The 57,671-nt window shown below is 34.2% G+C and carries 38 protein-coding genes, 1 tRNA gene and 1 other RNA gene (1 of these 40 running past the window's edge); 16 read left to right on the forward strand and 24 right to left on the reverse strand.

Annotation, left to right across the window (positions count from 1 at the left end):
• Both pyrR and J0M08_06450 read right to left on the reverse strand, forming a co-directional pair.
• Positions 1–392 (reverse strand): bifunctional pyr operon transcriptional regulator/uracil phosphoribosyltransferase PyrR (pyrR, locus tag J0M08_06445; protein MBN8702685.1); only part of this gene is annotated, 392 nt, incomplete at its 3' end.
• Between the two features lie 40 nt (positions 393–432).
• The gene (locus tag J0M08_06450; GenBank protein ID MBN8702686.1) at positions 433–2,934 is read right to left on the reverse strand and encodes a gliding motility-associated C-terminal domain-containing protein; all 2,502 of its coding nucleotides are present in this window, start codon (positions 2,932–2,934) and stop codon (positions 433–435) included.
• A gap of 308 nt (positions 2,935–3,242) precedes the next feature.
• On the opposite strand from J0M08_06450, the gene J0M08_06455 reads away from it, so the two are divergent.
• On the forward strand, positions 3,243–4,379 hold the full coding sequence (locus tag J0M08_06455; protein ID MBN8702687.1) for a glycosyltransferase family 4 protein: 1,137 nt from the start codon (positions 3,243–3,245) through the stop codon (positions 4,377–4,379).
• A gap of 35 nt (positions 4,380–4,414) precedes the next feature.
• Here the strand turns inward: J0M08_06455 and J0M08_06460 are convergent, their stop codons facing one another.
• Positions 4,415–4,804, reverse strand: coding sequence for a DUF1801 domain-containing protein (locus J0M08_06460; protein ID MBN8702688.1), 390 nt, complete (start codon positions 4,802–4,804; stop codon positions 4,415–4,417).
• Between the two features lie 31 nt (positions 4,805–4,835).
• Positions 4,836–5,183 (reverse strand): alkylphosphonate utilization protein, encoded by a 348-nt coding sequence (locus J0M08_06465; protein MBN8702689.1) that lies wholly within the window; start codon positions 5,181–5,183, stop codon positions 4,836–4,838.
• A 179-nt stretch (positions 5,184–5,362) separates the two neighbouring features.
• On the opposite strand from J0M08_06465, the gene J0M08_06470 reads away from it, so the two are divergent.
• From J0M08_06470 to J0M08_06490, 5 genes are all read left to right on the forward strand, one after another.
• Positions 5,363–6,619, forward strand: coding sequence for a sugar MFS transporter (locus J0M08_06470; GenBank protein MBN8702690.1), 1,257 nt, complete (start codon positions 5,363–5,365; stop codon positions 6,617–6,619).
• A gap of 80 nt (positions 6,620–6,699) precedes the next feature.
• On the forward strand, positions 6,700–7,623 hold the full coding sequence (locus J0M08_06475) for a hypothetical protein (GenBank protein MBN8702691.1): 924 nt from the start codon (positions 6,700–6,702) through the stop codon (positions 7,621–7,623).
• Positions 7,624–7,626: 3 nt separating this feature from the next.
• Positions 7,627–8,052 carry a hypothetical protein gene (locus J0M08_06480; protein ID MBN8702692.1) on the forward strand — a complete coding sequence of 142 codons (426 nt, stop codon included), beginning with the start codon at positions 7,627–7,629 and terminating at the stop codon, positions 8,050–8,052.
• Between the two features lie 46 nt (positions 8,053–8,098).
• Positions 8,099–11,194 (forward strand): ATP-binding cassette domain-containing protein, encoded by a 3,096-nt coding sequence (locus J0M08_06485; protein ID MBN8702693.1) that lies wholly within the window; start codon positions 8,099–8,101, stop codon positions 11,192–11,194.
• A gap of 4 nt (positions 11,195–11,198) precedes the next feature.
• Positions 11,199–11,705: a DUF1905 domain-containing protein gene (locus tag J0M08_06490; GenBank protein MBN8702694.1), complete on the forward strand. Its 507-nt coding sequence runs from the start codon at positions 11,199–11,201 to the stop codon at positions 11,703–11,705.
• A 2-nt stretch (positions 11,706–11,707) separates the two neighbouring features.
• On the opposite strand, the gene J0M08_06495 is transcribed toward J0M08_06490, so the two are convergent.
• The 5 genes from J0M08_06495 to J0M08_06515 all read right to left on the reverse strand — a co-directional run bounded on the left by J0M08_06495 (position 11,708) and on the right by J0M08_06515 (position 17,995).
• Positions 11,708–13,186 carry a DUF2779 domain-containing protein gene (locus J0M08_06495; GenBank protein ID MBN8702695.1) on the reverse strand — a complete coding sequence of 493 codons (1,479 nt, stop codon included), beginning with the start codon at positions 13,184–13,186 and terminating at the stop codon, positions 11,708–11,710.
• A 7-nt stretch (positions 13,187–13,193) separates the two neighbouring features.
• Positions 13,194–14,552 (reverse strand): peptidoglycan synthetase, encoded by a 1,359-nt coding sequence (locus J0M08_06500; GenBank protein MBN8702696.1) that lies wholly within the window; start codon positions 14,550–14,552, stop codon positions 13,194–13,196.
• A 163-nt stretch (positions 14,553–14,715) separates the two neighbouring features.
• Positions 14,716–14,789, reverse strand: a tRNA-Arg gene (locus J0M08_06505).
• Between the two features lie 76 nt (positions 14,790–14,865).
• Entirely contained in the window at positions 14,866–16,905 is a 2,040-nt protein-coding gene (locus J0M08_06510; GenBank protein ID MBN8702697.1) for an OmpA family protein, read from the reverse strand.
• A 70-nt stretch (positions 16,906–16,975) separates the two neighbouring features.
• Complete coding sequence (locus J0M08_06515; protein ID MBN8702698.1) at positions 16,976–17,995, reverse strand: T9SS type A sorting domain-containing protein; 1,020 nt, start codon at positions 17,993–17,995, stop codon at positions 16,976–16,978.
• An 86-nt stretch (positions 17,996–18,081) separates the two neighbouring features.
• Here J0M08_06515 and J0M08_06520 point away from each other — a divergent pair, with 86 nt between their 5' ends.
• Positions 18,082–18,621 (forward strand): DUF2179 domain-containing protein, encoded by a 540-nt coding sequence (locus J0M08_06520; GenBank protein MBN8702699.1) that lies wholly within the window; start codon positions 18,082–18,084, stop codon positions 18,619–18,621.
• 5 nt (positions 18,622–18,626) lie between these two features.
• On the opposite strand, the gene J0M08_06525 is transcribed toward J0M08_06520, so the two are convergent.
• Positions 18,627–22,001: a S8 family serine peptidase gene (locus J0M08_06525; GenBank protein ID MBN8702700.1), complete on the reverse strand. Its 3,375-nt coding sequence runs from the start codon at positions 21,999–22,001 to the stop codon at positions 18,627–18,629.
• Between the two features lie 177 nt (positions 22,002–22,178).
• On the opposite strand from J0M08_06525, the gene J0M08_06530 reads away from it, so the two are divergent.
• The 5 genes from J0M08_06530 to J0M08_06550 all read left to right on the forward strand — a co-directional run bounded on the left by J0M08_06530 (position 22,179) and on the right by J0M08_06550 (position 31,972).
• Positions 22,179–24,158, forward strand: coding sequence for a T9SS type A sorting domain-containing protein (locus tag J0M08_06530; protein ID MBN8702701.1), 1,980 nt, complete (start codon positions 22,179–22,181; stop codon positions 24,156–24,158).
• A 31-nt stretch (positions 24,159–24,189) separates the two neighbouring features.
• Positions 24,190–24,687 carry a hypothetical protein gene (locus tag J0M08_06535; protein ID MBN8702702.1) on the forward strand — a complete coding sequence of 166 codons (498 nt, stop codon included), beginning with the start codon at positions 24,190–24,192 and terminating at the stop codon, positions 24,685–24,687.
• A 385-nt stretch (positions 24,688–25,072) separates the two neighbouring features.
• Entirely contained in the window at positions 25,073–27,304 is a 2,232-nt protein-coding gene (locus J0M08_06540) for a thiol protease/hemagglutinin PrtT (protein ID MBN8702703.1), read from the forward strand.
• Positions 27,305–27,588: 284 nt separating this feature from the next.
• The gene (locus J0M08_06545) at positions 27,589–29,823 is read left to right on the forward strand and encodes a bifunctional (p)ppGpp synthetase/guanosine-3',5'-bis(diphosphate) 3'-pyrophosphohydrolase (GenBank protein MBN8702704.1); all 2,235 of its coding nucleotides are present in this window, start codon (positions 27,589–27,591) and stop codon (positions 29,821–29,823) included.
• A 94-nt stretch (positions 29,824–29,917) separates the two neighbouring features.
• A complete protein-coding gene (locus J0M08_06550; GenBank protein MBN8702705.1) occupies positions 29,918–31,972 on the forward strand; it encodes a tetratricopeptide repeat protein in 2,055 nt (684 codons plus the stop codon).
• Here J0M08_06550 and J0M08_06555 read toward each other — a convergent pair.
• The 5 genes from J0M08_06555 to J0M08_06575 form a co-directional block, all read right to left on the reverse strand.
• The gene (locus J0M08_06555; protein ID MBN8702706.1) at positions 31,964–33,646 is read right to left on the reverse strand and encodes a gliding motility-associated C-terminal domain-containing protein; all 1,683 of its coding nucleotides are present in this window, start codon (positions 33,644–33,646) and stop codon (positions 31,964–31,966) included. The two genes, J0M08_06550 and J0M08_06555, sit on opposite strands and share 9 nt — an antisense overlap.
• A gap of 2 nt (positions 33,647–33,648) precedes the next feature.
• Positions 33,649–35,115, reverse strand: a complete 1,467-nt coding sequence (locus tag J0M08_06560) for a gliding motility-associated C-terminal domain-containing protein (protein MBN8702707.1) — start codon at positions 35,113–35,115, stop codon at positions 33,649–33,651.
• 35 nt (positions 35,116–35,150) lie between these two features.
• Positions 35,151–36,404 carry an aspartate kinase gene (locus J0M08_06565; protein MBN8702708.1) on the reverse strand — a complete coding sequence of 418 codons (1,254 nt, stop codon included), beginning with the start codon at positions 36,402–36,404 and terminating at the stop codon, positions 35,151–35,153.
• Positions 36,405–36,430: 26 nt separating this feature from the next.
• Positions 36,431–36,895, reverse strand: coding sequence for a GNAT family N-acetyltransferase (locus tag J0M08_06570; GenBank protein MBN8702709.1), 465 nt, complete (start codon positions 36,893–36,895; stop codon positions 36,431–36,433).
• Between the two features lie 225 nt (positions 36,896–37,120).
• Positions 37,121–38,632: a hypothetical protein gene (locus J0M08_06575; GenBank protein ID MBN8702710.1), complete on the reverse strand. Its 1,512-nt coding sequence runs from the start codon at positions 38,630–38,632 to the stop codon at positions 37,121–37,123.
• Positions 38,633–38,779: 147 nt separating this feature from the next.
• Between J0M08_06575 and J0M08_06580 the strand changes: the two genes are divergently transcribed.
• Together J0M08_06580 and J0M08_06585 are read left to right on the forward strand one after the other, a co-directional pair.
• Complete coding sequence (locus tag J0M08_06580; GenBank protein ID MBN8702711.1) at positions 38,780–42,730, forward strand: gliding motility-associated C-terminal domain-containing protein; 3,951 nt, start codon at positions 38,780–38,782, stop codon at positions 42,728–42,730.
• 465 nt (positions 42,731–43,195) lie between these two features.
• Positions 43,196–43,567, forward strand: coding sequence for a pinensin family lanthipeptide (locus tag J0M08_06585; GenBank protein ID MBN8702712.1), 372 nt, complete (start codon positions 43,196–43,198; stop codon positions 43,565–43,567).
• Between the two features lie 70 nt (positions 43,568–43,637).
• On the opposite strand, the gene J0M08_06590 is transcribed toward J0M08_06585, so the two are convergent.
• From J0M08_06590 to J0M08_06615, 6 genes are all read right to left on the reverse strand, one after another.
• Complete coding sequence (locus J0M08_06590; protein MBN8702713.1) at positions 43,638–44,300, reverse strand: outer membrane lipoprotein carrier protein LolA; 663 nt, start codon at positions 44,298–44,300, stop codon at positions 43,638–43,640.
• A complete protein-coding gene (locus J0M08_06595; GenBank protein ID MBN8702714.1) occupies positions 44,297–46,861 on the reverse strand; it encodes a DNA translocase FtsK 4TM domain-containing protein in 2,565 nt (854 codons plus the stop codon). The genes J0M08_06590 and J0M08_06595 overlap by 4 nt, the downstream gene beginning before the upstream one ends.
• A gap of 158 nt (positions 46,862–47,019) precedes the next feature.
• The gene (locus tag J0M08_06600; protein MBN8702715.1) at positions 47,020–47,829 is read right to left on the reverse strand and encodes a hypothetical protein; all 810 of its coding nucleotides are present in this window, start codon (positions 47,827–47,829) and stop codon (positions 47,020–47,022) included.
• A gap of 257 nt (positions 47,830–48,086) precedes the next feature.
• Complete coding sequence (locus J0M08_06605) at positions 48,087–51,245, reverse strand: SpoIIE family protein phosphatase (protein MBN8702716.1); 3,159 nt, start codon at positions 51,243–51,245, stop codon at positions 48,087–48,089.
• A gap of 17 nt (positions 51,246–51,262) precedes the next feature.
• Positions 51,263–51,637, reverse strand: an RNA gene (gene rnpB / locus J0M08_06610) — RNase P RNA component class A.
• Positions 51,638–51,668: 31 nt separating this feature from the next.
• The gene (locus J0M08_06615) at positions 51,669–52,349 is read right to left on the reverse strand and encodes an SDR family oxidoreductase (GenBank protein ID MBN8702717.1); all 681 of its coding nucleotides are present in this window, start codon (positions 52,347–52,349) and stop codon (positions 51,669–51,671) included.
• 41 nt (positions 52,350–52,390) lie between these two features.
• On the opposite strand from J0M08_06615, the gene J0M08_06620 reads away from it, so the two are divergent.
• Positions 52,391–52,942: a hypothetical protein gene (locus tag J0M08_06620; GenBank protein ID MBN8702718.1), complete on the forward strand. Its 552-nt coding sequence runs from the start codon at positions 52,391–52,393 to the stop codon at positions 52,940–52,942.
• Here J0M08_06620 and J0M08_06625 read toward each other — a convergent pair.
• The gene (locus J0M08_06625) at positions 52,939–53,997 is read right to left on the reverse strand and encodes a PA0069 family radical SAM protein (protein ID MBN8702719.1); all 1,059 of its coding nucleotides are present in this window, start codon (positions 53,995–53,997) and stop codon (positions 52,939–52,941) included. The genes J0M08_06620 and J0M08_06625 overlap by 4 nt on opposite strands.
• Positions 53,998–54,078: 81 nt before the next feature.
• Here J0M08_06625 and J0M08_06630 point away from each other — a divergent pair, with 81 nt between their 5' ends.
• Positions 54,079–54,867 carry a TIGR00266 family protein gene (locus tag J0M08_06630; GenBank protein MBN8702720.1) on the forward strand — a complete coding sequence of 263 codons (789 nt, stop codon included), beginning with the start codon at positions 54,079–54,081 and terminating at the stop codon, positions 54,865–54,867.
• A gap of 83 nt (positions 54,868–54,950) precedes the next feature.
• Here J0M08_06630 and J0M08_06635 read toward each other — a convergent pair whose 3' ends face one another.
• Together J0M08_06635 and secDF are read right to left on the reverse strand one after the other, a co-directional pair.
• The gene (locus tag J0M08_06635) at positions 54,951–55,187 is read right to left on the reverse strand and encodes a twin-arginine translocase TatA/TatE family subunit (protein ID MBN8702721.1); all 237 of its coding nucleotides are present in this window, start codon (positions 55,185–55,187) and stop codon (positions 54,951–54,953) included.
• A 72-nt stretch (positions 55,188–55,259) separates the two neighbouring features.
• A protein-coding gene (gene secDF, locus J0M08_06640) for a protein translocase subunit SecDF (GenBank protein MBN8702722.1) crosses the window boundary here: on the reverse strand, positions 55,260–57,671 show its 3' portion. Its footprint extends 693 nt past the window's final position; the window shows 2,412 of its 3,105 coding nt (coding positions 694–3,105); its start codon lies beyond the right edge, outside the window; it ends in the stop codon at positions 55,260–55,262.

Here is a 57,671-nt window from a genome sequence, read left to right on the forward strand (position 1 = left end):
AACACCAATAGTTCTACATTTTTTGGCCTACCAAAAGCAAGCATCGCATCTAGCCCTGCTCTAATTGTTCTTCCTGTGTATAACACATCATCAATTAAGACCACATTTTTGTCTTCTATAATAAATTCTATATTGGTTTTATTGGGAGTTAATTCTTTTTTTCGAAAATCATCACGATAAAAAGTAACATCTAAGTCGCCAACATTTATTTTTTTATTTTTTAAAATAGATTCGAGCTTAGCTTGAATTCTTTTTGCCAAATACACTCCACGTGGCTGAAGTCCTATAATTACAGAATTATCAAAGCTGCCGTGATTTTCAATTAATTGATGCGAAAGCCGAGTGAGGATTATCTCAAATTGTTTGGTATTTAAAATAAGTTTGGGCTCCATTGGAAACCAAATATACTAAATTATTAAGAAATGAGATTGTTTATCTTATAAGAGTAATATGTGTAGTATAGTTATGGCTTACTTGGTAGATATCCTTTACCAGCATTCGACATATATACACATCAATTTCTGCTTTTTTATTGCCCCCTCCTTTTACATCTCCGTCCCATCCCTTAGTTATATCTGTAGTATTATAAATAAGATTTCCCCAACGGTCGTATATCCACATATTAAACTCTGTAACACCTAATCCTCTAAAATTAAACACATCATTCAAACCATCGCCATTAGGAGAAAACGTATTCGGAAAATAAAAAGTATACCCAAGCGCAACAGTTACTTTTTTTATAATTGAATCCATGCACCCAAACTGGTTTATTACTACTTGCTTTACATCATAGGTTGCAGTATCATCAGCAGGAAAAGTATATGTAGTATTTGCATCCGTAGAAAAATTTCCGGTTCCATCTCCAAAAGTGTAAAGCCAACCTACAGCTCCGCTAGACATATCTACCAATTGAATAGTTGGATCTATAATATCTATTGAGGATGGTGTTGTAGCAAATTGTGCAACAGGATCGGGATGAACTGTTATGTAATCTGCTTTACTGGCAGTATTAGTGCACCCTTTAGCATCTGTTACAATTAAATTAACGGTAAAAGTACCTGAGCTTGCAAAGCAATAATTTGGCGCAGTAGCTGATGATGAACCTCCATCTCCAAAATTCCACGCATAACTTATCACGTTGGATGTGGTAGGCGTAAAGTTAGCGCACACAGGCCCACAACCAATTAGATTATCTGCCGAAAAATCAACGGTTGGAAGAGGGTTGACAGTAATGGAATGACTCAATTCTGCTGTACATCCATTTTGGTCGGTGACTAATAAGTCATACACTTGAGATGTGGTGGGAGTTTCAATTATGGTTTGACCTGTAAGGGAGTGAGAAAGCCAATCGAACGTATAAACTGGCGTTCCTCCAACCGGATTTGCAACAATAGTAGCCGATTGACCATCGCAAATTTCGAGAGGCGCATTAATTGCTACTGTCAAAAGAGGTGGTTCTGTAATTGTAATTTGCTGAGTTGCTGTACACCCATTACCATCTGTTACTATTGATTGGTAGGTGCCTGCGGGTAACTGGTCGACATAAGAAGTTGTGTAACCACCAGGATTTAGCAAATAATCGTAATCATTATTGCTATTTTTCACTCCACCTAAAGCTCCTGCAATAATAAAACCGTTAGTACCTTGAAAACAATCTAAATTGCTATAAGCAAACGTTGGCACTAGCTGAGCCGGCTCACTAACTGTTGCAGGAATTTGAGCTGAACAGCCATTTGCATCGGTAACGGTGCACGTAAAGGTTTGTGCTGTTAAATTATTAGCATTGGCAGCATTTATATTTCCAGGCATCCATTTATAGGTATAATTCCCTCCTCCACCTGAGCCAGAAGCACTTAGTGTACCATTATTTCCACCAAAGCAAGTTATACTTGTACTAGTTATTGTTGCAGTAGGATTATCGTTTACAACCAGGGTACTAGTTTTAACAGAAGTACATCCTAAAACGGAAGTTACAGACAAGGATATAATTGCATTTCCTATTGTATTGAAGGTATAACCTGCACTTGTAGTACTGTTATCAGAAATTCCATCATTATTAAAATCCCAGTCATAGCTAGCAATTACAGTACTGTTTGGGTTCGAATTGTCGGTAAAACTTTTTGTTACTCCAACACACAACGATCCTGAATAGTTAAAATCTGCAATTGGAGTATGATGAACAGTAACAGTTGTAGTTATAGTTTGAGAAATGATTGGTCTAAAAAAAATATCATCTAATCCAAAATCATTGCCGGCACCAGCAGTATTCATATTGACAATACAAATATTTGCAGTTGTATTAACACCGGAGTTCCACGTCTCAAAAAAATTAATCCATCCGTTTGATTCAGCAGTTGCTGAAAAAATATTTCCGAGCGTAACACCGTTTATGGAAAACTGAAGTTGAGCATAAGGGGTACCGGAAAGCGATTTCACCCAAGTAGAAAACTCATAAGTAGTATTAGGCAATACATTTATTGTTTGGCACCAGACATCAGTATTGGGAGTTCCAGAACCATTTACTGCCATAAATAGACTGCCGGTATGCGGTAATCCTATCCAATCGCCTTTCTGAATAGAGCAATCCGAGGTAATTGCATAACGTCCTGAGTTTTGAAGTGAGCCTTGATTATTGGTGTATGCCGAACTAAAGCCTGTATTTCCAGATTCAAAACCTCCATTGGTAACAACATCCGGACCATAACAAGTTACAGTGCAAGAATAAGACGTTGTATTTGTTGGAGTAACTTTAATTACTTGTGTTGTTTGTCCTTCTGACCAAGAATAGGATCTAAAATTTACACCGGCATCAATTGTGGCTGTATCTAGACTACAAATAGTTTGTGGAGCAGGATTTACTGCATTACATTGCGCATCCAATTCAAAAACAGAAAACATCAACGCACTAAGCGTGATGTAGTTTATTACTTTCATTTGGTTAATAGAGGTTTACCGGAGTCAAATATACCCCAAGTATGTTAAAAAATTGTTAACTAATTTGCTTTTTTTGCTGTTAGTCATAACATAAGAGTAGTTCTCGAAGAATTTGAGGAAATTAACGAGATTTTTGATACAAAAACTAAAAATTTAGTATTAAAGAAGTTTAATTAGTAAAAACTTGTTAGTGTATTTACCCAACCACTTATTCTATTTTCTACTTTAGATTCCCAAAGAAGTATTTAATTATCTTTATCGGAAAATCAATAGCTTACCTTTTAGCACAATTCGCCAAAGAAAAATAGATGAAAATTGCCGTAAATACAAGATTACTAATTGATAATAAACTAGACGGCATTGGTTGGTTTACCTATGAAACGATAAAACTAATTACACAAAACCATCCAGAACATGAGTTTATTTTTCTATTCGATAGAAAATATTCCGATGAGTTTATTTTTGGCAAAAACGTAACACCTGTTATTGTCTCGCCCAAAGCAAGACATCCAATTTTATACTATTATTGGTTTGAGCACGCAGTATCTAATGTATTAAACAAAATAAAACCTGATTTATTTTTATCTCCCGATGGTTTTTTGTCGCTAAATACTGCTATTCCGCAACTAGCTGTAATTCACGATCTAAATTTTGAACATTACCCAGATGATTTACCTTTTTTGTATCAAAAATACTATAGATACTATTTTCCAAAATTCGCAAAAAAGGCCGCTAGAATAGCAACCGTTTCTGAGTATTCAAAAAAAGATATTATTGATACATATGGAATTTCAGCTACTAAAATTGATGTGGTGTACAACGGAGCTAACACTTTCTACAAACCAATTAACAACGAAATAAAAGCACAAACAAAACAACAATACACCTCAAACAACAACTACTTTATTTTTGTTGGGAACTTACATCCAAGAAAAAATATTTCTAGATTACTCGCAGCTTTCGAAATGTTTAAACAACAACAATCCGACTCCACCAAATTGGTATTAGTAGGTAATAAAATGTGGTGGACTTCTGACATGGAAAAAACATTAAAACAAATGTTGTACAAAAATGATGTCATTTTCACAGGACGAGTTGATGTAGAACAACTTAGAAATCTTTATGCTTCTTCGTTGGCACTTGTATATACAACGACATTTGAAGGCTTTGGCATTCCTATTATTGAAGCTATGAATTGCGAAACTGCAGTTATTACATCCAACACAACCTCAATGCCAGAAGTTGCAGGAAATGGAGCACTTTTGGCCGATCCTTTTTCCACACAATCTATTGCGAATGCAATGCAAAAAATTTACACTGAACCAGAATTGAGAAAATCTCTGATAGAAAAATCAAAAGATCAAATACATAAATTTACTTGGGAAAACTCAGCTCAAAAACTTTGGAAATGCATAGAAACTCTTTACATATCCACCAAAAAATAATTTAAATTCTTCAGCCTTTCATTTCTTAAGAACTCTTATTTTAATCTTTCCAAAACTCCTTTTCTTTTGATTAAGTTTTTGTAGTCCCACTGAATATCGGATGCTTTTTTAAGCCATTTTTTCAACTCTTTTATTTTTATTTGATTGGCAGAGGTATAACGAATTTCCGCAGCTTTAAAACTACCTTCCTTTTGTAAGGCATCTTCTTCGAAAGATTGACCACTCCAAAACAAGAGCCGAATACAGTTTTTTAATTTACTATATCCAACAATTGGATTCCCTTCTAAAAACCAAACCGGATGTGCATGCCAAATTTTACTTTCCGCTTTAGGTAAGTTTTTATCTATCTCTTTAAAAAGCAAATTGCATATTTCGCTATCCTCAACTGATTGAGAATCATTGTATGCTTGAATATCCTTATTCATTATCTAAATGGTAATCGTACATCTATATAAATTAGGCTTTCCTAACAAACTCTGATTTTAAGCCCATGGAGCCAAAACCGTCAATTTTACAACTAATGTTATGGTCGCCATCTGTAAGACGAATATTTTTAACTTTAGTTCCTGCTTTTACTGGTCTTAATGCACCCTTTACAGGTAAATCTTTAACCGTAATTACTGTATCTCCGTCCTTTAATTCATTACCATTTGCATCCATTACTTTTGTAGCAGTATCTTCCGCCTTTTCTTCCTTAAGGTCCTCTGGATTCCATTCATGAAAACATTCAGGACAAATCATTACACCATCGCTAGGATACGTAAATTCAGATTTGCATTTTGGGCATGGAGGTAGTTGAGACATATAGTAAAGTTAGTTTGTAAGAAAGGTAAAGGTAGTACTATTTTTAAGACTACCATTTACCCATAAACTATGCATAAAAACTCACTGTCTTTCTTAACCAACAACCGCATTGTTAATTAATAGTTTCCATAACCATTATTTGCACTTTTTATATTTATAGATTTATAAAAAATTACTGCATGTCACAAAAATCAAATTTACTACCAACAATTATATTAGGAGTTCTATTCTTTGTTTTCGGTTTTATAACCTGGATAAACGGTACACTCATACCCTACTTAAAAATTGCTTGCGAGTTAAATAATTTTCAATCGCTATTGGTGGCATTCGCATTTTACATATCCTACTTTGTTACAGCCCTACCCTCCTCATGGATACTACAAAAAACAGGTTTCAAGAATGGGATGGTACTTGGATTGCTAACCATGGTAGTTGGGGCATTACTCTTTATTCCTGCGGCATACACCAGAACTTATATGTTATTTCTAACCGGATTATTTATAATTGGGACTGGGCTATCAATCCTTCAAACTGCCGTAAATCCTTACGTAACCATAGTTGGCCCTATAGAAAGTGCAGCCAAACGTATTAGCATTATGGGCATTTGCAACAAACTAGCAGGAGTAATAGCTCCAATAATACTAGGAGCTATTATTCTTTCTGATGCTGATAATCTAACAACGGAATTAGCTCAATTAGATGTAACAGCCAAGGCGGTTAAATTAGACCAACTAGCCGAGCGTGTTATTTTACCATATATTTCAATGGCGATATTGCTTATTGGGTTGGCGATAATGGTTTATTTTTCTCCACTACCTGAAGTTTCAGAATCGGAAAGCGAACAAACAGGCGCAATTAATTCAAACACCAAATCTTCAATTATTCACTTTCCCAATCTTGTATTGGGTGTAATTGCACTTTTTCTTTATGTAGGTGCAGAAGTTATTGCAGCCGATACCATTGGCAGCTATGGACAATCGCAAAACATTCCCCTTTCTGAATCTAAAAATTTTCCTTCATTTACTTTGGCAGCAATGGTTATAGGTTATATTATTGGAATATTTACTATTCCTAAATACATAAGCCAAGAAAAGGCACTTGCCATATCTGCATCCATTGGTATATTATTCGGCACACTTGCAATTTTAACAAACGGATATGTTTCAGTTTTATTTATAGCCCTATTAGGACTAGCCAACGCACTTATGTGGCCTGCCATTTGGCCATTAGCAATAAAAGGACTTGGAAGGTTTACGCAGCTAGGTTCTGCACTATTAATAATGGCAATAGCCGGAGGTGCTTTACTACCATTACTGTATGGCTATCTTGCCGATTTATCTTTTATTGGCTACAAAAAGGCCTACTTAGTATTAATTCCGTGCTATGCTTTTATAATTTATTACAGCGTAAGTGGGTTCAAAAAAACAAAATGGTAGGTTATTTCTAATAATTTTTCAATTTTTACCTTTCGTATCAAAAAAATGCTATTTTTACAGGAATCAAAAAATGTTAAATAATGATAAAACAAACTAGATTATTTAATTATATATCAATAGTTTCTGTTTCAACTATTCTATCTGTAGGATTGTTGGGTTGTGGGGGTAATGTTCAAGAAGATACCAGCAACTTGGACTCTACAACAACAAAGGTTGATAGTAATGCATCTGGCATTATTAAGGTTAATGGTCAAATATTTAGTATTCCATCTCCTATACAAACTGCTCTTTTAATTAAAAAAGTAGGTTCTAATTACGATAAATCTATTCTTAATCAAACAAGTAAATCTACTTCTTACTCAACTAATTTCTCTAAGGCTTTAAACTTAGGAGTTTACGGAGCAGATTTAGGCTATATCTCAATTTACGAGCAATCGCAGGATGCAATTGGCTATCTAAATACAGTTAGAAAACTAGCTACAGATTTAGGTGTTATGGGCGCTTTTGACAATTCTGTAGTAGAAAGATTTAGCAAAAACATTGGCAACAAAGATTCGTTACTTACACTGGTTTCTGTGGCATATAGAGCAACGGATGCATATCTTAAGGAAAATCAGCGTAACGATGTAAGCAGCTTGGTACTTGCCGGTGGTTGGATTGAAAGCTTGCATTTTGCAGTAAGTTCTGCCAAAGGAAAAAACAATGCTGAGTTAAACAGAAGAATTGGCGAACAAAAAAGTTCTATTCTAAGCTTAATAAAAATGTTGAATGCGAATGCAGGTGAAACGCCTACAGCAGAATACACTGACCTAATTACAAAGCTAACTGATTTAGAAGCTGCTTTTGCTGGAGTAGAAATAAAATATTCTTTTGATAAACCTACAGTGGATGTAAATAATAAAACAACTACTGTAACCAGCAAATCGGAGGTAAATATTACTCCTGAACAACTTGATATTATTTCACAAAAAATTCAATCAATCAGAAATTTAATTGTAGGATAAACTATGAGAATAGCTAAATTATTATTTGCCTCTGCATTTTTATTTGCGTTTGTATTAAAATCAAATGCTCAATGCGATACTGTTGCTACACTTTGTGGAAAACACATTGGAAATAAATTTATTTCTGATGGTCAACAATACCGCTCGTTGTTATTAAACTCTGAAGAAACAGCTGAGTTTCACACAACATTTTACGGAGGTACGACATACCGAATTGCAGGTTGCAGCGGTTTGACAGATGGCAACTTAGTGTTTTCTGTTTTTGATGGAGAAAGAAATATGCTATTTACAAACATTGACTATAGAAATGCTCCATATTGGGATTTCAAAATAACAAACACCTTAGATTGTATTATTGAAGCTAAATTAGACGCTAACAGTAAAAGTTCAGGCTGCGCTGTAGTGCTTATCGGATTTAAACAACAATAGTTTTTTTAATTTACTCCCCTATTCTAATTTTTAATCTTACAACACTATGAGTGAACGAATACTCAAGGCATTGATGCAGCTTTTTGCCATCATTGCTCGTGTTGATGGAATTACTACTGATGGCAGAGCCATTGTACAATCATTTCTAAAACAACAACTTAATTTAGAACAGGTTGAGCTATATCTTAAATCGTTCGATGAATTTTTAGAAGCGCATCATCAAGTTTCCAAAAGAAAAGATGGCTCACAAAAACGCACATCAGTTAACTCTGTTAAGGTTCTAAAAATCTGTACTCAAATCAATGCAGAACTTACTCAGAAACAAAAAGTAGTTGTATTAATTCGTTTGTTAGAGTTTATTCATTCTAGCTACGAAATTTCTTCGCAAGAGCTTGAGTTTGTTACCACTGTAGCAGATACATTTAATATTGACGAGCAAGAATTTTTACGCTGCTTAAATTTTATTAAAAGCAACATCAACGATATTCCTGACTCTTCTAAGCTTTTAGTAATTGATAATAAAAAAGAAAACACACATGGTGTTAATACCAAACATATTTACTCAGAAGGTATTGGAAATGGACAAATAAGAGTATTGTGCATTCCAAGTGTAAATATGTATTCGCTGTACTATTTTGGCGATTCAGATTTATTATTAAATGGGCAGATAATTGGCAAAGAAAAAATCTATATTCTTACAGAAGGCTCGTCTATACGAAGCTCTAAAGTAAGCCCAATTTATTATAGCGATATAATTAGTGCCTTCTTAAGCGACACCTCAAAAGCTAAAGTATCTTTCGTAGCACATGATTTAGAATATAAATTTAAAGGCGGCAAAATTGGTTTACGAGATATTAATATAACAGAAGATTCCGGAAAGTTAATTGGCATAATGGGTGGTAGTGGTGCAGGAAAATCAACATTGCTTAATGTATTAAACAGTAATGAAGTTCCAAGTGGTGGCGCAGTACTTATAAATGGAATAAATATACACACCCAAAAAGATAAGATTGAAGGAGTAATCGGACATGTATCTCAAGATGATTTATTGATTGAAGAATTAACCGTTTACCAAAATTTATTTTACAACGCTAAACTTTGTTTTGGAAATTTGCAGGATGAGCAAATATCTCAAATGGTATTGGATTTACTTACCAGTCTTGGCTTATACGAAACAAAAGATTTAAAAGTTGGTTCCCCGTTAGAAAAAACTATTAGCGGTGGCCAACGTAAACGATTGAATATTGCACTCGAACTCATACGCGAACCTTCAGTTCTATTTGTAGATGAGCCAACCTCTGGGCTTTCATCTAGAGATTCGGAAAACATTATGGACCTTTTAAAGGAATTGGCTTTAAAAGGAAAATTAGTTTTTGTGGTTATACATCAACCATCGTCAGACATTTTTAAAATGTTTGACAAGCTAATGATTTTAGATGTTGGCGGATACCCTATTTATTATGGTAATCCGGTAGATGCGGTAATTTATTTTAAAACAATTATAAACCACGTAAACAGCAATGAAAGTGAGTGTCCGGAATGTGGTAACGTAAATCCGGAACAAATTTTTAATATAATTGAATCGAAGGTGTTGGATGAATATGGAAATCTTACTCACAACAGAAAGGTTTCCCCACTAGAATGGAATAAGTTTTATAAAGAAAATATCGAAAAAAAATCAGCACCTGTTTTATCAAATGGTGCTATTCCAGAAAGCACCTTCAAAATACCAACAAAACTAAAACAATTTAACGTATTTATTACACGCGATGTAAAATCAAAATTAACTAACAGTCAATACTTGGCTATTAATTTAATTGAATCGCCCCTACTTGCTTTTATTTTAGCTTATTTGGTTAAGTTTTACAATACAGACATCTCCAATAAAATAGGTTATATATTCCGTGAAAACGAAAACATAACAGCCTATTTATTTATGTGTGTTGTAGTTGCATTGTTTATTGGACTAACGGTAAGTGCCGAAGAAATTATTAGGGATAGAAAAATATTGAAAAGAGAATCGTTTTTAAATTTGAGTAGAAGCAGTTATCTCATTTCAAAAATATTTGTCATGTTTGTTCTATCTGCCATTCAAACAGTTATGTTTGTAGCAATGGGCAATTGGATATTAGATATAAATGGGATGTCTTTTGATTATTGGTTTGTATTATTTACTACATCTTGCTTTGCAAACATGTTAGGTTTAAATATTTCAGCAAGTTTTAATTCTGCCGTAACCATCTACATTTTAATTCCATTTTTAATTATACCTCAACTATTATTAAGCGGTGTAATTGTAAAATTCGACAAACTAAATCCATCCATTACATCTCAAAAACATGTTCCATTTACAGGAGAAATAATGACCTCTCGTTGGGCGTTTGAAGCTTTGGCCGTAAATCAATTCAAAAAAAATGGATATGAATCTGCTTTCTATATATATGATAAAGCAATGAGTATTGCTGATTTTAAGAAAAATTATTGGATACCAAAACTAAAAGCAAAAATTGATAAGTGCGAGAATATTTATAAAAATGCAGATGCAAAACAGGAAGTTACAGACGATATTAATTTATTGCGCAATGAACTTATAAAGGAAAACAAAGCTCAAAAACAATTGAAATTTGCGAATGCAGAACAACTAACTATTGAAACTTTTAGTAGCGAAAAAGCAGCAGAGTTGAGAGATTATCTTGCAAAACTAAACTCTTCGTATATCAAAAAATATAACAACGCAAGTAACGAAAAAGATAAGCTAATTTCTAAGCGTAATGCCACACCAGAAGCTAAAGAAGCATTTATGGTGCTTAAAAACAACCAAGAGAATGAAAGCCTAAACGATTTAGTAAGAAATAGTAATGAGCTAGATAAAATATTAGAAAAAGATGGAGAGCTTATTCAACGAGCAGATCCAATTTTCTTAGACCCTCAGCAATCTAATTTTGGGCGTGCACACTTTTTTGCACCTCGCAAAAAGTTTTTAGGAAAGTATTATGACACGTATTGGTTTAATATTTCTATTATTTGGTTAATGTCTTTTGTACTTTCAATTACACTGTACTTCGATTTACTTCGAAAACTGATAAATGGGTTGGAAGAGATAGTTTCTAGAATTACAAAAAAAGCTCCTGCTCAGGCATAAACTCATGTACGAGTTTAAAACTACACTACTAAAATTTGGAAAGAAAGGCGAAAAAACTGGTTGGACATACGTTTCAATTCCGTTAGATGTAGCTAATATAATTAATCCTTCTATTCGTAAATCATATCGAGTAAAGGGATTTATAGACTCACTTAAAATTAAATTGGTTGCAATTTTACCCGATGGAGATGGCTCTTTTATCATGCCTATTAATGCCGAAATGAGAAAGAGAATAAGGAAACAACAAGGAGCGGTTGTTACACTAAAATTGTCACTAGATACAGACCCACTGCCGCAATCAACCGATTTATTGGATTGTTTATTAGAAGCACCTGTTGCATTAAATAATTTTAAAAAGCTAACATTAGGTCATCAAAATTATTTTTCGAAATGGATAGAAAGCGCCAAAACTTCACATACAAAAGCCGACAGAATTACAAAAACAATAAAAGGACTTGAACTAGGTTTTAATTATGGTGAAATGATAAGGCATTTTAAAAAAAATTCTTAATTCTACGCTACTACATTTCTTAAGTAATCAAATATTTTAACCATACCCAACGTATCAAGCTTACAATATTCCTTTAGTGCGTCTTTTGTTTCACATATTTTAATAATGTCATTTTCGTGATACAATTTTTCGAATGCCATCATTGCTACAGCACCACTTTTAATTACTAGTTTATCGTAAGACAACTCAGGAAATAAAGCAGGAAGTACGTATTTCATAGAATGTGAACCTTTCATTGCCGGATGATAATAGTATTTATTTTCGAATGGAATTATTAAATCAACCATCCTATTTGTTATTTCTTTTAATTTATCAGCATAGACAGGATATTTTTTTATTAAGTCCTTTAAAATTTGTCGCTCAAAAGAAATATTGTAAACTAAAATAGTACCATCTACGCCCAAATCGTTTATCAAGCTCTGCATAAAAGGAATACGGGGATCTCCAAAAGGTTCTGCTAAAAATTCTTTATGCTCTAATGTTGATTTTTCGTCTTTATAAATATGTAACGAATACTGAAACGGGGTGTGTTGATATGGTTTATTCCCTTCAAAATAGGGAACTGCAGGCATAAAGGTTTCAAAGTCCAAAAAGTAAATAGGGTATTTTACCTGCCCAATAAATTGATTTAATCCGTCTTTATCTACAGTTGGATTATTGCTAATTGCGCTATCTATCTGCGTTTGCGTTGACTTTTTAAAAACAGATGAATCTTTTATATCGGTAATTTTTACAATTCCTTGATTGTATAAATCCAACTGGTCTTTTTTTGAAACACCAGATAGTTCAAACACACTCTCTTTGGGTAAATTGCTCCAACAATGGCCTTTAAAATCGCAATCGTAAGGAGAGAAGCAATGTTCTCCCACTCCAATTTCCGGAGCTTGAGATTCTGCAAGAGCGTTTTTAGCAATGTTTACTTGTGTTACAATTCTATCTTGCAACTCAATTAGCCTATCGGTAACGCATGTTACAGAGAAAAGCTTGGCTAAATCAAGCTCTTTTCCTCTGATATAATCCGGATCAATCAATATCAAATAAAAATTTTCAATGGCAATACCGGCATTCTTAATAACATAATATTGCAAGGCCGCATCATTAATATATGTATTGGTAAGCCTTACAGAACTTTTTACTTCATATACATTCCAATTTCCGGAGGGTGCTTTTTGCACAATATCAGCTGCAACATACACATTATTGTAAATAAATGACGCTTCGTAAATAGTTGTGTTTTCAATTAATGCTAATTGAGTTTCTTCAAACCCTTTATTATAGTCTCGATAAGACGGCTTCAACTCTACTCCGCCAGGAAAAAGCTTTTGGGCTAATTGTCCTACATTTATTCCTCTCTGAAATATGGCTTGTTTATCTTCGCTAATGGCATCTTTTAGATTGTAATTGTTTTTATACAGGTATAACGACTTCAAACATTGCAAAGACCTTATATAAGTTGATTTACTAAGAATAACTTTTTCCATTTAATTCTTAGTTTATTAATTCATCTGCAAATTTAGCGAAATCAATTCCATCAAAATTTCCCGAGCTCATTAATAACAAATTGGTATTATCAAATTTATTCTTCTTAATAAACTCTCTCACATCATTCGATGAAGTAAAAACCTTGATTGCATTATTCATGAACGATTGTTGTACTTGCTCTATAGTTATTGGTTTTAGTTTTTTATGTGCGATTGTATGCGGATTAAAATATACAACTGCTACATCACAATCGTCCATGGCGCCACTATATTCTTTCAAAAAATTTTCATTCAAACTACTAAATGTATGTAGCTCCATACAAGCAATTAATTTTCTATTAGGATACTGTTGCTTTGTAGCCATTATAGTCGCTTTCAGTTTAGATGGGGAGTGTGCGAAATCTTTATAAATAGCAGTTTGATCATTTTTCTTTACTAACTCTAATCTTTTAGCAGCTCCTTTAAAAGTGCTAATTGCATTATAAAAGTCGGCATCAGAAATACCAATTTTATTGCACACGATACGAGCACCGTTTAAGTTCATTAAATTATGATTGCCGAATACCTTTAGCGGAATATTTCCAAAAGATGTCTTAAGAAACGATACTCCATTTTCAATAAAATTTTCGGGAACAGCATACGGTAATTTTTCCAATCCAGATTTATTTTCGGTTACAACTTTTTGCACCCACTCATCTTCCTTACAATAAACAATTGTTCCATTAGGTTCAAACATATTTAAAAACTGCCTAAACTGATCTACATAGTTTTCAAAAGTCGGAAACACATTGATATGATCCCAAGCAATACCACTTAAAATTGCAATATGTGGTTTGTAAATATGAAATTTAGGTCGCCTATCAATTGGAGAGGCTAAATATTCATCGCCCTCAATTATTGCCACTTTAGATTCATGCTCCAAATTAACCATGGTTTCAAACCCTTCAAGCTGAGCTCCAACCAAGTAATCGCATTTTACATTATTGTGTTTTAGCACATGTAAAATAATTGATGTAATGGTTGTTTTACCGTGACTCCCGGCAACTACAACGCGAGTTTTATCTTTTGTTTGTTCGTATATATAATCCGGATACGAATATATTTTAAGCCCTAACTCTTGCGCTTTTAAAAGCTCAGGATTATCAATTCTGGCGTGCATGCCCAAAATAATTGCATCGATAGAACTATCAATACAAGAAGGATTCCACCCAATTTGAGAAGGTAATAAACCATACTTTAATAGTCGGCCTTTAGAAGGTTCTACTATTTCATCATCACTTCCCGTAACTTTATACCCTTTTTTATGAAGTGCAATGGCTAGATTGTGCATGGCACTACCTCCAACTGCAATAAAATGAACACGCATATTGTATATATTAATGCTACTAACATACAATTTATGTGTGTAATATTTCCTTAAAAACAGCAGTAAATATGAACAGATTGCTGTTACTAGATTTCCCCTAAAAGCAAAACCCTCAGCCCGATTACATAGTAAACTGTGAGGGTTTTATTGGTTTTGGCACCAGTGATCCCGTTTGGATTCGAACCAAAGACCTACTGCTTAGAAGGCAGTTGCTCTATCCAACTGAGCTACGGGACCTATTTTGTTTTTTTGAGTGTGCAAATATAGTTTCTTAATTCGAATATGTAAAATTATTTGATAAATAAGCTATTTATCATTTTTCTAGTACCACAAATTCGGTTCTTCTGTTCTTTGCCCTACCTACTTCCGTATCGTTGGTTGTAACTGGTTTTGCTTTTCCAAACCCCTTAAAAGCGACTAGTCTACCTTTGGGAATCCCTTTTTCTTGCAACAACTCAAATACCGAAAATGCTCTATCGGTAGATAAGCTTATATTACTTGCTTCGTCTCCAACATTATCGGTATGGCCGTGCACCTCAATCTTTATTGTTGGATTGTCTTTTAAATACGCCACAAATTCCTCTATTACAGCAATAGACTCTTCTTTTAATTTGGATGAATTAGAATTGAAATAAATATTGTTTAGCGTGTACGCTTTCCCTACCTCAACAGGTTTACTTTCAAAATTAATCTTTGTAGGTTCTTTCACTGCATTTTCTTCTTTAATGGAAACCAATGATGAATTAAAAGCATAACCTTCTTTCTTAACCGTTACCACAAAATCTTCTTTCTTTTTCATGTTCACAATTGCAATAAACTCACCGGTAGTTGTATCTACAATAGCTTCTGTTTTTTCTTTGCTTTTTGCAGATTTTATTTCGACTGTTGCGTTTTTAAGAGCGGCACCTTTCTCGTCCTTCATTTCGCCTTTTATAAATGCCACAGCTGATGGACGAGCTTCCTTATAGAGTTCGAACGAATAAATATCCCATCCTCCAACTACTTTTCCTTTTACTTTGGCAGATTGATTGGAGGCAAAATAACCATAATGCCCATCGGTACTAACAAAAAAGCCTAAATCATCTGCTTCGGAATTTATTGGATAACCAATGTTTTTAGGAGTAAGCCACTCGCCTTTCTCATCTTTTCTAACATAAAAAATATCAAATCCTCCAAACCCAGGCTGTCCATCGGACGAAAAATAAAGTGTTTCGCTATCGGAATGCATAAAAGGAGATTTGTCGTGCCCCTCTGTATTAATTTTTGGTCCTAAATTTACAGGTGGTGCCCAATTTCCGGTAACATCTCTAGTTGTTTTATAAATATCAATACCTCCCAAACCTCCTTTTCTATCACTTGCAAAATATAGCGATTTGCCATCTGCAGAAAGAGTTGGTTGCGAATCGAAATAAACAGGATCGTTAATTCCATCCACCTTTTTAATCTCAGTCCATGTGCCACCAACTAATTCAGAATAATAAATATCACAGTTTAGCTGCTCTCCTCCTTCATCTTTACAAATAGTATAAAATAATTTTTTATTATCGATGGAAACAGTTGCGCCTCCTTCGTTTGAATTTTTATTGTATGGATCGGGCATTGCAGATCCTTTGTCAAACTTCCCGTTAGTTCCACGTTTGCTAAAAGAAAAAATCTCTACTTCTTTGTCGCTCTGATAAACAGTATTCTTTGAGTTTTGCGGAACCCTTCTAGTAAATAAAATCATTTCATCATCGGGAGAAATTATAGGCAAATACTCACTGTTTTGAGTACAAACACCCTCTACTAATTGAGGATCGAATGGAACGGGATTCTTTTTTAGTTCATCTAAATCTCGATAAATTTTAGCGTACTTAATTATTTCTTTTGATTGCTCTTCTAACGCAGGATAATCTTTTCCATACTTTTTTTCATCATCTGCTTTAAATTTTATAAATTTTTCTAAATAGGTAATGCACTCAGAATATTTTTCTTGCTCATAATAACTAAAACCTAGGTAGTAATAAGGCTCGGCATGAAAATCAGGACATTTTTCTATTACCTTGAGCAGGTATTCGTCTATTACTTTATACTTTGTTTTTTCGTATTTTATTGTAAGAATACGTTCTTGAATATAAGCAAATACAGCTTCAATGTAATCAGGATCTAGCTCCATTGCTTTCTCCAGAAACTTATAACGCTCCTCCTTTTTATATTTCTTTTTATCGGTTCCCTTTTCCAAATTTTTAATCGCTTCTTTATTTTCAGACGAACCACATTTCACAGCTTCATCTTGAGAAAAAGCAGATGTATAAAAACAGAGTACAACTAATATAACGTAAAGTGAATATTTCTTTTGATAAAATAATTGCATAAAAAAGGTAATGGTAGTGTTTAGCACACAAAAATAATACCATTACCTAAATTACAATTTATTTGAGCAATTAATTTACAACAAACTTACTGTACACAGATCCATTCACTGATTTCAGGCCATAATAGTAGGTTCCTGGGATATACTCAGATACATTTATATCAAAAAACGAATTGATTGAAGAATTATTATTTGACTCAAAAATTGTTTTTCCTGAAATATCAAACACCCTTAAATTAACCCAATCATTCGTGTTGCGAGTTGAGTAATTAATTCTCACGCTTGAGCTAGCCGGATTGGGATAATGCCCATAGAATATAAGATTACCCGACTCCGACTTAATCTCTTTCTCAACCGATAATGGAGAAGACTCGCCTACAACCAGCGGAATTATTAACGGATCGCAGTCCAACGGCATAGGAGTATTAATTTGATTTACTTTCTGATAAAATTTTTCGACTTTATACCATTGTTGAGACAAGATAGAATTTCCGGCATCCTTAGCATTGGTTACGGGAAAAATACAGGCTCGAGCCTCACCTTTTCCATCATTGTTGGCACACGAATTAGATGCCAAATACAACTGCTGATTGGAGCTTGCATTAGATGTTTTATCTACGGTAAGAGATGCCACAAAGCTGCTTGTAAGCGTAATTGGAGAGGCAAACGGAATTGAGGTGTATGTTCCAAAATTTAACGCACTGGAGGCGGTGTTTATAGTAGCTGCAGGTGCATATGCATTTGCAAAACTTAACGTTGTAGTTCCTAAAGCCGAGCCATTGGGAAGTGAGTCTGTTCCTGCATTATACAATTTCGCCAAAAAAGTAGTAGCATTTGTACCTTTTTTACCACCTATTAAAACCAGAAATTCATCAATTTGGATTGTTGTAGTATTATCAAAGTGCACCCCCACTTCGTACACCCAACCTCCGGCTCCAAAAGCATAAATAGGTATAGGAATACTTGTACCAAACTGCGTTTTGGTGCATTCTTTAGCAGTTGCACGGGTTAAATAATCATCAAACGTAAGTGTTTGGGCACTTGCATTAATTGCAAAAACCCAAAATAAAATAAAGTAGTTTATTTTCATATTGATAGTTGTTTTTACTTAAATCTACTTTAGTATTTATACTTTTACGAACAAATAAATACGTATTATTATATTTCGAACAAACTATGGACGCATCATTTGATTATTACAATTGGATTTTACTGCCTTTACTCATATTTATTTCTAGGCTATTTGATGTAACATTAAATACCCTTAGGCACATTTTCACATCGAAAGGATACACAAAAATAGTTCCGATACTAGGCTTTTTTGAAGTATTATTATGGCTTATTATTGTAGCGCAGGTAATGAAAAACCTAAATAATGTTGCTTGTTATTTAGCTTGGGCATGTGGGTTTGCTACCGGCACCTATATTGGTTTAAAAATAGAAGAAAAACTAGCATTAGGAAATCAAATTATCCGCCTTATCACAAATCAAAGTACTAGCGGCTTAATTGATTTGTTGCGAGAAAAAAATCATGGAGTAACAATTTTAAGTGGCGAAGGTGCTAAGGGACCCGTAAAAATATTATACATTATTGCTGAAAGAAAAAATGTAAAAGACGTCATTCATATTATTGATAAAAACATTGAAGACGCCTTTTACACTATTGAAGATATTCGCAACTCACATCATGGAATTTTTGCTTCCAAGCGTGCTTAAGCAAGCTAGTAAATAATCAATTTATTTACATACTTAGTTTTTGAATCGGAAGTATGTATTGATAAATAGTAAATTCCTAACGGCAATTTAGATACATCTACACTGGTTATATTATTTACTTTACTAGGTATAACTGTGTTTTCAGAAACAACTTTACCAAGATTATCTACTAATCGCAGAATATGATTCTCTGCAGTATTTAGCCCATTAACAAAGCTTATCTGCACCAATTTAGTTTCAGAATTATAATAACTATTTATTGAATTCAATTCCAACTCATTTACATCACTTATACAAGCAACGGAAAATGTTTTGGCAGTGGTAACACTACCACAATTATTTGTTGCGGTAAGAGATACAGTATACAATCCGGGTGTGTTATACACCACGTTTTGTGTTGCATAAGTAGATGTTGCGGGCGATGCTCCGGAAGCACTCCAACTAAAACTATTGGAAGCTTTGCTTAAAGAACCGTCAAGCAGCATAGTTTGCATAGCACATTTGGTTGTATCTAAATTTATAACCGGAATTGGCAATGAATCTACTCGTATAAAAATAGAAGATGTAGAAGAACAACCACCGGAAACACTTGCCCCTGTTACTTCATAAGTTGTGCTTACAGTAGGTGTAGCAATTACTACTGCCCCAACAGTACTAGTTAGTCCGGCAGCAGGCGACCAATTATACCCAGAGATAGATAACGATGCTCCGGCTGAAAAAGTAACACTAGTGCCTTGACAAATAGAATTGGTATTCTTAGGTGTAGTAGTAATTATAATTTTAGGACTAGGTAAAATCGTTATTGGAATTGACATAGAATCTGTGGTCATACAAGCACCACCGGTAACTTTTAGCTTAACTACAGATGCTATTTGAGATGCTCCAGTATTTATAAATATAATTGTATCAACAATTTTAGTTGATTTACTAGGAAATCCATAAGGGAACTCCCACTCTACACCGCCTTGATAGGTTGATGCAGAGGCATCAAAAATAACAGTATCTCCGCTACATATAGGAGAATTTGGGATTTTTGTATTATCCACATTTACTTTTAATGGACTATTTGTTACATTAGGAAATATAAATAGTGCTGTAGGGGTTGGTGAAAATGCATATTGACCAGAACCGTTAGGATATTCGCCCCAATCACCTAAGTGAACTAGTTTATCTTGATAAAAAATACGAGTCCACACTTGATTCGTTCCTCCAAAAGGAACCGGATTTAGTGTGCCACTGGCAACAATAGCCAATCTATCTCCTGCAGCAAAATCAAGATTGCCTTCCAATGAATGAGAATGGGAAATCCCAACAAAGAAAGAACCTGGTGCCAATCCGGTTGTAGGTAGTTCTATCGGCTGTCCAAAGGTTACTCTTGTAAGTTTATTATTCTGCACATCATCAATAACAGTTTGAAATGGAATTTGAGAAGATTGACCAAGAAAAGTTCCGGGTTTTCCGGTACCATCATCTTCGTATACATTTACTGTAATATACTTACTTGCTGCATTAGAACTCGTTGCATAGCCAAAATTGATTGAAACACTAACGAGTGAGTCATTATTAAAACTAGGCAAATCAAATCGTTGTAAATGTTCCTTTTCTTTTAAGTCATTTACGCCAAATATATGTCCATGATTACCTGCAGAATCTATATAATTATAGTAGTACCCTATTGTAGTTTTGCTCCAAGCCCAATTAACAGTATCACACCCCCCGCCCGGATTTACCATAATTGTTTTATATGCTGTATCAGACTTGCTACCCTTTTTTGCAATCAATCTAATAATTTTAGAACCGAAAGAAACTGAGGATGGATAAAAACCAGTTACTTGCTGTGATAATGATGTTGTAGTTTGATTAGGTATTGTAGCATCTTGCAACTGCCAATCAAATGAAGAAGGTGCGTGTTTCGATTTATTTGTAATCCAAATATAGCCACCAGCCATTATCGTAGAAGGATGTACATCAAAATCAGCAAATGGGTCTGAATATTGAGTAGCACTTAAACAAGCAATTGCTTTTTGTGCATTTATTCTACCTGTTCCAATATTGGTAGGTACAATCGCATCTGTATTGTTTTGTAGGCAATTAATTACATCACTACTAGATAAATCAACTTTATAACTCATCATTAAACCACACAAACTAGCAACTAATGCGGCAGAAGCTGATGTTCCCGATACCGTTGTGAATGCAGTATTAGAAGAGCTTAAATCTGTTGTATATATATTTTGTCCGGGAGCAGAAACATCTATCCATGTTCCATAATTAGAAAACGATGCTTTGGTATCGTTGCTTTCAGTAGCAGCTACCGCAACTATATTGTTGAAAGAAGAATTGTAAGCAGCCGGATAAAATGCATTAGAAGAGTTGTTATTTCCAGCAGCTGCAATAATAATACACTCTTGTTTTTGAGCATATTTTAAAATATTGTACGCTGTTTGAGATGCAACAGAACTGCCCCACGGAATGCATATAATATTCGCTTTATTTAAAGCTGCATAAATAATTCCTTCATAGCCATGTGTAATTACATTAGCTGTGTTAGTTGCCTTTACAGGCATTAACTGTGGCCCATAAGTAGATCCATTTGTCTTAACTAAAGAATATCCTAATGATGCCATGTGTGACACAGCAGTTATAGTGTTGCTTGTTTTTGCGGCAATAATACCTGCCATTCTTGTACCATGCTTCAAAGCAGAATCGGTAGGCCAAACAGGACTGGTGTTGTTATCACTACTAGCAACATCATACCCTCTATAGTCATCGATATAACCATTTCCATCACTATCTAAACCATCTGTTGAAGAAGAACCTCCCTCTCCGGAATTTTTCCAAATATTTAAATCTTGGTGATTAATATTTATAGCATCATCTACCAATGCAACCACAACTTGGCCGTTAGAAACTGTTCCAGAAAAAAGAGCCCAGGCACCAGCAGCATTTACTTTATTTAATTCCCACTGTGAAGTATAACCCGGATCTGTTGGAGTTGGCAACGCGCATGGTTTATCTAAAGGAACCTGTTCTGCATAGTCAACCAACGAGTGTCTATTTAGAATATTTACAACCTCACTCACTTTTTGGGCATTTGCCAATTCTATTTGATATACGTTCATCAAATTAGCATCGTTGGTTCTTACAAACGGTTGACGAACTAATTTAACAGAACTTATTTTTTCTATATCTGCAATAAAAGGCAGCGTCTTCTTATCTATCGTTCTCGAAGCGTTAGGCAAAGGCATAGGTAAAGAAGTACTACTCTTCATCTTTACCCAAATATTGCCATCCAAAAATTTATCATTTATTTTTTGGGCATTAACAACTAGTGTAGCTATCAAAAAACTTAGTAGCAGATAGTGGATTTTGTTTTTCATAGTAATTTGTTGGTTAGATACTTAAATATATTGTTTATTCTCAACAAAATCAACTATATATATAAATTGATTTTTATTTTATCTATCAGAGCCGCAGAATGAAAATGAGTAAAAATTTGATTCAATTCTTTTTTTTAGTTAATTAGCATATCCCCAGAACTAACTAATTTTTAAAGAATGAAAAAACTACTACTTTGTTTATTTGCAATTGTTTGTATAAAACTAGTTGGACAGCCAAAGGATGCTACAGTGCAACTAACAACTACTGTGCAAAAAAACCCTAAAAAAGTTTCGTTTGCATGGGCTACCATTTCTGGGGCTACCGCTATTAAAGTATATAGAAAAACAAAAGTTGGAACAACTTGGACACAAATAGGTAATCTTAGCGGAACTGCAACATCATTCGCAGATACATCCATATCGATTGGTATTGACTACGAATACAGAATATCTAAAACAGGTGGCAAAACTGCAGAAACGTACGTTTACGCTGGCATAGAGGTGCCTGCCATTGAGTATAGAGGAAAAATGTTATTGTTAGTAGATAGTACTTTTAAAAATTCGCTCAATCCCGAAATCAAGTTAGTACAACAAGATTTAATTGGTGATGGTTGGCAAGTAGCAACCTACTACGTTTCAAGGACAACTCCTGTTACAAAAGTTCGAAGAATTATTACTACAGAATATACATTAGACCCAGTTAATGTAAAAGGAATTTATATTTTAGGGCATGTACCTGTTCCTTATTCAGGAAATTTTGCTCCTGATGGGCACCCTGATCATGTTGGTGCTTGGCCTGCAGATGTGTATTATGCCGACATGGATTCTTCCGGATGGAAAGATACTTTTGTAAATAATCCAACAGCAACTAGAACAGAAAATAGGAATATTCCGGGAGATGGTAAATTTGACACAGGATTCCTACCTACTCCTAATAACAATGTAGAACTTGAGATTGGAAGGGTTGACTTATACAACATGCCACAATTTGCGCTAAATGAGCAACAATTGCTAAAGCAATACATTATCAAGAACAATAAATTTAAACACAAACAAACAGTAGCAGCTAGAAGAGGATTAATTGATGACAATTTTGGTTCTGCCTACAACGAAGAATTTGCAAGCAATGGATGGAGAAACTTTTCCTCGTTATTTGGAGCTTCAAACACATTAGCAAATGATTACTTCACAACGATGTCATCTCAAAGCTATTTATTTTCATATGGTTGCGGAGCCGGAAGCTATAAAACGTGCGCTGGCGTAGGTACAACAGGTACATTCGATAGTACTTCTGTTCAAACAGTATTTACCATGCTTTTTGGCAGCTATTTTGGCGACTGGGATTCTCAAAATAATTTCTTACGAGCTCCACTTGCTTCCACCGGATTAACACTTACAAGCTGTTGGGCTGCTCGCCCCTATTGGTATTTTCACCACATGGGCTTAGGCGAACATATTGGTTTTAGCACTAAAGTTTCTCAAAATAACTACAACCTATATATAAACAACACCGGTAGCGCAGGTAATAGAAGAGGTACTCACATGGCTTTAATGGGTGATCCTTCTTTGCGATTACATCCTGTTGCTCCTGCCAGTCAATTAAAAACATCTATAAATGGCACAACAGTGGATTTGCAATGGACTGCAACAACTGATACTGTGCTTGGATACTATGTGTATAGATTAGATACCATAACTAATCTATACAACCGTATTTCAGGAACTACCTATTTAACCGGAACTACTTTTACCGATAATAATCCTACATACAACAACTATTATATGGTTCGAGCAATTAAGTTGGAAACAGGCAGTGGCAGCTACTTTAATCTAAGTCAGGGCATTTTTGACACCATAAAAGTTATAGCGCTTGGTGTTGAAAATATACATACTGCTAACTTTTCCGCTATTGTATTTCCGCAACCCGCAAACACCACTACAGAACTCTCTCTCTTAATTGAATCGGACAAAGACGAGCTATTTGAAATTACTATTTTTGATTTATTAGGGAAGAACGTTTTTTACAAAAAACTGCCTGTTGGTTTTGGCAAAAACAATATTCCGTTACAGGTTAATTTACTAACCGGTACATATATCTGTAAAATAACTAATACATTGGGAGCTGCAATTTCTAAAAAAATAATTATTATAGATTAATGGAGTATAATTTATTTTTGCGGAATAAAACATGTTAAACATTCCAGAAATTAAAAATAAAGCCATTTGGAATTTTGTTTTAACCATCTCTTTTTTAGCCGGATTTTTGTATTTAATTTTTTATGGGCATTCCTATGAAAAAATGCCACAAAAGATACTTGCCATCATAGCAAGTATGTCGCCTGTGTTACTTTTTTTAATTAATGTAAAAACAAGCGCAGGAAAAAACATCTTTTTCCTAGTCGTGTTTCTCGTGTTTTTTGCGATTACGCTTTCCTTAGCATCAGAATACTACAAAGATTACCAACTTAGTAAATATGCTATACATACAAAGGGATTGGTTGTTGAACTAAAAGGTGAACAAGCAAGGGGACGGATAGAATACAGCGCAATTGTGGAATACAAAATTGGGAATCTTGTTTATAAACAATCTATTAGCAATAACGATTACAAGTTAAAACAAGGCGATATACTTGATATAACAGCTTCCAACAAAGATCCTGAATTATTTCGTTTTCATATTAAATGATCAAAACGAAAAACATTACACAATCTATTTTACATTTCCTCCAGAAATAATATTTATCCACACTCTAAAACACTGATTATCAAAAAATTAAACCGTTTACCATTCTACCTTAACAATTTCTTTATATAGGTAAAGCTTGTATAATCCATAAAATGGAAATACATTTGCAGCAACTTAACCAAATTTAACCATGAAAAAGCTCTGCACTTTAATAGGTGTATTTGCTATTTTTTTTATAGCAACCTTCAAAAAAACTTCAGACTTTTTATTGCGTGGAATTATGCAAACTGGCATCTGTTCCAAAAATTGGTTATTTCAACCAACACAAATAATACATTTTTAATTTTAAAACGAAGAAAGCAAATCCAAAACTTAACCAAAAATCATGAAAAAGCTAATTTTATCTGTTGCATTATTTAGCCAAATTATATCGGCAGATGCAAAACAAGTTACACCTCAACAGGCACAAAGTGCTGCACAAAACCATGTTTTGTCAAACACCAAACTTTCACTTCTTTCAGGAGCCAATAATTTATCGTTGGTAAAGAAAGAAAATTGTTTAGTAAACAATCAACCCAATGTTGCGTACTATGTTTTTAACGTAGGACAAAACAATGGATTTGTAATTGTTTCGGGAGATGATGTAGCACGACCAATTTTAGGTTATTCATACGAATCGTCTTTCGATATAAATGACATCAATCCTGGGTTAGAAATATTATTAGACAACTACAAAGAACAAATTGAGAGTGCAATTAAAAATAACACCGTTGACCAAACAGCATTGGCAATGTGGGATAATGCACTAAATCCTTCATCCGACAATTCCGGCATGTTATATAAAAAATCGTCTGTTGCACCATTAACTGTTACTAAATGGAATCAATCAGGAGGTACATATAACAAATTTTGTCCTCCAGGAACACCTTCTGGATGTGTGGCAATTGCAATGGCACAAACGTTAAAGTATTACAATTATCCAGCTCAAGGTATTGGATATAATTCATACACTGACGACAACTTTGGTGTACAAGCAGCGAATTTTGGTGCTACCGTTTACAATTGGACTTTAATGTCAACACCAGGAGCATTAAGCCTTTCGAGCATGAGTAGCACACAAGCTCAAATTGATGAAGTTGCAAGATTAGTTTACCACGTAGGTGTAAGTGTTGATATGGATTACGGAACAATAAGTGGAAGTTCAGCCTCTGTAAAATCTTGGGGAGGTAAAGATGTATTTACAGCACTTACTAAAAACTTTGGATACTCTAGCAGCTTAAAACATGCAAAAATGAGCACAGTTGGAGCAACAACCTGGGATAACACGCTAAAAACAGAACTTGATGCAAAAAGAATTGTACTTATTGCAGGTTACTCAAAACATAAAGTAAACGGTAATAGTGCAGGTCATTTATTTATTGCTGACGGATACGATACTTTAGGCTTATTTCACATCAATTGGGGTTGGGGTGGATCTACAAATGGATTTTTCCCAATGAATGCACTTACCACACACAGCGGTAATTATACTTGGGCTGACTTACAAATGATTTATGAAATAAAGCCGGGAACACCTGCAAAGCATAAATTAAAAATAAATTCAGGCACAGCAAACTACTCTGCCCCTACTTCTGCAACTATTGGAAGTAAAGCAACAGTAAAAACAACTATAAAAAACTATGGAACTGCAAAAGCAACTGGTCAGTTAGTTGCAGCATTGTTTGACTCCAAAAACACTTACGTAACAAGCATTCAAACGCTTTCAAATGTTACCATTAATCAGGGAGCATCTGCAACCTATACCTTTACATCAACAATTGCAAACATTGTTCCTGCTAAGTATAAATTAGGTATCTACTTTGTAGAAAATAACAACTGGCAACTAATTACAAGAAGTGCAAGCAATACGTATCCTTCTAACTTTGAAGTAAAAGATACCAATCCATTAAGAACAACATCTAATTTGGTATTAAAATCAAATACAATAAACATGTTTGATTCTTGTTATATAAAAGTGGGTATTAAAAATGGCTCTACCACCACTGCTTTCAATGGTATAATAAAAGCTTCTTTTTATACGTTGAAAGGTGTATTAGCAAAAGATATTGAAATAAAACAAAATATAACATTAGGTATAAATGCAACAGGTCAATTTACCTTTAAAATGGCTAGTGTTGGTATTTCAGCAGGCACTTACTATATAGTTATATCAAGTAAAGCTACAGGAGCTTCAAGCTACAAATTTTTATCGAGCGGAACCGTTTATAAACCTACTACATTAGCTAGTGTAGTTGTTCCAGAAAGCTCAAATAAATTAATGGTAAATGATGAAAACGAGCATTCAATCATAAATAGTGGCTCAATCAAAAATATTAGTGTTGCATTATTTCCAAATCCTGCTACCACTAGCATTACAATAAAATTAAATGAGCTTACAGAATTAGAAACAAGCTATTCTGCGGAAATAGTAAACCTTAATGGTCAATCTATTAGAAAGTTTGATTTGAATTCGTTGGAAGAACAAATAGATATAAGTGATATACAAAAAGGTATATACATGATTAAGGTAAGTCATAACAACGCAATTGGCGTTCAAAAGCTTATTATAAGCCAGTAGTTTTTCTTTGTTTTAGTTTAGGATTCGCCCAAAGGCAGCCGTTGGCTGCCTTGGGGCTTTTTTAACCCTAAATAGGCAGTTGGAAAATACAACTACCTAAAACTAAAGATTAGTAAGGTTTTTAGTGTTTTTGAATTAGAAAGGAAACCTTACTAAACTAAATTGGGTTTACCCGTACTAAGACAGATAGTACGCTTTTTCAAAAGCTTCTACTTTCTAATTACGGTTCAATGGTTATTCTTTTTGTGTTTTTAAATTCTTATATTTAAGAAAACGCATGTTTTATGGCCGAAATCTCTCCGGAAACCTACACATTAAGCTTACAGGAAGAAAAAAAAGAAATTCTTAAACGTTATCGTAATCTTCTGAAAACCATTCGCAGACGAATGGATAAAGATGACAAACTTCAAATACGCAAGGCTTTTGAGCTTGCCTTGGAGGCTCATAAAGATATGCGTAGAAAATCAGGAGAACCATACATTTTTCATCCAATTGCAGTAGCACAAATTGCTGTTGAAGAAATTGGCCTTGGTCCAACTTCTGTTGTATGCGCATTATTGCACGATGTTGTAGAAGACACCGATATTTCCTTGGACGATATAAAAGGAATGTTTGGCGAGAAAATATCTAAAATAATTGATGGATTAACAAAAATTGCAGGTGTATTCGACCAACAAACATCATCGTTACAAGCAGAGAACTTCCGAAAAATGTTACTTACTCTATCAGATGATATACGAGTAATTCTTTTGAAATTGGCAGACAGACTGCACAACATGCGAACATTAGGTTCCATGAAAAGAGATAAGCAACTTAAAATTGCATCGGAAACTCTTTACCTGTATGCTCCACTGGCACATCGTTTAGGACTTAATGCGATGAAATCTGAACTTGAAGATTTAGGATTAAAATATACTGAGCCCGATGCATTTGAAGAGGTAACCAGAAGATTAAGCGACAGTGAACCGGAAAGAAAAAAATTTATTGCTGCCTTTATTGAACCGATAAAAGATAGTTTAGAAAAACAAGGATTGAAATTCAAGATTTACGGGCGACCGAAATCTATTTTCTCTATCAACCATAAAATAAAACACAAAGGAGTTGCCTTTGATGAAATATACGACTTATTCGCAATTCGAGTAATTATTGATTCTCATTCAGATAGAGAAAAAGCAGATTGTTGGAGAGTGTATTCCATCATTACAGATTCTTACCATCCAAACCCTGACAGATTACGAGATTGGATATCTACACCAAAAGCGAATGGCTACGAGTCTTTACACACTACTGTAATGGGACCTGACGGTAAGTGGGTAGAAGTGCAAATACGAACAGCAAGAATGGATGAAATTGCTGAAAAAGGATATGCTGCACATTGGAAATACAAAGAACCAGGTGGCAATGAAAATCAATTGGATGAATGGATACGTAAAATAAGAGAATTGTTGGAAAGTCCTGAGCAAAATGCAATGGATTTCATTGATGATTTTAAACTTAATTTATTTGCAGATGAAATTTTTGTATTTACACCAAAAGGTGAAATGCGCACACTACCTGTAAACTCAACTGCTTTAGACTTTGCATTTGATATACACTCAAAAGTTGGAGAAAAATGTATAGGTGCAAAAGTAAACCACAAATTGGTACCACTTAGTTACAAACTAAAAAGTGGAGATCAAGTAGAAGTAATTACATCTAGTAAACAACAACCCAAAGAAGATTGGATTAGCTATGTAGTAACGGCAAAAGCAAAATCGAAAATAAAAAATGCCTTAAAAGAAGAAAAGAAAAAAATTGCAGAAGAAGGGAAAGAAATGTTGGAGCGCAAATTCAATCATTTAAAAATTGAGTTCAATCAAAAAAACATAAATGATTTAACCAACTATTTCAAACTTGGCTCTAGTCAAGATGTATTTTATCGTGTAGCCATTGGAACACTAAGTTTGAAACACGTAAAAGATTTTATTGAAGACAGAGAAAAAGGAAAACTAGTACATCCATCTGCACAAACTGAAATTGCAACATCATTAGAAAATCTTGTTCACAGTATTCGTGGAACAAGTGATATGCTTGTAATTGGGGAAGATTTGCAAAAAATAGATTACAAAATAGCTCCATGCTGCAATCCTATTCCGGGTGACGATGTTTTTGGATTTGTAAGTATTAACGAGGGTATAAAAATACATCGAGTTACATGTCCGAATGCAGTTCAGCTTATGTCGAACTACGCCTATAGAATTGTAAAAGCGAAATGGACAAGCAGCGACCATATTTCATTCCTGGCTGGTCTTAAAATTAAAGGAATTGATGAAGTAGGAATTGTAAATAACATTACCAGAATTATCTCGAACGAGTTGAACGTAAACATGCGCTCAATAAGTTTCGAAACAAACGATGGAATGTTTGAAGGAAACATTATGGTGTTTGTGCACGATACAAACCATTTGACCGACTTGATTGGTAAGCTAAAAAAAGTAGGCGGTGTTTTAAGTATTTCCCGAACCGATTCAAATCAATAATGTATTGATCAAAAAATCTAAAACATATTTTATTCTTTTTTTACTTGTAGCACTTCTTTGCATAACTGCTAATTTATTTTCGCAAGAAATAAAATTGCAAAACTTTCGTAGCGATACAAGTGCAATAAATGCTATTATTCGTGTTGCCAAACCGTTAGCTGGCATAAACAATTCGCTTGTTTTTGATGCATCAGACAGTGTAATTAATAAATCGAAAAGAATAAATTATTTAAACGGAATAGACCGTGGACTTTTTTTAAAAGCACTTGCTTATTATTATGTAGGCGACATGAAAAATGCTATAGCACAATGGAAAATTTTAGATGAATACGAAAATAGCAATACCATTTCTATCGAAAATAGAGTTAGAACATTATTTATAGGTGGTGATATATTTGCCGGAATTGGAGATTATTCCAACTCAATCGATTGCTTAAATAAAGCAGAAAGCTTTTTAGATAGCATTACCGATAACTCTTTAAAAAGTGGCATATACAACAGCCTTAGCTCCTTTCAATTAGAGGTTTTAAAAGACGCTGAAAAATCTATTTACTACATAAATAAATCTATAGAATATGGAAAGCTAGCTAACGACAACATTCTAATTACAGCCAGTTATTTAAACTTAGGAGCAAGTTATCAATTAAAAAAAGATTATACACAGGCACTAAATGTTTATACAACCGGCTTAGAATGGGCAGAAAAAAAACCCAATAAAATAAGTCTAAAAGCGCAATTACTTTATAGCATTGGCGACATCTATTTTTTACACCAAAAAAATTACGACAAGTCAATAGAACACTGCCAAATTGCCTATTCCATTTACACTAAGCTAGGTGATAAAAGGGGAACAATACCCATTTTAACACTTTTAGCTAAAAACTATATCGCTAAAAAATCATACAAACAAGCAGAAATCTATTTAAAGAAAGCTGAAGAGGAATCTGTCAATGCACATTTTTTGCTAACTATTTCTCAAGTTTATGAGGGACTAAAAGATTTGTATTTAAAAACCAACGACCTTCCAAACGCTGTTAAGTACTTTGATTTATTTTATCAGATTAATGATTCTATTGCATCGATAGAACAAGTAAAGAAAATAAAAAACTTGGAAGCTAAAGCAATGGAAGAAAAGAAGCAAAAAGAGATTGAACTTGTATTGACAGAAAATGAATTAAATAAACTAAGTGCACAAAATATAAAAAACGAACGAAATTTATTAATTATTGGCATTCTATTTATATTGGCACTAGCCGGTTTGCTGCTTAACAGATATTTTTTTAAACAAAAAGCAACAACACTTTTAGAAATAAAGAACAAAGAAATTGAATCTCAAAAAAATATTATTGAAGAGAAAAATTTAAAAATTATCGACAGTATTACCTATGCAAAAAAAATACAAGAATCCATCTTACCTTCCAAACAAACTATTTTGCAGTTTTTTCCATTAAGCACAATTTACTATAAGCCCAAAGATGTTGTGAGTGGAGATTTTTACTGGTTTCACCATACCAACAACTTGTCTTTCTTTGCTGTTGCAGATTGCACAGGACATGGAGTTCCCGGTGCATTTATGTCGATGGTAGGAACAAGCTTGCTGACTAAAATTATTGTCGAAAATAAGATATACGACACTGCCGAAGCTTTGCACGAAATGAATAAAAGTGTATATGAAATGTTGCATCAAGAACTAGGCGAAGAACAATCTCAAGATGGAATGGAATTAGCGCTTTGCTGTTATAACCATGCTACAAACCAACTTTCATTTTCCGGAGCTCATTTAGGAATTTTATTTATTACTAAAAACGGCATAACACTCTTTAAACCCTCAGAACACCCTGTTGGAGGGCTTTCGCAAAGAGGAATACCCGAGCCTATTAGAACATATAAAAAAACAAAAACATTCATTACCGAAGAAACAACTATTCTCTTATGCACCGATGGTTATATTGATCAAATAGGTGGACTGGAAAATAAAAAATACGGCATTTCAAAACTCAAAGAAGCTACTTCCATTTTTTATAGATTACCGACAGAAACCTTAGAAAAAATAATTGATGAAGAATTTATTTCATGGAAGGGCTCTAACCTCCAAATTGACGATGTGTTGGTTTGGACAATAAATCTAAAGCCGAATAAATTAGCGTAGCAAGGTTAAAAAACCTTTATAGCTTTTATTTTCGTTCTTGCTATTGTCTGTAACAGATAGTATATAATAATAAGTGCCATCACTGGCTTCTGTCCCATTTATTTTTCCATCCCAATGTTTTGTAGTATCTACACTTTCAAAAACTAAAACTCCCCAACGATTAAAAATTTTCAAATTAAAATTAGAATAGCCAACCGTTGTAAGTGTATAAAAATCATTAACACCGTCATTATTAGGAGAGAATACATTTGGAATTAAAAGCTCTTGTGGTTCTTCTGTAGTTACTGTCTTGTTTTTATTGCATAGGCTTATACATGCTGTATCTAATTCAAACTTCCACAAGTCGTTATTATAGTTTAATCCTGCTGAAAAATCGGCTCCGCCAAACAACCACATACTGCCATCTTTTGCTTTAAAGGGCAATGCTCCTCCCCGAGCACCGGGCACATTAGTTATTGCTCCAACGCCTTTTGTTCCAAACACTCCAACCGGATTTGAAAGGGAAGTCCCACTTACAAGTGTCCAAGCGCCATTATCTAAATTATAGTACCATAAATCATTGTATCCTTCATTACCATTGTTAGTATATCCTCCAAAAATCCATAATCCGCAAGGGTTATCGCTCCAAGATGCTCGCTGCTCAAATTTAGCAGACGGCAAGAAGACTGTATCTGAATTACATAAATTACCTGTGTTTCCGTCATCGTTTACTAATTTAGTTCCACTAATCCATGTCCATCTATTTGTTGTAGTATTGTATCTCCACAGGTCATTTAATACACTATCCAATGCACTTGTTTTTCCTGCACCAAATAAATAAAAATAATTTCCATCTGTAAATTTTGAATACGCATAACGTGAGCCGGGATCGTTACTTGGTGCCTCTACCCCCTTAATACCATAATTTGGAGCAATTGGAGCTGTAATCGTATTAACGTCTTGCCCATTTATCCATGTCCATTCATTTGTAGAAATATCGTATTTCCACATATCATTAGTTACTATATTTCCCGAAATCCCACCAAACAGCCATAAATTACCAACACTATCAACCCAAGTGGCATTATTTTCAGTCTTGCTAGGGGGCGAATTGCCTGGAGCAGAAATACCTTTTGGTCCCCACACGCCTAAGGTACCTCCAACATCTGAACCCGACATCCATGTCCATTCATTTGTAGCTATATCATACTTCCATAAATCATTTAATGGTAAATTCCAACCCCACTTATCGTGTCCATAGCCACCAAACATCCATAAAATATTATTTATAGTATCACTCCAAGTCATTGCACCCCACCCTCTTGCTCCTGGTTGGTTTGTAGCAGCAGCAACTCCCTTTGTTCCATACGTGCCACCAACACCCGGAATAGAGTTGCCATTTACCCAAGTCCACATATTGGTTAGCGGATCAAACTTCCACAAAGCGTTGTGCTCAATCATAGAAAAACCATTAATTCCAATCCCTCCAAACAACCAAAAATTTCCATCTCTATCTACCCATTCACAGGCTTCGTACAAACCGGGAGGAGAGTTAGTTGCAGATGCAACTCCTTTTGTTCCATAACTTCCTGCTGAATTAAAAACGGTATCTCCATGCATCCATGTCCAAGTGCCTCCTTGAGAAAAAAGTAATTGAGAAATAAGTAGTAACGGATAACAAACTTTTATCGACATTTTTATCTAATTAGGGATACAAAACCTTTATACTCTAAATCCTCTTTCTTTAATTCGCTATAAACAAGTAGTTGATAATAATAAGTACCATCACTTGCATTATTTCCATTTATTGTTCCATCCCAATGCTTCTTATTATCATTGCTCTCAAAAACTAAAACTCCCCATCGATTAAATATTTTTAAATGATAGTTAGAATACCCAATTGCGGTTATAGTTAATAAGTCATTTACTCCATCTTTATTAGGTGTAAATACATTAGGGATGAGTAATTTTTCAAATATTATCTCTTTGGTTATAGAGCAACAGCCAAATGTATTGTTGCAGCCAACAAGTGTTGCATAGTACGTTCCTGGGTCGGGGTACGTGTAATTAGGGTTTGCTCCAGGCACGGTAAACAGAGAATCGCCTGTCCCAAAATACCAAGCTAAGCCATTTAAATTAGATGATAAGTCAGTAAATGCCACCTCGTTATTTTCCAGAATAGAATAATCAAAATCAATTTTGGGAACAATAGCTGAATTTAAAGTTAGTGTTTGGGTTAGGAGAATTGGGGTACACCCAATACCGGTAAATTTAACGTTGGCTGTAACATTAATATCTTGAGTTAAATTGCAATAAAGCACACTATCAATGTTTGTATTGGATAACGAATCGGAATTGAGCCAAGATTTCATAGCTGCGGGTGTGCCTTTTGGAGCAAATCGCTGTCCATCGTTAGCGGCACTCCAAACCGTGGGGTAATTTCTTCCTGGTACTACAAACGCCTTGGTTCCTAAACTATTCTGTATTCCTTGTATAGCATACCCACTGTTCCAACTTGTACATGCGGATTTATTCCAAATAAACATATCTATGATGTTTGTCCCTTCGTGTAAAACAACCTGCTGTTTTGCATCAGGTGTAGAAGTACATCCAGAGCCAAACATTGGAATTGAATTCCAAGTAGCAATAAATTTACGACAAGGAGAAGTGCCTATAACCGTATAAGTAATTGTGCCTCCCAAAGAAGGGTCCATATCATGATATGGACCCAAAATTGAGTTTAACGCATCTGACATAGAAGAACTAGTAGATGGCACAGATTGAGAAATTGACCAGCTATGATAATTTCCTGTTTCTGCTAAATTAAACGAAATTGTTCCATTAGATGTAATAAGGCACTGAGTATAGGTATTGCCAAAAAAGCTAAAACAAAACCCTATATTCACTACAGGTCCATACGTATCATCTATTCCAATTAAAACAGGTGTACCGCCTACTGGATAAGGCGAAAAGGGTATTTGGGATACGGCATAGGTGTCAGTTTCATTGACCTCAATTAATGGATTAATGGCTAATTTAAAACAACCACTAGAGTTGCACTCAAAGGTAGTTTTTACAATTTCGCATAAATCAGCATTCTGAGCAGTTACATAATTATTAATCAACGTAATTAGTGCCAACCCAATTGTATAAATTTTTCTCATTATTTAGGTTTTATCTATTAGTACATAAGATGCAATTATTGCAAAACTAGTTGCACGTTATATCTACTTTTCACTTCTAACAAAATTGTCTTGTTTCTTGTCATTTCATCTATAACAGATTGATTATAATACCTAATTGTTAAAAGTTCTACATTGGAATTATAAAGCACCTTGTAGTTTAAAGACAATTGTGCTATTAGCGCACTAATTTTATTTTTTTCATCGTCCACACATACCGAAAAACTAAGTGCTGAATTTTGCATCATATTAATATGCACTTTAAAATCGGCAAAGGAATTAAAGATATCTCGTAAATTATCTTCTACTATAAAAGAAAAATCTTTAGGATAAATAGAGATAAGTAACTGATTCCGTTTAAAGATAAAACAAGGAGCCGGAAGCGAAGAAGGTTCGTTATTAATAAGAGTACCCTCATTAGCTGGATTCAAAAATGATTTTACATACAATGGAATATTTCTATTCTGAAGTGGTTTTATTGTTTTGGGATGTATCACAGATGCGCCATAATAGGCTAACTCTACTGCATCTTGATAGGAAATATGTTTTAACAATATGGCATTCTCATGAAATTTAGGGTCGGCATTTAATACCCCAGGTACATCTTTCCATATGATAACACATTCGGCATTTAAACAATAAGCAAGTATTGATGCAGTATAGTCTGAACCTTCTCGGCCTAGTGTAGTAGTGTAATTTTCAGCATTAACACCAATAAAACCCTGTGTAACAACCAAATTAGATGAAGATTTATTAAGGTAATCCAACACCAACTGTTCTGTTTCTGCCCAATTTACTTTTGCTTCTCTGTACGATTCATCTGTTTTTAAAACATCACGTACATCTAACCATTTATTGTAAAGATTAACTTCATTTAAATAATAACTTATAATCTTACTCGATATGATTTCGCCAATACTTACTATTTGATCATAAGTGCAATCATAACTTTGAGTAGGTTCTTCTTCAACAGCCCATTCCAACTCAACAAACGTATTATGAATATCTTGATAAATAGGATGATTTCTATTTTCGAAAAGTTTTTCAATAATCGAAAAATGATTGTTTCTTATCTCTGAAAATATTTCGATTGCACTATTTTTTTTATCGAAAACAGAATCTACTAGTCTTTCAAGCGCATTTGTTGTTTTGCCCATAGCAGAAACAACTACAAGTATTTTTTGATCGGGATAAGATGTTAAAATATGAGCAACATTCTTTATTGCATCTGCATCTTTTACGGAAGCGCCTCCAAATTTAAATACTTTCACTTCAACTTAATTTGAGCTTAAATATACTAATCAAATACCAACCTGCAATTTAGCCATTCATCCATAAATTTGGCTTGGTACTTCTTATAAAAATTGATTGCAGGTTGATTCCAATCAAGTACTTGCCACTCCAAACGCTTAGCACCGATTGCCCTACATTCTTCTAACAAAGCATCAAAAAGCATACTCCCTACCCCATTCTTTCTAAACTTTTCAGTTACCACTATATCATCTAAAAAAACGCATTTGCCTTTCCATGTTGAATAGCGCATGAAGTACAAAGCAATGCCTATAATTTTTCGAACTCCATATTCTTCGACTTCCGCCACGTAAAAATAAAATAATGGATTACTTCCAAATCCATCCCGTTCCATACTTTCAATAGTTACAATTACTTCATTAGGCTCTTTCTCGTACAAAGCCAACTCTTTAATCAACTCTAAAACATGTGGAATATCTTGTTTTACGCCTTTTCTTACATGTATATTCATACAAATTTAATCTGTATGTCAAAGTTAATTCAATTATGTAAAATATTCGAGTTTAATAACTAAGTTGGCAACTAATTTTTCGCAGACAATGTGCGTAATTTTAATTTTTACAACGAATTTTAGAATTGCTAAACATAAATTTTGACAACAGAGAAATTATAAAACAACTACCGAGGTGCACTAAAAAATTATATTGAACTTGAAGCGCAATTCTACGAACACAGCTTAGCTATTTACGTTTTTCAATTTAGACGAACTGTAGTAATTATATATTTTATATAACCATTCGTATTCGAAAGCAATAACTTTATTTTCTTCGGTATTTAGCTTTGATTCTATCTTATTTAAAAATTTAGTTGAATATGATTTTTTTTTACTAGCTAGCATAGTATATAGCGAGTGGTGCAATTCATAGTCACCATATTTTTTTATGTAACTTTTAACACTCTCCATCTCTATTATTTTTAAAGCTTTGTTGAACTCTTGGCGAATTAAATGAAGTTTTGAAATGTCGTGCAAAATCATGCTCTTCTGAAAATTGTCATCAACAGAATGTAGTTTTGACACCCATTCTTTCAATCTAAAAAGAATAGAATCGGTATTAGAAATAATTCTAATAGGAAACGCATAGTTTACAATTCTAGCTTGTGCAAGAAAGTAAATATTAATATTTATTTCTGATTTATCTTGAGAGGTAAATGCGGATAGTTCTTTTATAAAGTTCCATGCCTGAAGATATTTTTTCAAATGAATTTTAGCTGAAACTATGTTGGTAAAATCCGAAATCTTTAATCCTACAACACCTTTTATTGCTATAATTTCCTTAAAGCGTTTTTCAAATATTGATTCTAATTCTTCAAAATCAAATCTAGCCCAAGCATATCTTGTAAATACATGAGTTAAAATTTCAAGTTTTTCTATTTTAAAATCCGGATGAAATGTCAAGATTGGGGTTTCTGGATTATCTGATGTTAGTTTTTTTAGACTAAATATGTGCTTTGCTACCTTTTGAATATTCATTGAAGTAAACGAATTCACTTTATATACAGCGCATATGTAATGATAAAAAATTTTGAAACGAATATATTCAGCGTTTTTATTCGTAATGTGTTTTATACTTTGCAAATAATTCTCAAAACTTTCGCTCCCTAATCTAGCTTCAAAATCCTTTATTTTTTCTTTGTAAACAATTAACATATTTAAATCAAACAATAGTTCAGAAACTTTTTGTTTTCTTTTGATAATTGATAATTCTGTAATTTGACCCAATTCAATATTTTTATTAATTATTGTGTCAAGTATATGATTTACTTTTTCAAATTGATTGTATTGCCAGGCTTTAGTTTCTAAGGCTATCAAGTATTTTCTGGTTTCTTCCCATGTGCTATTAAATTTGTTTGTTCGTGCTATTGTATACAAATACTCTTCTTCCTCAGTAAGCAAACCGTTTTTTACACTTTCATTTTTGCTCACGTGCGATTGTGACTGCGATAATATAGCTAACAACTTCTTTCGCAACTTGTAATACCTGTTTTGTAATACTTCTATAGGCGTTTTTCCTAATTCGTGGCGGTACAACTCTTCAATTATTTTCTCATCTAAAAAATTATCTGTTTTAATTTTTTCAATAAAATCAATAGCTTTTAACACAATTGGAGAATTGCAATAATTGTCTTTTAATGTGTTTATCTCAGCAGGTGTAAAGCACTTCACTAACGAAACCAATTTTCTATTCATGAAAAAAATATGAATTAATATGAATTAATATAACTAATTAATAAACAAACAATTAAAAACTTACAAACCAAATAAAATCAAATTTAAATATTATCAATAATACATAAAATTATCTATACTGTATCTTTTAGCAAACAACATTATAGTATGTCAATAAAAAAATTAGTGGAGAATAGCATTTTTAGTATAGTGCCATTTTTATTAATTTCTTTTTGTGCGAAAACGGAAAATATTTTGAGAGGCAATGGGATGAATTTTATTGAAAACAAAGGGCAAGTTGTTGATATGAACCATAATTTACGACCCGATGTTTTATTTGTGGGTGATGCGAATGGGAACAAAGCATATTTGCGCAAAACAGGCATAAGTTATGTTTTATTAGAAAATGTAAAAAGAGAAGAGCCTCACAATGATAAAAATTTAGAACAACCAAACGTTCCTCCCAATTTAGAAAAGGAGACAAGAAAAGGATATAGAATTGATGTAGATTTTATTGGCGGAAACACACATCCTTCGATTATTAAAACGGATGAAGTAGAAGGGTTTAATTCATATTATTATGAACACTGTCCTCAAGGAATCACGAATGTAAAGGGATATAATAAAGTAACATACCAAAATGTATATAATAATGTTGATGTGCTTTTTTATGGAACGAAAGAATCAGGATTGAAGTATGATATTGTTGTTAAGCCAGGTGGAAATACCAATGACATTCAACTTAAATATGTTGGTGCAGACAATGTAAAAATTGAAAACGGAAAAATCTTGTTAGAAACTTCCATTGGAACTATTACCGAATGGATGCCTAAAGTATATCAAAAAATTAACAACGAAATTATTGATATTCCTGCTAGCTACGCTTTGGCTGCAGTAGAAGCAAACACCTTCATTTTAACATATAAAATTGGTGAGTACGATAAAAACTCCCCTCTTATCATTGATCCATCAAGCGCTTGGATTACCTACCAAGGGGGCGGTGATGAGGAGTACTGTGCAGCCATAACAGTTGACAATCAATCAAACTCCATTGTAACAGGAAGTTCCATTTCTAATGATTTCCCAGTTTCTGCAATGCCCTTTATTACAACCAATTCGGGGGTGACAGATGTTGTAGTAAGCAAGTTCTCAAATTCAGGGGCTAGAATATGGAGTATTTACTACGGCAGCAATGATAAAGATTTCGGAATTGACATTACCCATGATAGTCAAGGAAACTGCGCAATACTTGGCCAAACATTTAGTAGAACACTTCCTACAAGTGCAAATCCGTTTCAATCTACCACTACAGCAGGTGGAACTTTTTTGAGCTGCTATTTTTTATTAAAGCTTGATCAAAATGGCTACCGTGTGTTTTGTACTTATTACTCAGCAAATAATGTAAACTTTGGACTTGGAATGCAAATTTGCAGAGAAGGTAATGTTGTAATAGATAGTGCCAATGATATATACATTAGCGGTATAACAAAAGACAGTGTTTCTACCAATTCGGGACCACTAGTAGGCAAGAACAATGGATTTTTTGATGTATTTATTGCTAAATTTTCGCCATCCGGAAATTTTACTTGGGCGCAAATGTATGCTGGCAGCCACAATGATTGGGTTGATGGAATGGCTGTTGATCAATTGGACAATATTATTATTGCCGGTTATACTAAATCTGCAGACTATCCAACGGTAAATCCATTTCAAACTGTAGGAACAGGATTTATTACTAAAGTTGATAAAAATGGCTTATTGCTTTGGTCAACTTACATAAATGGATGCTATGGCATCGTTTTTACTCAAGGTAGCAGCTTCTCTCCTTCGGATAGATCGCCTGTTGTTATAACATCTACAAACGATATTGTGGTGGTATTTACAGCATTGAGCGGGTTCCCATCTACTCTAAATTCTGCGCCTGGAGGAAAAGATTTTGGGATTATTAAACTAAGTGCAAGTGGCACACAAATATGGGGAACTTATTATGGCACAAGTGGGGAAGAATGGTTTCCTGCCGCTACCATAGATTCTAACGACAATATATACGTATTTGGAGAGTACGAAGATTTTTCTACTTCTATAACAGACAATTCGTGTGGATATCAAAATACCTTTGGTGGAATCGAAGATCACTTCATATCAAAATTTGATCAAGCAGGAAATTTACTTTGCAGCACCTATCTAGGAGGACCTAATGAAGAAGATTGGGACACCTATTCCTATGGTGATATTTATGCCAAAGGGGCTTTTTTATATTTTACTGACAATGGTCCAAGCGGATATCCTGTTACCAATGGTGCTTTTCAAACAGCATTTGCAGGTGGGAGTATTGATGGTGGTGATTTAATAATTGGTAGAATTTGCTCACTTAATTGTGGAGATGATAATTATTCGGATGTTACTATTGACACAACCCTAACCAATACTACATGCGGTGTGCAAGTAGGATTTCTGCCTACTCATTATTGCGATCCGTCTTTAACTTCATTTACTTGGCAGTTTCAAGGAGCAACACCTTCAAGTTCTACGTTGTTTAATCCCACGGTAACTTACAATGCAAGTGGAACTTACCTTGTAAAATTAATTATAAGCTCTCCTTGCGGAACAGACAGTATTAGCAGCCTCCATAGCTTTGTGGTAGCCAATAGCAATCCTACCATTTCTGGTAACAATCCTATTTGTGCCAATACCACTTCTAGTTTAACAATTACAGGTGTAGTAAGTGCAAATTGGTTGCCAGCCGCGAGTATTAATAATCCTAGTGCATTAACGGTTGTTGCAACTCCTGCAAGCACAACTACCTATACCATAAATGGAGTATCTACTCAAGGGTGCAATTACAATACAGTTTACACCGTTAGTGTACTAACTTTGCCAATTATTTCTCAACATTCCAATTCATCTGTTACATGCAACGGACTAAGTGATGGTGCCGCTGACATAACTGTTTCCAGTGGTACAACTCCTTATCAATACAGTTGGAGCGATGGTAGTACCAATATTGGTATCATCAATAAACCGGCTGCCACCTATACAATTTTAGTAGTAGACTCTGCAGGTTGCACAGCTACTACTACTATTACTATTACAGAGCCTATGCCTCTTACACTAGCAGTAACAGGCAATACAGTTATATGCAGTGGTCAAACAACCAGTATATCAGCCACTGCAAATGGCGGAAATGGGTCTTACAGCTATACTTGGGTTCCGTTTAATAGCAACCAGCAAAATGTTTCTGTGAGTCTTTCTAGCACTACCGCTTATTCGGTTACAGTGGTTGATTCTACGAATTGTTCCGCTACATTTTCTCAAAACTTGGCTTTCCATGCATTACCACAACTACTTTATAGCTTAAGTGATACGGCTGGATGTAGTCCACTTTGCATAAATTTTACAAATCAATCGTTGAATGTAAAAAATATTAAATGGCAATATAGCGATGGGGCTGCGGATACTTCCTTAACTGCAAAACACTGCTTTGCAAATGCCGGGAAATATGGATTTGACCTCATGATTACCGATAACAATGGTTGCACCAATATAATTCATGAGCAAAATAAACTTACTATATTTCCTTCTCCAATTGCGGCTTTTACTGCATCTCCTACAAAAGCAACAATTATCAATGCACAAATTACAGTAACTAATGAATCTCAAAATGCTACTACATACCTTTGGAATTGGGCAGATGGCGAAACAAGCAGCGATTTTAATCCAAATCACTTCTATTCTGATACGGGAAAATATTGTATAAACCTTGTAACAACCAACACCTTTGGATGCAAAGACACAGCAGAACAATGCATTGAAATAACTACCGATTTTTCTTTCTACGCACCCAATGCGTTTACACCAAATAATGACGGAGTAAATGAAACGTTTAACGGGTATGGCATAGGAATAAAAGAATACCAGCTATGGATACTCGATCGTTGGGGCGAAATGATTTATACAACAGGCAAAACAACTTCAGCAGAAAATGCTATTCCTTGGAACGGATCGGTAGAAAATGGCACTACAAAAGCACAACAAGACGTATACATTTGGAAGGTTCTTTTGAAGGATGCTTTTGATCAATCACATTCCTTTATTGGTCATGTGAGCTTAATAAGATAATGGATTAGCTTCTATAAAATTAATTAAAAATGAATTAATATGAATTAATTAATATAGCTGACATTTAAATAGTTACAAAATATATACAAATTAAAAAGAATTTAAATTATCGAACAAAACAAACGAAAAAATTAGTTATGGGTAAATTAAGGTAAGATTCAACCTATTTCGATTACAATAACTATAAGCGCAGAAGTATGAAAACTAACAACATGTCAAGCATAGAAAAAAACAATACAAGCCATGAAAGTATTTATCTAGTTCAACACAAAGAAAAGTTTGCAATATACACTTCCCTCAAAAAAAAATAAAGACTTAGATGTAATAAAAGATTATCATCAAGCAAATTATTCGTTTGCAAACAACCATTGTCTAAAGCCTATTCTTCATGGTAATTCACTTATTGGTTGGCAAATTAAAACAAAATAATTAAACTGAAAATTAATCAAAATAAAAAAACACACTATGAAACCAAGCAAAAAATTATCACTTAAAGAAATTGAAGTAAAAAGCTTCATAACCAATTTAGAAACAAAAGAAAGTACAACTATCAATGGTGCAAAAGGAGAAATTGCACTTGCAAGTGCAGTAGTAAGTGCTACAACAGCCGCCCCTACAGGTCAAACAACAGTTGCTGTTGGCATAACTTGTGCAATAAAAACATATTTAGACGAAAATGAGACATTCACTATTGGCGATAATGCGTCAAAAAATGTATGTGGCGACTCCAACAATATTTATTGCAATGGAATTCAAACAAAAGATATAGCAGGGTGCTTGGCATTAAGCATGCTAGGAGGCCAATTAGCATGTGTAAGTGCTAATGTATGTTACTAATTTCATGTTTCAGACAATGTTTATATAACATTGTCTGAAACACAACGTAAATTACTAGACAAGAATTTTACTACTCTCTCAAATCAACTACTTCAACTCCAGGATAAGCCTTTTTATCAAACGTAAAAACGGCATCTGCAATTTCTTCATTGGTTTTGAAGTTTTTAATTGTATAGATATAAGTGCTTCCATCCTTCATCAACATCTTAGCAATTAAAATTTGTTTCTTCACTTTATCTATATACAATTTTGCAGTATGAAATTTCTTTTTATCAGGATTAAGCGGATATAGATTTATTATTTGAGTTGTTTTCCCATTTTTAACTTCTTCCTTTTCAAACTTAGATTTAAAACCAGTCTCGAATATGGTAAACATGGCAGATGGTGTAAATGCATCCGGAGATTTTTCATCAATAGTATTTATCTGAACTTCTTTAGCATCTTTTAAATATGTCCAAATGGTTTTACCATCACTAATAATCTCTTGACCTTTTAAATCCAGCTTATACTTAACTCCCTTTAATTGCATAAAGCCCGATTGGCTTTCCTTTACTTTCTTATCTTTCCCTTCAATCGTTAAATTAAAATCTGCCTTAATGGTAGTATATGTTTTGGTCTTAGCGCTTAGTTCGTCTAAAATAGCTTTCGCTTTTTTATCTACTGCTTCATTATTTTGAGCAACAATGCTTGTAAACGCACTTATTAAAACAACAATAAAAATTCTATTTATCATATAATTTGGTCTTTGTTACTAGTACCCTTCAAAAACTGTTCCAAAGTTAATACATCTTTTATTAAAACTTCGCGAGCCTTTGAACCTTCGAATGGGCCTATGATTCCGGCTGCCTCCAACTGATCTACAATTCTACCAGCCCTGTTATACCCCAATTTCAACCTGCGTTGAAGCAAAGATGCCGATCCTTGTTGGTGTTGAACGATTATATGTGCGGCTTCATCAAATAAAGAATCTCTCTCCGATGGATCAATGTCTTCCTTACCCCCAGTTTCGTCTTCCCCTACATATTCAGGCAATTTAAATGCTTCAGGATAACTACGTTGCGAACCAATAAAATCTGTTATTTTTTCCACCTCTGTCGTATCCACAAAAGCACACTGAATACGAGTTAAATCATTTCCTGTAGAAAGTAGCATATCTCCCCTACCAATCAACTGATCTGCTCCTCCCGCATCTAAAATAGTTCTGGAGTCAATCTTGGAAGTAACTCTAAATGCTATACGAGCAGGAAAATTAGCCTTAATTGTTCCGGTAATGATATTTACAGACGGACGCTGCGTAGCAATAATTAAATGGATTCCAATAGCTCTTGCCAATTGAGCTAAACGAGCAATGGGTGTTTCCACTTCTTTCCCTGCTGTCATTATTAAATCAGCAAACTCATCAACTACCAAAATAATATATGGTAAGTAACGATGTCCTTTATTGGGATTTAACTTACGCGAAATAAATTTTGCATTGTACTCCTTAAGATTTCGCACCTGAGCATCTTTCAATAAATCATATCGCTGATCCATCTCAATACACAAGGAATTCAACGTATTGATTACTTTTTTTGTATCGGTAATAATTGCCTCTTCGGAATCGGGTAGTTTTGCTAAAAAGTGTCGTTCAATTTTATTAAACAAGGTAAGTTCCACTTTTTTAGGATCTACCAACACAAATTTTATTTGCGATGGATGTTTTTTATACAACAACGAAACTAAAATAGCATTCAACCCAACAGATTTACCTTGACCTGTAGCACCCGCCATAAGCAAATGCGGCATTTTGGCTAAATCGGCTATAAATGTTTCGTTTGAAATTGTTTTACCCAATGCAATAGGCAAATCCATGCCTGTATTCTGAAATTTTTCGGAAGAAATAATATTCTTCATCGGAACAGTTTCCGGATTCAAATTCGGAACCTCTATTCCAATGGTTCCTTTTCCGGGTATTGGCGCAATAATCCGAATTCCCAATGCCGAAAGACTAAGTGCGATGTCGTCTTCTAAATTTTTTATTTTAGAAATACGCACTCCGGCTGCAGGAATAATTTCGTACAATGTAACGGTTGGACCTATAGTAGCTTTAATTTTTTCTATTTGAATTCCATAATTTCCAAGCGTTTCAACAATTCTATTTTTGTTGGAAGTAAGTTCTTCGGTATTTACGGTAACTTCTTTTCCTTGCGAATGATCCTCCAATAAATCGATAGTGGGGAATTGATAACTTGACAAATCTAACGTAGGGTCGTAATCTCCAAATGGCTGTTCCTCAGAAGCTGTTGTTGAGTCTGACGATTGCTCTTCGGCTATTTTCTCAACTGTAAATTCCACACCATTTTCTATAGTTTCAATAATCGGCTCCGCAGTATTCACGGCATCTAAATCAATCGTATTGGAGCTTTCTTCACTTACATCAGGCGTTTTTTTTTGACTCTCGTCCTCAACTGAAAAATCAACTACAGAAGGAACATCTTCTTTTAATATATTTTTCTGCGTTTCTTTTATTTCAAAAACTGGCTCTTGTACAACTGCACTAGTCGGTTGGCTAGGAATATCAGCTTTAACATCCTCTACCTGTTTAGGCCACAGCGGAATATTAAAGGTTAGTACTAAATAACCTAACAACGAAAAAAACAAGAGAATACCAGTTCCAAAATTTCCAATAAGTAAGTTAAGCCAGTTGCTTACCACATATCCAAAACCACCGCCTAAATAAAAATAACTATCGCCTAAAAAATACCCCAAAACAATAGATGACCACAGCAGAGCAAAAATACTATAACCTGTAACTTTAGCTAAATTAAATGGCTTGGCATTAAAAGCTAAATGGAGCGCATATAAAAACGAAAGAAACGATAGTATAAAAGACGAAACACCCATCCATCTGTGAATAAGAGAATGGGAAAGCAAAGCGCCTAATTTCCCCAACCAATTATCAACCTTAACATCCGACATTAACAGATTTCCCCAACCACGCCAAACTTTATCTTGATCGGTTTGCCATGTAAACAAGTAGGAAACAAAAGCAATAAAAAAATAAACAGAAAATAGTAATAACAACAATCCGGTTATTTTTCTAAATTTTTCGTTTTGCACAAACGAAAAATAGACATCAAGTTTCTCTTTTAGCGATATGTCCTTTTTCTTTTTAGGCTTTACCGTTTTATCTTTTGTTTGCTCCAAAAGCTTATCTGCCTCTGGCTTAGAAAGGTTAACATCATCAAAAGAATCGTCAATATCTTCTTTTTCTTTTAAGGTATTTCTAGGTAAATTTTTTTTACGTTCGCTCATAGCTTGATGTAACCTACTCAAAAGTATCAATAGTCTGCAAATACAGACCATTTAGCTGCAAAACTTATGCACCAATCACTGTGGAAAAGTCCATAAAAGACGAATCCCAAAGACTTTACTCTTTGGGATTCGTCTTTTATACTAAACTATGGAATTGATTAATCCATATCAAACTCGAATGAATTGCCATTTATTGTAAGTGATGCTTTACTATCACAACCTCCGCCACCAACGCTATAATCAATTGTTCGTGTAGACTTTCCGTCAGGTTTTAAATCCAACACTCCGGATGTAAACCATTTGCAATCTACCGGCTTTATCAAAGAAGAAATAATATTTGCTGTATATGCTACACCTTTTCTATTTACACCATCTGCATCCCCATCTATCTGAATAGTTGCTACAGAATCCGTTCCGGCTGCATAGTTAACAGTAGTTGTTCTATCACAATTCCAAGACATGTTCCAACTATTGTTAGAGCATTTTCCATTTTGCAACACTGTTCTAAATTTATTTAGGGCCGGTTTATACACTGTCATAGTTCCTTCAAACTTTATACCATTTACATAATAATCTACTAAGGTAATTGTAGCCAATGGATTAGTTGGATGTGGTACACCCCATCTTCTATTCAAAGAAATCACAATTCTACCTTTTCTTACTTTTTGGTCATTGCCAACACAGCCGGAAGCAGTATCATATAATATTGTCATCACTCGTGGCCATGCTAACAAAGTAGTATCTCCAATAGTAACAGTAGCACAACCTCCGGTTTCTGTTTTTTTTGCCCCTGGCTGCTTAACAGCATTATCATTTGCAGAAGGTACTATCTTAGCAAACTCAGCTTCACAAATCGCATTATCTACCGATGATTGTGTTTCGGTATCTAATTCAGGCTTTTTGCAACTAGCAATAGTCAATACAACACCTAATAGTGTTGTTAATGATGCAACAAATACTTTTTTCATTGTTATTTTGGGAATGATTTGAGGTTAATTTACCAAAAAAAAGAATAGAAGGCAAATATTAGTTGAGAGGATTAGCGTCTTATTGCATAGAGCTTATTTAAACCTTATACCTATAAATAGCAATCGCACATATTTCGAATTTGCTCAATATGACTATGCGCGTGAAATGGTCATTCTGAGAGAGGGCGAAGAATTGGTGTTGAGTCATATTAAAATTTAAACAGCTTCTTCTAATTCAAAAAAAACACTTAAATGGACTATGTTCTAATTCCAATAACTAATACATCGTCAACCTGTTCGTTTATTCCTTTCCAATTAGAAAACTCCTTATCCAACAATGTTAATTGTTCGTCCATTGTGTTTTGATGAATAGATTGCAGCATCGCTACCAATTTTTTTTGCATAAATTTCTTCCCTAAGTCGCCTCCAAACTGGTCGGCATATCCATCGGAGAACAAATAATAACAATCGCCTTTTTTGTAAGTAAAGGTTTGCAATGTGAACTCTCTCTCGGTTTGCATTTGAGCTCCGCCTATCGGGTATTTATTGCCGGTAATTTTCTCAAGCTTCCCATCAACAATTCTAACCAATGGTCGATTAGCACCGGCAAACTGCATTTCTTTTTTTGCCTCATCCAATATACAAATTGCGGCATCCATGCCATCGTGCCTATCGCTTTCAGCAGCTTGTTTCAACGATTTTTGAACTCCTTTGTGCAATTTGTTTAATATTTCATGTGCATGGGTAGTACCTTCCTCTATAACAATTTGATTGAGTAAATTATACCCAATCATACTCATAAATGCGCCCGGCACACCATGTCCGGTGCAATCAACAACTGCAACAATCTTTTTTCCATTTTTCTCTGCAAACCAATAAAAATCTCCACTTACAATATCTTTGGGTTTGTATAAAATAAAAGATTCGTTAAAATATCCTGATATTTCCCCTCTATCAGGAAGTATGGCTTCTTGAATTTTTTTTGCATACTGAATACTGGATGTTATATCTCTATTTTTTTGAGCCAACTGTCTTGTCCTATCTGCCACACGTTCCTCTAAAATTCTTTTTTCCCTTCTAATTTTAAATGTGCGCCCTTGCGTGTATCCCACAAATAACAATGCAATTGTTAAAGAAAAAAATGCATAGGCCAATTTAGTTTTATACCAAGGAGGTGTAATGCTAATACGAATTTCTAGGGGGTGTATCGCCTCTACCCCATTATTGTTTATCGCTCTTACTTTAAACACATAATCCCCGGGAGGTAATTGAGGATAACTAATTAATGTATTAAACGAATAGGGCGACCATTCTTTTTCATGCCCTTCAAGTATTACAGAGTACCTTAACCCTTGCGGTTTAACATAGTCAATAGCCTTAATAGTAAATATCAAATGGTTTTGTGTGTGTGAAAGTTTTATGTCTTTTTTGAAGAGAAATGCAGAATCGATATTAAAATCTCGATAGTTTACTTTAAAATCGGCAAGAAATATTGTAGGTGGCGTAGTGTTTGTTTTTATGTCCTTTGGGTAAAAAGAGGTAAACCCTTTGGAGCCTCCAAAAAACAGCTCCCCATCCTCTGCTTTATAATACGCACCCTGATTAAATTCATTCGATTGCAAACCATCTTCTTTTGTAAAACAAGTAAATGCAGACCCATTAGTATTTTGTATAGAAGGATTAAATTTGCAAATACCATTATTAGTACTCAACCATAAATTTCCAAATTCATCTTCCAAAATTCCATATACAATATCGTTGGGGAGACCATCTTTTTGGTAATATTGAGTTATCGTATTGGTTTTGACATCTACTTTATTAAGCCCTAAATCAGTTCCTAACCAAATAGCACCTCTTTTATCTTCATGTATTGTTAAAATATAATTTGAGCTAATCTTATTTGAAGTAGTTGTAATATATCTAAACTTGTTTGTTTGGGGGTTATAAATCGAAACTCCTTTATCAGTACCTATCCAAATATTATTGCTTTTATCTTTGATGAAACAATTGACAAAATTGCTAGTTAATCCATTAGTTGCATTTAAAGATGAAAATGTATTGGTATTAAAATCATGTATATATAACCCTTGTGTAATTGTAGATAAAAATAGTTTATCCGCAAATATCTTTTTGATTTCTGTAATTGTAACATCCTTAAGCCTGTAATACTTAATATCATCTCTTATCAATTTATCTTTATTCAAAAACTTAACTCCTCCAGAATATGTCCCGACAATAATACCATCTCCTTCATTATAAAATGAGAGTATAAAATTGCTTTGTGGGGTTTGTTTAATAATTCTACCTCTACTATCAATTATAGATAAATTAGATGCTCCACTCACAAGAATATTATTTTCGTTTTGTTTTAGGATTGAATATATCGGTTCACTGAATAAATTTGTATTGAAATAGGATTTTCTATCCAAATGATATACAACCCCTAAACTGGAAGTTCCTAACCAAATATTACTTTCTTCATCAATAAAACTAGAGTAGATACCAGTTCTAAGAACGGAATAATCAACTAAATCTATTTTTTCAATTTTAAAATCTGTAAAATGTAACTTATAGAAATCGCCTGATCTAGTAGAAGCAAAAATTGTTTTATTTTTATCCTGTTGAATACTGATAAATTCAGAACTTATTATTTCTGCTGATGTTTTTGTTGAGATCGAAGATATGATTGCTTCTTGCTTAGAATTAAAAAAAAGGAGTCCATTATCAGTAGAAATTAATAGTATCTCATTATCATAAAAACACAAGGCATTTAGGCCATACTCTTTTCCGTCCTTGTTTAGATTTAATGATATTTTTGTTACTCTATTATTAATATCTAGAGAAAACAAACCGGAATTCTTAGTCCCGACCCAAACTTTATGTTTAATAGCAATTGTTGTTATGTTGTTGCACCCTCCACAATTCTCCCCTAACTTCAACTGCTTTATCGTTTTTTCTTTTTTATTGATGAGCGAAATACCATTTTCGGTTCCCACCCAAATAATACCGGCTTTGTCTTGTGTTACACAGGAAATCTTGCTGTCTGTTAGATTGTTTTTGCCGGCTGTGTATCTTACTATTTTATTCACAGCCAAATCAAATGCGTTTAAACCATCTGATGTACCTACCCACAATATGCCTTCAGAATCTTGAAACAAAGCACGAATATCATTACTGGATAATGAATTGGAATCTATCGGATTGTGTTTGAAAATTTTTACTTCTTGTCCGTCAAATCGGTTGAGTCCATCTTGTGTACCAAACCACATAAACCCTTGTGCATCTTTTATGATGGAAGTAACAGAGTTTTGAGATAATCCCTTATCGCTATTTAATACATCAAAGTTGTAATTCTCACACAAAAGAAAAAGAGGGAGAACTAATAATAGAATAGTGTTTACAACCGCCTTACGCATGTTGCTAAAAATAGTAAAAAAAGAGCAAACCCATAAGCCGGGTTCTGTTTTATTCTATCATTTATCTGGGCTTTTTATCGCTAAAAAGCTCTAGCAGCCTACCCATTGCAACAAGGTTTAACCTACAAAGGCGAGTAGCCTCACATTTACAACCTATTTGGCCTTTCAACTCATGAGGTTTACCCAAAAAGCATGTTCCCATACTTAGTTGTGAGCTCTTACCTCACATTTTCACCCTTACCCAGACGGCAAGCGTCTGGACGGTTATTTTCTGTGGCACTTTCTGTAGTTTAGTTATTTCTATCTAAACCCCTTCCCGTTAGGAAGCATGATACTCTATGTTGCCCGGACTTTCCTTTCCGCCTAAACGGAACGATAGATCGGTTTGCTCAATAGCAAAGGTAGTTGAAAGTTATTGTATTACTATGGAGTAGATAAAGAAACAGGTAAAATTTTTCCATTAAAATAATGCTGACCTGTAAGTGCAAAATTTAAAATGTATTCAGCCATTTTCAACGGGGTAACCGGAGCTTTGTAGCCGGGGAATGCGTTCGAAAGCATTTCGGTTTGCACAGCTCCCAAACATAAACAGTTTACAGCAATCTTGTTTTCTTTTAGTTCTTCTGCTAAACATTCTGTTAAAATACTTAAGGCTCCTTTACTAGAGCTGTATGCACTTAATCCTGAAAATTTTGCAGAACCTTGAAACCCACCCATGCTGCTAATATTTACAATATGTGAGTTTGAGCTTGAAAAAAGAGGCAATAGATTTTGAGTTAGCTTAAAAACACCAAACACATTTACGTTATATACCTGCTGTAATTCCCTTTCTGTGATTTCTAAAAAAGGCTTATTTAAAAGCATTCCGGCATTGTTAATCACTATATCTATGGTTCCTAGTTTAGACTTTACCTCTGCTGCCAGTTGAGAAAAATTTCCTTTTTCTAAATCAAAAACAAAAACATGTATAGAAGGATTATGCTTTTTTAACTCTTGTAATTTTAAATCATCTCTGGCAATAGCAAATACATAGTGTTCTCTACTTGCTAATTTAGCTAGCTCTGCACCAATTCCTTTACTAGCACCGGTTACTAAAATGTTCATACAAAAAAATAAAAGTGTTATATTTAAGTAACGCAAAAAATATGAATAAAGCTATTCTTAAACATATAATATTGAACAGCATTCTACTTTTTTTTGCTTCTTCTGTTTTTGCACAATACGACACTACTCATTTTAACAAACCCAAACCTCCTAAAAAATTTGATTTCAGCAAGTTTTTTATTGGCGGAAATATGGGAATGCAATTTGGAACGGTTACGTTTATTGATGCTTCGCCTGCCATTGGTTACAAGCTAACTGAAAAACTATTAGCCGGCATTGGAGGCACCTATATTTACATGCGCGATAATAACTACAGCTATACCAATAAAATATACGGAGGACGAGTTTTTGGAAGATACCTTATTCTTGAAAACATTTTTGCTCATGCAGAATACGAATCGCTTAACGGGCAATGGGATTTTTATACTAATAGACGTTATAATTTAGAAAGTGTTTTAGTGGGTGGCGGCTACCGACAGCGAGTTGGAGCAAATGCATTTATGAATTTAATGGCGCTGTGGAATGTAAATGACTCTGAATTATCTCCCTACCAAAACCCAATTATTCGTGTAGGATTTGGAATGGGATTCTAAAATAACCTTAGTTGTTTCTCTTTATTGGTATAATAAAGCTGTGTATCATACTCATACCAATTTGTATTAAGTGAAATATATTTTTTTACCGAAAGTTTAAATAATCTGTTTATCATCTCTGCAACTTTTCCATCGCCACTCATGCGTGTACCAGGTCTACTATCACTCAAACTACCTGCATGACATTCTTTAATTTGATTCAAAATTTTTTGTGATGCATCCGGAAAGTTTTTAGTTACCCAGTCAGTAAATATTTGACTTACAGCTCCATTCAAGCGCACCAACGTATAACCAGCTCTGGCAGCTCCAACATCAGCAGCGGCTTTAATAACAGCAGGTATTTCGTCACTATTCAATCCCGGAATAATTGGCGCATTCATTACACCACATGGTATAGAATTTTTATTGAGCTCTTCAATTATTTTTAATCGTTGCTTAGCAGTTGCAGTGCGAGGCTCCATTACAAGTCGTAAATCTTCTTTAAGCGTAGTAATTGAAACCATTACATGCACCAATTTATTTTTGGCAAGCTCTTGCAACAAATCTATATCGCGTAAAATCAAACTATTTTTTGTAATCATCCCAACCGGATGCTTATGTTTAAGTAGTACTTGCAGCATTCTTCGTGTAATCTCCATCTTACGCTCTACAGGCTGATAACAATCGGTATTACCGGAAAGCATAATAGGAGCTGATTTCCAATTTTTTTTAGACAACTCGTTATCTAATAGTTCTGGGGCATTCTTTTTTACAATAATCTTCTGCTCAAAATCTAAGCCTGCACTAAAACCCCAATATTCGTGAGCATTTCGAGCATAACAATAAATACATCCATGTTCACAACCTTGGTATGCATTCATCGAATACTCGCCATATACATCTGCGCTTTGTACTTTATTTATAATTTTTTTTGGCGACTCATAAAAATACTGCGTCTTTTCGTCCGGCACATATTCCTCATCAATAGCATCAATATGCTGTTGCGTAAATTCTTTCTTTAAAAATTTGTTGTTCGTATTAACTTGAGCTCCTCTTCCTTTTATATAATCTGCCATGCAACGTTTTAGTTAATAAATGTTAACCCAAATAGGGATAGCTTAAAGTTGTTTAAATTTAGTTCCTAAAACAAATTAAAAATGAGAACAAACCACGAAATTGACTACAAAATTTATGGAGAGGAAATGCAATGTGTGGAAATAGAATTAGATCCACAAGAAACAGCCATTGCAGAGTCGGGCAGCTTTATGATGATGGAGCAAGGCATACAAATGGAAACCATTTTTGGAGATGGATCGGCAACCCAAAGCACCAGTTTTTTAGGAAAGGTAATGTCAGCCGGGAAACGATTGCTTGTAGGCGAAAGTTTATTTATGACCGCCTACACAAATACTGTAAATGGGAAGAAAAAAGTAACGTTTGCATCTCCTTATCCAGGAAAAGTAATAGCGCTCGATTTACAACAATTAAAAGGAAAAATAATTTGTCAGAAAGATGCTTTTTTGTGCGCAGCTAAAGGAGTATCGGTAGGTATTGAGTTTCAAAAAAAATTAGGAACCGGCTTATTTGGAGGCGAGGGTTTTATTATGCAGAAGCTTGAAGGAGATGGATACGCTTTTGTACATGCAGGTGGTATGATAATTGAAAAAGAACTAGCTCCCGGAGAAAAACTAAAAGTGGACACTGGCTGTATTGTGGCGTTTACGCAAGATGTAAATTATGATATTGAATTTGTAGGAGGAATAAAAAACACCATTTTGGGAGGAGAAGGTTTGTTTTTTGCTACACTTACCGGTCCTGGAAAAATATGGGTACAATCGCTACCAATTAGCAGATTAGCCGGACGTATATTGGCTTATGGAACGTATAAAAGAAAAGAAGAAGGCAGCATTCTAGGGGGCATTGGAAATATGTTGGATGGAGATTAGTATATAAGAATATTACTAAAACAGAACGGGTTGTAAGAATTATTTCTTACAACCCGTTCTGTTTTTTCAATACATACGAATAACTAGGATAAATGGTCTTTATCAATTTTCTTTACTTCCTCTTCCACTACATTTGCACTATCTTGAATCTCCTTTTGAATTCCACTAGCTGCATCTTTAAACTCTCGTATTCCTCGACCTAAACCTCTTGCCAATTCAGGAATGCGCTTAGACCCAAAAAACAACACTATCACAAACACCACCACAAATACCTCTCCACCACCTAAATTCAAAAAAAGAAGAGTTGAATTAATTTGCATATAAAAATAATTAGGTATAAAAAAAGGTCGTTGCTACTAAACAACGACCTTTAAATTTAGTGAAAAAATTTGTTATTCTTTTTTGTTTCTATCAAAGTCAATTACAACAGGTGTTGCAATACAAATTGATGAATATGTTCCAATTACAATACCAATTAACAAGGCAAAGGAAAATCCTCTGATAGTTTCGCCACCAAAAATAAATATTGTTAACAATACAAAGAAAATTGTCAACGATGTATTAACAGTACGACTAAGTGTACTATTTAATGCGTAATTAATAACGGTATTTCGTTCTCCTTTATCTAAATCATTCTTCTTGTTATTTGACAAATACTCTCTTATTCTATCAAACACAACTACGGTATCATTCATTGAGTATCCCATTACAGTTAATATTGCAGCGATAAAATGTTGGTCTAGTTCTAAAGAGAAAGGCATCACACCGTCAAATATAGCATAACAAGAAAGAATAATAAGCACATCGTGAAGCAACGCAACTACAGAGCCTAAGCCATATTGCCACTTTTTAAATCGAATCAAAATATATAAGAACATTACTAAACAAGAAAATAAAATAGACCAAATAGCTTTGGTTTTAATATCTCTTGATATTGTTTCCCCTACTTTCTGAGAACTTAAAATTTTATAATTCTCTCCAACCTTATCTAGCCCTTCTTTTAACTTAGCTTCTACTTTTGTCTCCGCATCTTCTGATGAATCATCGATTAAATAAGTTGTTGTTATTTTTTGCTGATTGCTTTCGCCATACGTTTTAACCTCTGGGGAAGTACCAAATGATTCAGAAAGTTTCTCTTTTACTTCATCAGTTGTTTTTTTATTATCAAATCTTACCACATAAGAACGACCTCCTTTAAAATCTACACCTAAATTAAATCCGTCATTTTTAAAGAAAAATACAGCACCAAGTAAGATAAAGGCCCCGGAAAAAACATAGTATAATTTTCTCTTACCTACAAAGTCAATTTTAGTATTCTTAAATGCATTTTCTGTTAATGGGGTAGAAAATGCTATCGTTTGATTTTTATTTAACATTGAGTCGAATATCAAACGAGTAATGAATATTGCACAGAATAAAGAAGTTAGAATACCAATTATTAATGTTGTAGCAAAACCTTGCACCGGACCGGTTCCGTAAACGAACAGAATTACGCCCAGTAAAAGAGTTGTAACGTTGGAATCAAGAATAGAAGACATTGCATGACTAAAACCTTCTTTAATTGACAACCCAGCCCCTTTACCTGCGGCCATCTCCTCACGGACACGTTCGAAGATAAGAATGTTAGCATCTACTGACATACCAATTGTAAGCACAATACCTGCAATACCTGGTAAAGTAAGTACTGCACCCAAAGATGCTAAAACGCCCATTACTAAAAACACGTTTGCAAAAAGTGCGATATCTGCTACCAAACCAGCCTTGCTGTAATAGAATGCCATAAATAACAACACTACTCCAAGTGCTATTACGAACGACAATAAACCAGAGCTAATAGACTCTTTTCCTAATGTAGGACCTACAACAGTTTCTTCCACTATTCTAGCGGGTGCAGGAAGTTTACCGGCTTTAAGAATATTTACCAAGTCATCCGCATCTTTTGAAGCAAAATCTCCGGTAATTTGAGAACGTCCACCAGCAATTTCTGATTGAACTGTCGGGAAAGAGTATACTTTGTTATCTAACACAACTGCAATAGACTTTCCAATGTTGTCGCCAGTCAAGCGTTTCCAAGTTTTTCCGGCTTCTGTAGTCATGTTCATAGATATCTGGTAATATCCAGAACCGTTGTAATCGTTTTCTTTTCTTGCATCCGCAATGATATCTCCTGCTAAAGGAGCTTTACCATCACGAGAGGATATTTTTATTGCAACCAATTCAAAAATATCGTCTTTGTAACGTTTAGATGCTTTTACTGTCCACATCAATTTAAGTTTTGAAGGGAACAATGATTTTATTTTAGGATTATTTAAATAAGCATTAACCTTAGATGTATCTTTACTTTTAGCAAGACCCACAACCGGTCCATCAGCCAATACGTATTGATTATCGCGTTGATAAATATTTTCGTTTAAAAGAGAAAACAAAGGTCTTTCACGTTGCATACGTGCAGCAGCTGATGTATCTGATAAAGCAGAAGTGCCATTACTATCTTTTGTTCCCAATTGATCTGCCAATGATTTTTTTGTAGTATCTGCTTGTACTGCTTTTGCTGTATCAGTTATTGCAACAGCAGCTTTAGCGGTAGAATCAGCATTTACAGATAAACTATCTAATGCTGAAGAAGTAGCCGGCTTTTCGAAATCTGCAATACGCTTGTTAGCTTCTACCAACATTGGGTAAATCTCTTTATTATCGTAGGTTTCCCAAAATTCTAAGTTAGCTGTTCCTTGTAGTAATTTACGAACACGCTCTTTGTCGCTTACTCCAGGTAACTCAACCAAAATACGACCAGAACCTTGTAA

This window comes from Bacteroidota bacterium, assembly GCA_017303975.1.
Classification (GTDB): Bacteria; Bacteroidota; Bacteroidia; order JAFLBG01; family JAFLBG01; genus JAFLBG01.

What these genes read in the sequence shown, in the direction of transcription:
- J0M08_06605 (MBN8702716.1), bottom strand. Translation starts at nt 51,245, where the DNA reads ATGCGTAAGGCGGTTGTAAACACTATTCTATTATTAGTTCTCCCTCTT.
- J0M08_06540 (MBN8702703.1), top strand. Translation starts at nt 25,073, where the DNA reads ATGAAAAAGCTAATTTTATCTGTTGCATTATTTAGCCAAATTATATCG.
- J0M08_06530 (MBN8702701.1), top strand. Translation starts at nt 22,179, where the DNA reads ATGAAAAAACTACTACTTTGTTTATTTGCAATTGTTTGTATAAAACTA.
- J0M08_06515 (MBN8702698.1), bottom strand. Translation starts at nt 17,995, where the DNA reads ATGAAAATAAACTACTTTATTTTATTTTGGGTTTTTGCAATTAATGCA.
- J0M08_06580 (MBN8702711.1), top strand. Translation starts at nt 38,780, where the DNA reads ATGTCAATAAAAAAATTAGTGGAGAATAGCATTTTTAGTATAGTGCCA.
- J0M08_06465 (MBN8702689.1), bottom strand. Translation starts at nt 5,183, where the DNA reads ATGTCTCAACTACCTCCATGCCCAAAATGCAAATCTGAATTTACGTAT.
- J0M08_06470 (MBN8702690.1), top strand. Translation starts at nt 5,363, where the DNA reads ATGTCACAAAAATCAAATTTACTACCAACAATTATATTAGGAGTTCTA.
- J0M08_06600 (MBN8702715.1), bottom strand. Translation starts at nt 47,829, where the DNA reads ATGAAAAAAGTATTTGTTGCATCATTAACAACACTATTAGGTGTTGTA.
- J0M08_06485 (MBN8702693.1), top strand. Translation starts at nt 8,099, where the DNA reads ATGAGTGAACGAATACTCAAGGCATTGATGCAGCTTTTTGCCATCATT.
- J0M08_06635 (MBN8702721.1), bottom strand. Translation starts at nt 55,187, where the DNA reads ATGCAAATTAATTCAACTCTTCTTTTTTTGAATTTAGGTGGTGGAGAG.
- J0M08_06630 (MBN8702720.1), top strand. Translation starts at nt 54,079, where the DNA reads ATGAGAACAAACCACGAAATTGACTACAAAATTTATGGAGAGGAAATG.
- J0M08_06495 (MBN8702695.1), bottom strand. Translation starts at nt 13,186, where the DNA reads ATGGAAAAAGTTATTCTTAGTAAATCAACTTATATAAGGTCTTTGCAA.
- J0M08_06450 (MBN8702686.1), bottom strand. Translation starts at nt 2,934, where the DNA reads ATGAAAGTAATAAACTACATCACGCTTAGTGCGTTGATGTTTTCTGTT.
- J0M08_06560 (MBN8702707.1), bottom strand. Translation starts at nt 35,115, where the DNA reads ATGAGAAAAATTTATACAATTGGGTTGGCACTAATTACGTTGATTAAT.
- J0M08_06475 (MBN8702691.1), top strand. Translation starts at nt 6,700, where the DNA reads ATGATAAAACAAACTAGATTATTTAATTATATATCAATAGTTTCTGTT.
- J0M08_06500 (MBN8702696.1), bottom strand. Translation starts at nt 14,552, where the DNA reads ATGCGTGTTCATTTTATTGCAGTTGGAGGTAGTGCCATGCACAATCTA.
- J0M08_06520 (MBN8702699.1), top strand. Translation starts at nt 18,082, where the DNA reads ATGGACGCATCATTTGATTATTACAATTGGATTTTACTGCCTTTACTC.
- J0M08_06615 (MBN8702717.1), bottom strand. Translation starts at nt 52,349, where the DNA reads ATGAACATTTTAGTAACCGGTGCTAGTAAAGGAATTGGTGCAGAGCTA.
- J0M08_06575 (MBN8702710.1), bottom strand. Translation starts at nt 38,632, where the DNA reads ATGAATAGAAAATTGGTTTCGTTAGTGAAGTGCTTTACACCTGCTGAG.
- J0M08_06590 (MBN8702713.1), bottom strand. Translation starts at nt 44,300, where the DNA reads ATGATAAATAGAATTTTTATTGTTGTTTTAATAAGTGCGTTTACAAGC.
- J0M08_06595 (MBN8702714.1), bottom strand. Translation starts at nt 46,861, where the DNA reads ATGAGCGAACGTAAAAAAAATTTACCTAGAAATACCTTAAAAGAAAAA.
- J0M08_06510 (MBN8702697.1), bottom strand. Translation starts at nt 16,905, where the DNA reads ATGCAATTATTTTATCAAAAGAAATATTCACTTTACGTTATATTAGTT.
- J0M08_06545 (MBN8702704.1), top strand. Translation starts at nt 27,589, where the DNA reads ATGGCCGAAATCTCTCCGGAAACCTACACATTAAGCTTACAGGAAGAA.
- J0M08_06625 (MBN8702719.1), bottom strand. Translation starts at nt 53,997, where the DNA reads ATGGCAGATTATATAAAAGGAAGAGGAGCTCAAGTTAATACGAACAAC.
- J0M08_06460 (MBN8702688.1), bottom strand. Translation starts at nt 4,804, where the DNA reads ATGAATAAGGATATTCAAGCATACAATGATTCTCAATCAGTTGAGGAT.
- J0M08_06480 (MBN8702692.1), top strand. Translation starts at nt 7,627, where the DNA reads ATGAGAATAGCTAAATTATTATTTGCCTCTGCATTTTTATTTGCGTTT.
- J0M08_06570 (MBN8702709.1), bottom strand. Translation starts at nt 36,895, where the DNA reads ATGAATATACATGTAAGAAAAGGCGTAAAACAAGATATTCCACATGTT.
- J0M08_06585 (MBN8702712.1), top strand. Translation starts at nt 43,196, where the DNA reads ATGAAACCAAGCAAAAAATTATCACTTAAAGAAATTGAAGTAAAAAGC.
- J0M08_06490 (MBN8702694.1), top strand. Translation starts at nt 11,199, where the DNA reads ATGTACGAGTTTAAAACTACACTACTAAAATTTGGAAAGAAAGGCGAA.
- J0M08_06525 (MBN8702700.1), bottom strand. Translation starts at nt 22,001, where the DNA reads ATGAAAAACAAAATCCACTATCTGCTACTAAGTTTTTTGATAGCTACA.
- J0M08_06455 (MBN8702687.1), top strand. Translation starts at nt 3,243, where the DNA reads ATGAAAATTGCCGTAAATACAAGATTACTAATTGATAATAAACTAGAC.
- J0M08_06535 (MBN8702702.1), top strand. Translation starts at nt 24,190, where the DNA reads ATGTTAAACATTCCAGAAATTAAAAATAAAGCCATTTGGAATTTTGTT.
- J0M08_06620 (MBN8702718.1), top strand. Translation starts at nt 52,391, where the DNA reads ATGAATAAAGCTATTCTTAAACATATAATATTGAACAGCATTCTACTT.
- J0M08_06555 (MBN8702706.1), bottom strand. Translation starts at nt 33,646, where the DNA reads ATGTCGATAAAAGTTTGTTATCCGTTACTACTTATTTCTCAATTACTT.